The organism is Virgibacillus proomii (assembly GCF_018916875.1).
In the GTDB taxonomy this organism is placed as follows: domain Bacteria; phylum Bacillota; class Bacilli; order Bacillales; family Amphibacillaceae; genus Virgibacillus; species Virgibacillus proomii_B.
In genome coordinates, this window is sequence record NZ_JAHLNO010000028.1 from 173,014 (window position 1) to 230,684 (window position 57,671).

58 protein-coding genes and 2 pseudogenes (2 of these 60 only partly in view) are annotated in these 57,671 nt (G+C 34.9%); 44 read left to right on the forward strand and 16 right to left on the reverse strand.

Annotated features, from left to right (window positions below; all coding sequences use genetic code 11):
* Positions 1–397 carry the beginning of an LCP family protein gene (locus KQI21_RS14960; RefSeq protein WP_216485032.1) on the reverse strand. It extends 644 nt beyond the left edge of the window, so 397 of the gene's 1,041 nt are visible here — the first part of the coding sequence; its start codon is at positions 395–397; its stop codon lies off the left edge, out of view.
* A gap of 330 nt (positions 398–727) precedes the next feature.
* Between KQI21_RS14960 and KQI21_RS14965 the strand changes: the two genes are divergently transcribed.
* From KQI21_RS14965 to KQI21_RS16565, 13 genes are all read left to right on the forward strand, one after another.
* A complete protein-coding gene (locus tag KQI21_RS14965) occupies positions 728–889 on the forward strand; it encodes a hypothetical protein (protein ID WP_216485033.1) in 162 nt (53 codons plus the stop codon).
* A 908-nt stretch (positions 890–1,797) separates the two neighbouring features.
* Positions 1,798–2,724, forward strand: coding sequence for a GntR family transcriptional regulator YhfZ (gene yhfZ, locus KQI21_RS14970; protein WP_216485034.1), 927 nt, complete (start codon positions 1,798–1,800; stop codon positions 2,722–2,724).
* Between the two features lie 54 nt (positions 2,725–2,778).
* Positions 2,779–3,144 (forward strand): PRD domain-containing protein, encoded by a 366-nt coding sequence (locus KQI21_RS14975; protein WP_216485035.1) that lies wholly within the window; start codon positions 2,779–2,781, stop codon positions 3,142–3,144.
* A gap of 15 nt (positions 3,145–3,159) precedes the next feature.
* Positions 3,160–3,525 carry a DUF2620 domain-containing protein gene (locus tag KQI21_RS14980; protein ID WP_216485036.1) on the forward strand — a complete coding sequence of 122 codons (366 nt, stop codon included), beginning with the start codon at positions 3,160–3,162 and terminating at the stop codon, positions 3,523–3,525.
* A 19-nt stretch (positions 3,526–3,544) separates the two neighbouring features.
* Positions 3,545–4,837, forward strand: coding sequence for a YhfT family protein (locus KQI21_RS14985; RefSeq protein WP_216485037.1), 1,293 nt, complete (start codon positions 3,545–3,547; stop codon positions 4,835–4,837).
* Positions 4,838–4,920: 83 nt separating this feature from the next.
* Positions 4,921–5,802, forward strand: a complete 882-nt coding sequence (locus KQI21_RS14990) for a phosphotriesterase family protein (RefSeq protein WP_216485038.1) — start codon at positions 4,921–4,923, stop codon at positions 5,800–5,802.
* 1 nt (position 5,803) lies between these two features.
* Positions 5,804–6,907 carry an aminotransferase class V-fold PLP-dependent enzyme gene (locus KQI21_RS14995; RefSeq protein WP_373687686.1) on the forward strand — a complete coding sequence of 368 codons (1,104 nt, stop codon included), beginning with the start codon at positions 5,804–5,806 and terminating at the stop codon, positions 6,905–6,907.
* Between the two features lie 20 nt (positions 6,908–6,927).
* The gene (locus KQI21_RS15000) at positions 6,928–8,139 is read left to right on the forward strand and encodes a phosphopentomutase (RefSeq protein ID WP_216485039.1); all 1,212 of its coding nucleotides are present in this window, start codon (positions 6,928–6,930) and stop codon (positions 8,137–8,139) included.
* Positions 8,140–8,154: 15 nt separating this feature from the next.
* Positions 8,155–9,315, forward strand: coding sequence for a YhfX family PLP-dependent enzyme (locus tag KQI21_RS15005; RefSeq protein WP_216485040.1), 1,161 nt, complete (start codon positions 8,155–8,157; stop codon positions 9,313–9,315).
* A gap of 1,363 nt (positions 9,316–10,678) precedes the next feature.
* Complete coding sequence (locus KQI21_RS15010; protein ID WP_216485041.1) at positions 10,679–10,897, forward strand: DUF1659 domain-containing protein; 219 nt, start codon at positions 10,679–10,681, stop codon at positions 10,895–10,897.
* 36 nt (positions 10,898–10,933) lie between these two features.
* Complete coding sequence (locus tag KQI21_RS15015; RefSeq protein ID WP_216485042.1) at positions 10,934–11,149, forward strand: DUF2922 domain-containing protein; 216 nt, start codon at positions 10,934–10,936, stop codon at positions 11,147–11,149.
* A 583-nt stretch (positions 11,150–11,732) separates the two neighbouring features.
* Positions 11,733–12,350 (forward strand): NUDIX hydrolase, encoded by a 618-nt coding sequence (locus tag KQI21_RS15020; RefSeq protein WP_216485043.1) that lies wholly within the window; start codon positions 11,733–11,735, stop codon positions 12,348–12,350.
* 1,007 nt (positions 12,351–13,357) lie between these two features.
* Positions 13,358–14,308 carry a DMT family transporter gene (locus KQI21_RS16565; RefSeq protein ID WP_216485044.1) on the forward strand — a complete coding sequence of 317 codons (951 nt, stop codon included), beginning with the start codon at positions 13,358–13,360 and terminating at the stop codon, positions 14,306–14,308.
* 240 nt (positions 14,309–14,548) lie between these two features.
* Here KQI21_RS16565 and KQI21_RS15030 read toward each other — a convergent pair whose 3' ends face one another.
* Positions 14,549–14,878, reverse strand: coding sequence for a hypothetical protein (locus tag KQI21_RS15030; RefSeq protein ID WP_216485045.1), 330 nt, complete (start codon positions 14,876–14,878; stop codon positions 14,549–14,551).
* Between the two features lie 577 nt (positions 14,879–15,455).
* On the opposite strand from KQI21_RS15030, the pseudogene KQI21_RS16990 reads away from it, so the two are divergent.
* The 10 genes and pseudogenes from KQI21_RS16990 to KQI21_RS15080 form a co-directional block, all read left to right on the forward strand.
* Positions 15,456–15,575 (forward strand): annotated as a pseudogene (locus KQI21_RS16990) (hypothetical protein); the annotation flags it as partial.
* A gap of 184 nt (positions 15,576–15,759) precedes the next feature.
* On the forward strand, positions 15,760–16,476 hold the full coding sequence (locus tag KQI21_RS15040; protein WP_253291547.1) for a GntR family transcriptional regulator: 717 nt from the start codon (positions 15,760–15,762) through the stop codon (positions 16,474–16,476).
* A gap of 96 nt (positions 16,477–16,572) precedes the next feature.
* Entirely contained in the window at positions 16,573–17,751 is a 1,179-nt protein-coding gene (locus KQI21_RS15045) for an SIS domain-containing protein (protein WP_216485046.1), read from the forward strand.
* A 349-nt stretch (positions 17,752–18,100) separates the two neighbouring features.
* The gene (gene agaV, locus KQI21_RS15050) at positions 18,101–18,580 is read left to right on the forward strand and encodes a PTS N-acetylgalactosamine transporter subunit IIB (protein WP_216485047.1); all 480 of its coding nucleotides are present in this window, start codon (positions 18,101–18,103) and stop codon (positions 18,578–18,580) included.
* Positions 18,581–18,601: 21 nt separating this feature from the next.
* Complete coding sequence (gene agaW / locus KQI21_RS15055) at positions 18,602–19,366, forward strand: PTS N-acetylgalactosamine transporter subunit IIC (protein WP_216485048.1); 765 nt, start codon at positions 18,602–18,604, stop codon at positions 19,364–19,366.
* Positions 19,356–20,177, forward strand: a complete 822-nt coding sequence (locus KQI21_RS15060; protein WP_216485049.1) for a PTS system mannose/fructose/sorbose family transporter subunit IID — start codon at positions 19,356–19,358, stop codon at positions 20,175–20,177. Before agaW ends, KQI21_RS15060 begins: the two co-directional genes overlap by 11 nt.
* Positions 20,178–20,224: 47 nt before the next feature.
* Positions 20,225–20,650 carry a PTS sugar transporter subunit IIA gene (locus tag KQI21_RS15065; protein ID WP_216485050.1) on the forward strand — a complete coding sequence of 142 codons (426 nt, stop codon included), beginning with the start codon at positions 20,225–20,227 and terminating at the stop codon, positions 20,648–20,650.
* 51 nt (positions 20,651–20,701) lie between these two features.
* Positions 20,702–21,859 (forward strand): N-acetylglucosamine-6-phosphate deacetylase, encoded by a 1,158-nt coding sequence (nagA, locus tag KQI21_RS15070; RefSeq protein ID WP_216485051.1) that lies wholly within the window; start codon positions 20,702–20,704, stop codon positions 21,857–21,859.
* A gap of 13 nt (positions 21,860–21,872) precedes the next feature.
* On the forward strand, positions 21,873–22,730 hold the full coding sequence (fba, locus tag KQI21_RS15075) for a class II fructose-1,6-bisphosphate aldolase (RefSeq protein ID WP_216485052.1): 858 nt from the start codon (positions 21,873–21,875) through the stop codon (positions 22,728–22,730).
* Positions 22,731–22,857: 127 nt separating this feature from the next.
* Positions 22,858–23,787: a hexose kinase gene (locus KQI21_RS15080; protein WP_216485053.1), complete on the forward strand. Its 930-nt coding sequence runs from the start codon at positions 22,858–22,860 to the stop codon at positions 23,785–23,787.
* A gap of 401 nt (positions 23,788–24,188) precedes the next feature.
* Here KQI21_RS15080 and KQI21_RS15085 read toward each other — a convergent pair whose 3' ends face one another.
* The gene (locus tag KQI21_RS15085) at positions 24,189–25,112 is read right to left on the reverse strand and encodes an AEC family transporter (protein WP_216485054.1); all 924 of its coding nucleotides are present in this window, start codon (positions 25,110–25,112) and stop codon (positions 24,189–24,191) included.
* A gap of 766 nt (positions 25,113–25,878) precedes the next feature.
* Between KQI21_RS15085 and KQI21_RS15090 the strand changes: the two genes are divergently transcribed.
* The 3 genes from KQI21_RS15090 (at position 25,879) to yxiS (ending at position 27,202) form a co-directional block, all read left to right on the forward strand.
* Entirely contained in the window at positions 25,879–26,118 is a 240-nt protein-coding gene (locus KQI21_RS15090) for a hypothetical protein (protein WP_216485055.1), read from the forward strand.
* Between the two features lie 108 nt (positions 26,119–26,226).
* Positions 26,227–26,907, forward strand: coding sequence for a class I SAM-dependent methyltransferase (locus tag KQI21_RS15095; protein ID WP_216485056.1), 681 nt, complete (start codon positions 26,227–26,229; stop codon positions 26,905–26,907).
* Between the two features lies 1 nt (position 26,908).
* The gene (yxiS, locus tag KQI21_RS15100) at positions 26,909–27,202 is read left to right on the forward strand and encodes a protein YxiS (protein ID WP_216485057.1); all 294 of its coding nucleotides are present in this window, start codon (positions 26,909–26,911) and stop codon (positions 27,200–27,202) included.
* A gap of 171 nt (positions 27,203–27,373) precedes the next feature.
* Here yxiS and KQI21_RS15105 read toward each other — a convergent pair whose 3' ends face one another.
* Positions 27,374–28,249 (reverse strand): NAD(P)-dependent oxidoreductase, encoded by an 876-nt coding sequence (locus KQI21_RS15105; RefSeq protein ID WP_216485058.1) that lies wholly within the window; start codon positions 28,247–28,249, stop codon positions 27,374–27,376.
* A gap of 603 nt (positions 28,250–28,852) precedes the next feature.
* Here KQI21_RS15105 and KQI21_RS15110 point away from each other — a divergent pair.
* Complete coding sequence (locus KQI21_RS15110; RefSeq protein ID WP_216485059.1) at positions 28,853–29,308, forward strand: GNAT family N-acetyltransferase; 456 nt, start codon at positions 28,853–28,855, stop codon at positions 29,306–29,308.
* Between the two features lie 47 nt (positions 29,309–29,355).
* Here the strand turns inward: KQI21_RS15110 and KQI21_RS15115 are convergent, their stop codons facing one another.
* The 6 genes from KQI21_RS15115 to KQI21_RS15140 form a co-directional block, all read right to left on the reverse strand.
* Entirely contained in the window at positions 29,356–29,841 is a 486-nt protein-coding gene (locus KQI21_RS15115; protein WP_216485060.1) for a tyrosine-type recombinase/integrase, read from the reverse strand.
* Positions 29,842–31,586: 1,745 nt separating this feature from the next.
* On the reverse strand, positions 31,587–32,945 hold the full coding sequence (locus tag KQI21_RS15120) for a DapH/DapD/GlmU-related protein (protein ID WP_216485061.1): 1,359 nt from the start codon (positions 32,943–32,945) through the stop codon (positions 31,587–31,589).
* Between the two features lie 204 nt (positions 32,946–33,149).
* The gene (locus tag KQI21_RS15125; protein WP_216485062.1) at positions 33,150–33,860 is read right to left on the reverse strand and encodes a GntR family transcriptional regulator; all 711 of its coding nucleotides are present in this window, start codon (positions 33,858–33,860) and stop codon (positions 33,150–33,152) included.
* Positions 33,861–33,933: 73 nt separating this feature from the next.
* A complete protein-coding gene (locus KQI21_RS15130; RefSeq protein WP_216485063.1) occupies positions 33,934–34,677 on the reverse strand; it encodes an SIS domain-containing protein in 744 nt (247 codons plus the stop codon).
* A gap of 471 nt (positions 34,678–35,148) precedes the next feature.
* Positions 35,149–35,517 carry a hypothetical protein gene (locus KQI21_RS15135; RefSeq protein WP_216485064.1) on the reverse strand — a complete coding sequence of 123 codons (369 nt, stop codon included), beginning with the start codon at positions 35,515–35,517 and terminating at the stop codon, positions 35,149–35,151.
* A gap of 265 nt (positions 35,518–35,782) precedes the next feature.
* The gene (locus KQI21_RS15140; protein WP_216485065.1) at positions 35,783–35,995 is read right to left on the reverse strand and encodes a hypothetical protein; all 213 of its coding nucleotides are present in this window, start codon (positions 35,993–35,995) and stop codon (positions 35,783–35,785) included.
* A gap of 75 nt (positions 35,996–36,070) precedes the next feature.
* Between KQI21_RS15140 and KQI21_RS15145 the strand changes: the two genes are divergently transcribed.
* From KQI21_RS15145 to KQI21_RS15155, 3 genes are all read left to right on the forward strand, one after another.
* Positions 36,071–36,811 (forward strand): ChbG/HpnK family deacetylase, encoded by a 741-nt coding sequence (locus KQI21_RS15145; protein WP_216485066.1) that lies wholly within the window; start codon positions 36,071–36,073, stop codon positions 36,809–36,811.
* A gap of 1,165 nt (positions 36,812–37,976) precedes the next feature.
* Positions 37,977–38,645, forward strand: coding sequence for a TraR/DksA C4-type zinc finger protein (locus tag KQI21_RS15150; protein ID WP_216485067.1), 669 nt, complete (start codon positions 37,977–37,979; stop codon positions 38,643–38,645).
* A 61-nt stretch (positions 38,646–38,706) separates the two neighbouring features.
* Positions 38,707–38,910 (forward strand): zinc ribbon domain-containing protein, encoded by a 204-nt coding sequence (locus KQI21_RS15155; RefSeq protein WP_216485068.1) that lies wholly within the window; start codon positions 38,707–38,709, stop codon positions 38,908–38,910.
* Positions 38,911–39,301: 391 nt separating this feature from the next.
* Here the strand turns inward: KQI21_RS15155 and KQI21_RS15160 are convergent, their stop codons facing one another.
* Positions 39,302–40,642: a S1C family serine protease gene (locus KQI21_RS15160; protein ID WP_216485069.1), complete on the reverse strand. Its 1,341-nt coding sequence runs from the start codon at positions 40,640–40,642 to the stop codon at positions 39,302–39,304.
* Positions 40,643–40,939: 297 nt separating this feature from the next.
* Here KQI21_RS15160 and KQI21_RS15165 point away from each other — a divergent pair, with 297 nt between their 5' ends.
* From KQI21_RS15165 to KQI21_RS15185, 5 genes are all read left to right on the forward strand, one after another.
* Complete coding sequence (locus tag KQI21_RS15165; protein WP_216485070.1) at positions 40,940–41,632, forward strand: response regulator transcription factor; 693 nt, start codon at positions 40,940–40,942, stop codon at positions 41,630–41,632.
* Positions 41,629–42,957, forward strand: a complete 1,329-nt coding sequence (locus tag KQI21_RS15170; protein WP_216485071.1) for a sensor histidine kinase — start codon at positions 41,629–41,631, stop codon at positions 42,955–42,957. The genes KQI21_RS15165 and KQI21_RS15170 overlap by 4 nt, the downstream gene beginning before the upstream one ends.
* Positions 42,958–43,043: 86 nt before the next feature.
* A complete protein-coding gene (typA, locus tag KQI21_RS15175; RefSeq protein ID WP_216485072.1) occupies positions 43,044–44,867 on the forward strand; it encodes a translational GTPase TypA in 1,824 nt (607 codons plus the stop codon).
* Between the two features lie 255 nt (positions 44,868–45,122).
* Positions 45,123–45,293, forward strand: coding sequence for a hypothetical protein (locus KQI21_RS15180; RefSeq protein ID WP_216485073.1), 171 nt, complete (start codon positions 45,123–45,125; stop codon positions 45,291–45,293).
* Positions 45,294–45,546: 253 nt separating this feature from the next.
* Positions 45,547–45,819: a YkvA family protein gene (locus tag KQI21_RS15185; RefSeq protein ID WP_216485074.1), complete on the forward strand. Its 273-nt coding sequence runs from the start codon at positions 45,547–45,549 to the stop codon at positions 45,817–45,819.
* A gap of 563 nt (positions 45,820–46,382) precedes the next feature.
* Here KQI21_RS15185 and KQI21_RS15190 read toward each other — a convergent pair.
* From KQI21_RS15190 to KQI21_RS15200, 3 genes are all read right to left on the reverse strand, one after another.
* A complete protein-coding gene (locus tag KQI21_RS15190; protein ID WP_309245566.1) occupies positions 46,383–47,330 on the reverse strand; it encodes an ABC transporter permease in 948 nt (315 codons plus the stop codon).
* Position 47,331: 1 nt separating this feature from the next.
* A complete protein-coding gene (locus KQI21_RS15195; RefSeq protein WP_216485076.1) occupies positions 47,332–48,246 on the reverse strand; it encodes an ABC transporter ATP-binding protein in 915 nt (304 codons plus the stop codon).
* Positions 48,247–48,386: 140 nt separating this feature from the next.
* On the reverse strand, positions 48,387–48,542 hold the full coding sequence (locus KQI21_RS15200; protein ID WP_216485077.1) for a YfhE family protein: 156 nt from the start codon (positions 48,540–48,542) through the stop codon (positions 48,387–48,389).
* Positions 48,543–48,775: 233 nt separating this feature from the next.
* Here KQI21_RS15200 and KQI21_RS15205 point away from each other — a divergent pair, with 233 nt between their 5' ends.
* Together KQI21_RS15205 and KQI21_RS15210 are read left to right on the forward strand one after the other, a co-directional pair.
* Positions 48,776–49,468: a hypothetical protein gene (locus tag KQI21_RS15205; RefSeq protein WP_216485078.1), complete on the forward strand. Its 693-nt coding sequence runs from the start codon at positions 48,776–48,778 to the stop codon at positions 49,466–49,468.
* Positions 49,469–49,689: 221 nt separating this feature from the next.
* Positions 49,690–50,100 (forward strand): CapA family protein, encoded by a 411-nt coding sequence (locus KQI21_RS15210; protein WP_216485079.1) that lies wholly within the window; start codon positions 49,690–49,692, stop codon positions 50,098–50,100.
* 27 nt (positions 50,101–50,127) lie between these two features.
* Here the strand turns inward: KQI21_RS15210 and KQI21_RS15215 are convergent, their stop codons facing one another.
* Positions 50,128–50,817 (reverse strand): DUF1129 family protein, encoded by a 690-nt coding sequence (locus KQI21_RS15215; RefSeq protein WP_216485080.1) that lies wholly within the window; start codon positions 50,815–50,817, stop codon positions 50,128–50,130.
* Positions 50,817–51,149, reverse strand: coding sequence for a PadR family transcriptional regulator (locus KQI21_RS15220; protein ID WP_216485081.1), 333 nt, complete (start codon positions 51,147–51,149; stop codon positions 50,817–50,819). Before KQI21_RS15220 ends, KQI21_RS15215 begins: the two co-directional genes overlap by 1 nt.
* 351 nt (positions 51,150–51,500) lie before the next feature.
* On the opposite strand from KQI21_RS15220, the gene KQI21_RS15225 reads away from it, so the two are divergent.
* The 7 genes and pseudogenes from KQI21_RS15225 to KQI21_RS15255 form a co-directional block, all read left to right on the forward strand.
* Positions 51,501–52,313, forward strand: coding sequence for a DUF368 domain-containing protein (locus KQI21_RS15225; protein ID WP_216485082.1), 813 nt, complete (start codon positions 51,501–51,503; stop codon positions 52,311–52,313).
* Between the two features lie 82 nt (positions 52,314–52,395).
* Complete coding sequence (locus KQI21_RS15230) at positions 52,396–52,716, forward strand: thioredoxin family protein (RefSeq protein WP_216485083.1); 321 nt, start codon at positions 52,396–52,398, stop codon at positions 52,714–52,716.
* Between the two features lie 119 nt (positions 52,717–52,835).
* A pseudogene (locus KQI21_RS15235) lies at positions 52,836–53,165 on the forward strand (GNAT family N-acetyltransferase); the annotation flags it as partial.
* Positions 53,166–53,570: 405 nt separating this feature from the next.
* Positions 53,571–54,269: a response regulator transcription factor gene (locus KQI21_RS15240; protein ID WP_216485084.1), complete on the forward strand. Its 699-nt coding sequence runs from the start codon at positions 53,571–53,573 to the stop codon at positions 54,267–54,269.
* The gene (locus KQI21_RS15245; RefSeq protein ID WP_216485085.1) at positions 54,266–55,630 is read left to right on the forward strand and encodes a HAMP domain-containing sensor histidine kinase; all 1,365 of its coding nucleotides are present in this window, start codon (positions 54,266–54,268) and stop codon (positions 55,628–55,630) included. Before KQI21_RS15240 ends, KQI21_RS15245 begins: the two co-directional genes overlap by 4 nt.
* A gap of 128 nt (positions 55,631–55,758) precedes the next feature.
* Complete coding sequence (locus KQI21_RS15250) at positions 55,759–56,352, forward strand: PepSY domain-containing protein (RefSeq protein WP_216485086.1); 594 nt, start codon at positions 55,759–55,761, stop codon at positions 56,350–56,352.
* A gap of 924 nt (positions 56,353–57,276) precedes the next feature.
* Positions 57,277–57,671 carry the 5' portion of a PepSY domain-containing protein gene (locus KQI21_RS15255; RefSeq protein ID WP_216485087.1) on the forward strand. Its footprint extends 160 nt past the window's final position, so only the first 395 of its 555 coding nucleotides appear in the window; it begins with the start codon at positions 57,277–57,279; the stop codon falls past the right edge of the window.

Consider the following 57,671-nt stretch of genomic DNA (forward strand, 5'->3'; position numbering starts at 1 on the left):
CATAGTCGGGTACATTTACATACGAATCTCTAGGGATACTTAAAATATTTACATCTTTCTGTTGTTTGTTAAAGGTGGCAAGCATTAGTGCATCAGATCGACTTTTCCCTTTAAAATCACGTTTTACGGTGTCGTCTACGCCGATGATAAGGACAGAAACATTATCCTCAATAGGAGTGACTGCTTCGTCTCTTAATTTAGATTTTTCACCATTTCTTCCTATTCCTTCATAAGAATCATCAGCTGCTTCTTGAGCAGTGTTATATACATAAATTCCATAGGAAGCAGCCCCAATTAAAAGAAGGGATAATGGAATGATTAAAAAAAGCAAGCGTTTTTTACGCTTTTTTTTCTTATGATTCCTCACTCTATATATATTTTCACGGTTTTTCGACATAAATACACCTCATTAAAAACCTAACTATTCACTATTTTACTACTATATTTGTCGAACGTAAATTACAATTAGGTTACATTGTTGTAAGGCTAGATATATAATTATACTTATTATGAAGTTTGCATAAGACAATTATGCAATAATATCCAGAATATGTATGAATCTGCTAGGAAGTATTGTTATTATACATAATATAAAGCAGATTTACATTTATGCGAAATAGTAAAACGTAACTTGAAGATTTTTTGAAAACGTTACAATATGTACATATACTATATTTTGTATTTTGTATTTTGGATTAAGAATTAAATAGGATTGGAAGGTTATGTAGTGACAATTAAGAAAAGAATGATTTTAGCCGAGAGAGAAATAGGCAGATCTGTTGTTGCGTTAAATCCATCTTTAAAATTACACGAAAAGGATAAACATCCATCATTGTTTTACGGAATTAAAGACACAAATCAAATACCAAAACCAGTATTGGATAGATAAACTGAAAATTAACAAATGGTGTTCTTAACAATAGATAAAGCAGTCCATCTTGGAAGAGCTATGTAATGACAGGATCTACTAGTGGTAGCTCGATAAATATTTTAAAAGGACTAAACGACTTTGCCATAGGACAGATGGCGGTGGTTCTGTTCTTGCATCTGCTATGAGCTGTCAATTGCCTTTTGTAATAGGAGCTGGGCTTGGTTTATCCCGCATGTAGGTGCCGTAAGAATCCCACTTCAAGAGCCTGAGTTGATACAACAGGGTCTAATTGGGAGATAACGGCACCTAAATGCCCGATTCGTTTAAGGGCCTTTAGGTCATACCCTTGCGGTACTAACATTCAGTAGGAGATGAAAAAAACTCCAACTGAATGAAGTTTCACTTTTATTTACGAAGAACAAAAGCATTTCAACAGATGGAATTGAATTTAATGCGAGTGTGGGCGTTATTGCAAAGAACATATCTATGCTGAATAACATAATGGGGGGCTTATAATAGCCAAAAAGCTAACTGGAAATATGGTCGAAAAGTTAAGCATAGTAATCCCAAAGAAAAGTACAGTAATTTGCCCAGATCAAGTGGATATGAATGACAAAGAATGTATTGCTTGCCAAAATTTGATCAAAGACTGTTCGATTGTAGAGAAGTAGATATGACCGGAATAGAAGATCGAAGAATTGGAATGAAGTTAATTCAGGGCATTCTAGAAAAAAATAAGCAGGAATTAATTATAACCTGTGAAGGGCCTATAGATGTGAAAAGAAGTTGACAGATTTACATTTTACTAACCGATGGTTTTGAAAAAATAAATAATTGAAATTATCATATAAACGGTTGCAAAGATAAATGAAAACGTTATAATATAATTATACAAAATATAGTATATTGATTTAAGGATGATAATGATGTGGGAAAAGTTTTACTCTAAAAATGGGCTAGCTGCTAAAAATATTGCCAAGGAGTTAATACAATTAGAAACAGGAAATAAAATACCGCGAGTTTCTGATTATAGTAAAAAATTATCAATAGGTAGAGGAACCGTACAGAGTGCACTTAGTTTATTAGAAGAATTAAGAGCAATTAAGTTAGAAGCTCGAGGTCATCTTGGTACATTCTTAACAAATAAAGATAATGATTTATTACTAGAGATTGCAGGAATTGCACCTTTAACTGGGTCAATGCCACTGCCATACTCTAGAAAATATGAAGGTTTAGCTACAGGCTTAGTAGAAGTGTTTGAATCAGCAGGAAAGAAAGTAAACTTAATGTACATGAGAGGTGGTTTAAATCGAATAGAGACTGTGCGAACTAAAAGAAGTGATTTTGCGATTGTTTCAAGATTGACAGCAAAAAGCGTACTATCCAAATATTCTAATCTAAAAGTCTTCAAGGAATTTGGTACTAATAGTTACGTTTCTACTCATAAAATTTTTTTGGCTGATCCAAACCAAAGTAAGGTTCAGGATGGAATGAAAATTGGCGTTGATATGGAATCTCCAGACCAAATGAAGTTGACATTTGCAGAATTTGAACATAGAAATGTGGAATATGTTAATACCAATTATATGCAATTATTTGATATGTTAATGTCTCTCCAAATTGATGCTACCATTTGGAATGCAGACGAAAGTAAAATGAGTCAAACGTTTAGATCAACAAGCTTTCAATCACCAAAAGCGATAGAGATATCAAAAGATACTTCAGAAGCAGTTATTGTAATTGATGGTGATAGAGAAAAGGAAATTATCGAAAAATGGCCTTTTGTTGAAACTAGCCAAATATTAAACATACAAAAAGAGGTTGAAAAAGGTATAAAAATACCAAGCTATTAAAAGTTTAATTTTTAAATTCAAAATACTAAATACTGTACATTGGAGGTTGTTGTGGTGGAAAGGTTAGAAATCCAGGGGAAATTAAATATTTTACTAACTAATCAAGTCATTACACAAAATGCATCTGATATAACTTTAAGCACATATGACTTTTTAACAAAGAAATTTAATGTAAAGATTATACAAGATTCTGAGATGTTCTGGACGCATTTGTGTATGGCTTTAACAAGAATTGAAAGGGGTGAAGAAATAGAGGGGCCTCCAGAAGCAATACTTAAGGAAATAGATACCATGTCGCATAAAGAAACTATTGAAGAGATTATTACCTACGTTGACTCACAAATAAGTAAAAAGTTACCAAGCGAAGAAAAAAACTATTTTTACCTTCACCTTCATCGAGTAATAGAATCAAATAAATAATGGGAGGTTTTTAAGATGTTAAAGATTGTTATTGGTGGACAACTGAATAAGCAGGCAATTGAAAAACAGGTTAAAGATTTAGGGAGGGACAATATAGAAGTAACAGTAAAAACTGATCTAAATGCAGTTATGGATATAAAAAATAATAAGGCAGATTACTATATCGGCGCCTGTGAAACTGTTTCAGGTGGAGCTTTAGCTATGGCATTTGCATTATTAGGTAAAGACAAATGTGTTTCGTTAGCTTCACCAACTTCCATAATGAAGGAAGAAGATATTTGTAAACAAGTAAATGAAGGTAAAATTGCATTCGGATTTACTGCTCCATCTACAAAAAATGTACTAAATATATTAATCCCTGCACTATTAAATAAGGAATAGAAAGTGAGAGGTAGAGAACATGGACTTTAATCTAATTCAAATTATTGCCATAGCTACTCTAGGTGCATTAGGTTCTGTGCTTGTGAATCGCGGTGTTGCAGTATTTAACGATGGTCTTCGTCCGATTATGCCTGAATATTTAGAAGGGAGAATTACAAGGGGCGAGCTTGCAGCAACTAGTTTTGCATTAAGCTTTGGTTTAATCATTGGTTTTGGTATCCCGCTTTCCATAGGGGCTACAATTATTATCGGACACAGCATTTTACTAGCATGTGACATTATTGGTATTTGGACTCCTTACAATAAAATAGGAATAGCACTTGCGGGTATTATTGGTGCTGTCTATAGTATTGGCATCGTTTTAGGACTACAATTCGTAGTTGATATATTTAATCAGTTACCTGTTAACTTCTTGGATTCCTTAAGTCTTATTGGCAATCCGATTATTATTGCGTTTACAGTGTTTCCGGCGGTTGCAGTTGGGTATCAACATGGTTTAAAGAAAGCTGCTGTGACTGGCCTGATAACTTTGGCTTCCTACTTACTTTTAGCAAAATTCGGAACATTTACTTTAGCAGGCTATGATGTTTCTCTAAGTCCTGAGGGCATTTCTCTATTAGTAGGTATGCTAATGATGGTTTACTTGGCATCAAGAATTAAAGGCGATGAAGAAACAACAAATGCAGATTTAGTAAATATTTTTGAAGAACGTGTCAATCGGATTCGAAAAAATCGCTGGTTATTAGCTTTAATGGGAGGTCTTGTTGCTTTGGCCTCGGCAATGTTGATTCTAGCAGTTGATGCAATGCCTCAAGCATTAATTAATGATGGGAAGATAACAGAGGCAGCTATTACTACGTTTGCTAGAGCAATAGGTTTTATACCTCTAGTATTCTCTACTGCTATTGTTACCGGGGTTTATGGATTGGCAGGAACTACACTTGTTTTTGCGGTTGGTCTTATTTTTAGAGATATTCCGATTTTGGCATTTGTATTGGGAGCGCTTGTAATGTATCTAGAGGTAATTTCTCTATCAGCAGTTTCAAAGGGAATGGATAAACTACCTGGTATTCGTGAAATGGGAGAGCATATTCGCACGTCTCTTACAGATGTTCTTGGGATTGCTATTTTAATTGGTAGTGCCATGGCAGGTGAAAAAATTGCTCCTGGGATTGGGTTTTTCTGGGTGATCGGTTTCTATTTAATAAACCGTATCTCCAAAAAGCCACTTGTTGAATTAGCTGTTGGTCCGATAGCAGTAATTTTATTAGGTATTTTAGTAAATGTTCTACATTTAGTTGGCTTGTGGTAAATCTATATTCGTCAAATCAATCTCTCCAATTAAATAAAACTAGTTGGAGAGATATTACTCCTAGAAGAAAGAAGGTAATTTTTTTGTTAGAAAGCGGTATTACTTATATGCATGAGCATACGACGATTGATTTGTCAGAAGTAAAAAATAATCAAGATTGTCATTTAGATGTGTTTCCAGAAACGGTTAGAGAGTTTAAAAAGTTATATCAAAAGGGAGTTAGAAATATTATTGATGTGACTAATTTTGGAATGGGAAGGAATATCCCATATGTACAAAAAGTTTCCAAAGAAAGCGGAATAAATATCATATTTTCTACTGGATTCTATCAAGAGGCATTCTACCCTATTTTAGTATTTCGAGAAACAAAGGAACAACTTGCGAAAAGAATGATTAAGGAGATTGATGAAGGAATTAAGGGGACGAAGACGAAAGCAGAAATAATTGGAGAAATTGGTACTAGTTATAACAAATGGACAGAAGCAGAAAAAAGAGTGTTTGAAGCAGCTGTAATTGCTCATAAAGAAACAAAAAAACCAATAACAACTCATACTTCAATTGGAACACTGGGTCATGAACAGGTTGACTTTTTTAAGAAACATCAAGTCGATTTAAGTCGCGTCATTATAGGGCATGTTGATTTAACTGGTGATGCAGATTATGTTTTAAACATGTTAAGAGAAGGTATTAATGTAGAATTTGATACAGTTGGAAAGGAAAACTATATGCCTGATAGTGTTCGTGCAGAGATGTTAAAGAAAATACAGGATGAAGGCTATATAGAGCAAGTGTTTTTATCTATGGATATTACAAGAAAATCCCATTTAGAATATAAAGGTGGTTTAGGCTATTCCTATTTATTAGATACTTTCGTGCCTCTTTTACAAAAGTATGGCATTACGGAGGAAAGCATTGATAAAATGCTTATTAAAAATCCAGCTACATTCATGAGGGGAGGAAATTGAAGTGCAAACTTTTCCTTTAGAAAATATTTCAATTGATGAGGCCCAGCAAAGACAATTTACGTTAATAGATGTAGTTACTAGACATTTCCGCGGAGATGAATTGCTTACATTAGGCGATTTAGGGGTTACAAAAGGTATCAATAAACCAACTTTTACAAAAAAAGTAGAAGAAACATTAGCAGATTTTTTTAATGCAGAGCGAGCAATATTAGTACGTGGAGCAGGTACTGGCGCATTGAGAATGGGATTTTTTTCTTTTTTAAAGGCTGGTGATCGACTGCTTGTTCATGATGCGCCAATCTATCCAACAAGTAAAACTACCTTAGAAATGATGGGGATTGAACTTGTATACGTTGATTTCCATGACTCCAAGGCACTAAATAGCATTATTTTACAAACTCCAAATTTAAAGGGTGTTTTAATTCAGCACACGAGACAGAGAATAGATGATCATTATGATTTGTCTGAAGTTATCCAAATCATTCAATCACTGAGTCCAAATCTAACCATTATTACGGATGATAATTACGCGGCCATGAAGGTCAAACATATTGGAGTACAGGTTGGAGCTGATTTATCGACATTTTCATTATTTAAATTAATGGGACCAGAAGGGATTGGATTAGTTTTAGGAAAAAAGGAATTAATTAATAAAATTGAACAGGTAAATTATTCTGGAGGCAGCCAAGTGCAAGGTTATGAAGCGCTTGAGGCTTTAAGAGGTCTTGTCTATGCTCCTGTTATGTTAGCTATCCAGGCAAAAGTTAATGAACAATTACTGTTATTGCTTAATAACGGGGCTGTGAAAGAAGTGAAAAAGGCTTACTTGGCAAATGCACAATCAAAAGTGATTTTAGTTGAGTTTTCTAAGCCAATTGCAAAAAAAGTTCTTTTATATGCGAATGAATTTGGAGCCACTCCTAATCCAGTAGGTGCAGAGTCAAAATATGAATTTGCACCGATGTTTTATCGTGTGTCAGGAACATTTTTAGCGGCTGATCCATCGCTTGAAAATAGCATGATACGAATTAATCCTTTACGCAGCGGTCCCGAAACAATCATTAGAATATTAAAGAGGTCAATTGAGCGAGCCTTAGAAAGATAAAAGGAAAGAAGGATTTCATCATGGAAAGAAGAGTCATCATCATCATATTAGATAGTTTGGGCGTAGGATATATGGAGGATGCCAAATATTATCACCCTCAAGATGTAGGGGCAAATACATTTAAACATATAATCGACAAAGTGCCATCTATAAAAATACCTACCTTTCAAAGACTAGGTATAAATAAGATTTTACATCACCCCAATCTAAATAATGTTCATAATATTGCAAGCTTCGGTGTTTTAAGACTAATGCATCATGGGGCGGATAGTTTCGAGGGGCATAACGAAATTATGGGAACCAAACCAAAGAAAGCCTATTTAGCTCCGTTTATTAAAAACATGGATCAAGTAAAAGTTGCACTCGAACAAGCAGGCTATACGGTAACCATACCAAATCCTGATTTGCCTTATTTGTTGGTTAATAATATTGTAATTGTAGCGGATAATATTGAAACCGATTATGGACAAATATATAATGTAAGTGCCCCATTAGACTATATCTCGTTTGAAGAAGTGCTAAAAGTTGGTAAATGTGTACGCGATAATGTAAAAGTAAATCGAGTGATCGCTTTAGGAGGTGAAAATGTTACTGCTGAACAGTTACAAAACTCAGTAGAAAGAAGGAAAGATGGTTTAGTAGGAGTGAATTCTCCTAAATCTAAGGTATATAACCAAGGATATCAAGTCCGACACTTAGGGTTTGGTATTTCACCAGAATATCAGTTGCCAACATTAGCAACAACATCGGGTCTCGAAGTATCTCTCGTCGGAAAGATGCAAGATGTCATTTATTGTAAAAAAGCAAATAAGTTTCCTGGTGTGGATACCGAACAAGTAATGAAGGATATTCTACATGAAATGAACAGCTTAAATCATGGCGTTATTGCTGCAACAGTTCAGGAAACTGACTTAGCAGGGCATGCACAAAACCCAGAACGATATGCTGATCGCATTGAAGTAGTGGATCGATATTTATCAGATATACTACAAAATATGAGAGAAGAGGACCTATTAATGTTAAGTGCTGATCATGGTAATGATCCTACCATTGGTCATAGTCAGCATACAAGGGAGAAAACTTACTTGTTAGTTTATAATAAGCGATTCTCACCAGTTCGTATTGGTGAAAGAACAACATTATCTGATATTGCTGCAACTGCAGCAAATTATCTGGGATTAAACAAAACAGAAAATGGAACATCTTTTCTTCCGTTATTGCAAGGCATGTAGAGAGGGGATACAATTATGTTTTTAGAAGCTGTAAAAAAATACAATAGAAAATTAATAGATGTCTCATTAGAACTTCATCAACAAGGAAGTATCTCCCCAAATACGTATGTACTTGATTTAGATATGATACGAAAAAATGCAGTAGCTTTAAATAAAAAAGCCAAAAAACTGGATATTGAACTATTCTTTATGACAAAACAATTTGGTCGTAACCCTGTAGTGACAGAAGCCATTGTTGAAGCTGGAATTAAAAAAGCAGTTGCTGTTGATCCTTGGGAAGCAATTACACTAAGCAAAACGTCAGTCAAATTAGGACATGTGGGTCATTTAGTACAAATACCAAAACAAATGATATCACCAATATTAGACCTTTCCCCTGAATTTATTACAGTTTTCAGCTATGAAAATGCCAAAAATATTAGTGATATAGCATGGCAAAAAGGAATAAAACAAAAAATATTTTTGCGTATAGCTAATAAAGGCGATTTTGTTTTTAATGGGCAGGAAGGCGGATTTACGTTAGCCCAATTAGCTGAAGACTTCAAAAGGATAAAACATTTAGAAGGGGTTGAACTAGCAGGATTAACAAGTTTTCCTTGTATAGTGATTGAAAATGATGTTCCCATGGTTACTGCAAATGTTACGTCAATGCAAAAAGCCAAAGAATTCTTAATAGCTAACGGACATACCAATCTGGAAATGAATATGCCTAGCGGTACATCTGTTGCAACGATGGATATATTGAAAAAAAACGGGGCAACACAAGGAGAGCCGGGACATGCACTAACGGGAACAACACCACTTCATGCTTCAAAAGAATTAGCTGAGAAACCAGCAATAGTTTATGTAACCGAAGTTTCTCATATTTATAACAATCATGCATACGTATTTGGAGGAGGTTTTTACCCCCGCTCACATATGAAAAACGCGCTCGTAGGGGCAAGTAAAGATCACTTGAGAGAAGTTAGGATTATTGAAAATGATCCGACCAATATTGATTATTATGGGAAGTTGGCTACGGAAAATGTAGAAGTTGGAGATACTGCCCTTTATGCATTTCGTACCCAAATTTTTGTTACAAATGCTCAAATTGCTGTTGTAGAAGGAATCTCGTCCAAGCCTAAGCTAATAGGTATTTATGATTCCATGGGCCGTCTAATCCGTAGAGATGTTTAAGCTAATATTTTCTCTTATTTTCCTATATGGATTTCTTTGTTTATTAGTGGGAATATATTAAGTTAAGCATAAAGGCACAGGCACACCACATCTAGCAACGTACAAACTGGAAAGCTTCGCGACGGGATAAAGTGAAACTTCATTCCGTGGAACACGGAATGTTAGTTGAACGAATCGGGGATTTAGGTGCCGTTTTCTCCTAGTTCGACTTCTCCGTGTTCCTTTAATTCCTTGAAGAGGGAGACTTACGGCTTCTTACATTCGGGATAAAGTGAAACTTCATTCCGTGGAACACGGAATGTTAGTTGAACGAATCGGGGATTTAGGTGCCGTTTTCTCCCAGTTCGACTTTTCCGTGTTCCTTTAATTCGTGAAGAGGGAGACTTACGGCTTCTTACATTCGGGATAAAGTGAAACTTCATTCCGTGGAACACGGAATGTTAGTTGAACGAATCGGGGATTTAGGTGCCGTTTTCTCCTAGTTCGACTTCTCCGTGTTCCTTTAATTCGTGAAGAGGGAGACTTACGGCACCTTACATGCGGGATAAAGTGAAACTTCATTCCGTGGAACACGGAATGTTAGTTGAACGAATCGGGGATTTAGGTGCCGTTTTCTCCTAGTTCGACTTCTCCGTGTTCCTTTAATTCCTTGAAGAGGGAGACTTACGGCACCTTACATTCGGGATAAAGGAAATATGCTTCTGCAACAGGGGTATGCCGACGCTGGACGGCAATCCCGCTTTAGTCGGTCTTTCTTGAGATTCGAACCGATATTGACTTATCGTAGGAAGAATATCGAAGTTTGCCAGTCGCTGAGCACCTGATTTAGATGAAGCTCTCTCAAAAAAGATATCTGCAACGCATAAATGAATAAAATGTAAAAGAGGCTGGGACAAAACTAAAACAGCTGATTAAAAAACGAACAATAAATCGTCCTTGTGTATACGCAAGTTTTTGGCGTAGTCAAAATATGTAGACTCCTGCAGGAATAGCTCGAGCTGAAGATCCCGCAGGAAAGCGATCTTTGCTTTCCGAGGAAGCTGAGGCCGTGCCCGCGGAAAGTGAAATAGTTTGACGTAGCGATGATAGGAATTTTTTTAACACAAACAAACCGAACAATTATAAATGAATTGTTCGGTTTTTGCTATTTAGTATTTGCTTATGTCCCAGCCTCTTTTTGTACTATAGGAAAGTATAAAACTTTATGGTTTATAGTATAAGAAAAACTATAGCTTTCACTAAAGACTTGGCGACAAGCCAAGTTTTTCTAACATTTATAATATTTATTTTAAATTATAATAGGAGTTCCTTTGCCACTTTTTTGATGCTACATTCGAATATTAGGTCAGAAGGAGGTGATCAAATGGCTCTCGCAACAATTACAGATTCATCATTACGTTTGGAGTTTAATAGCGGATTGGATGAAGGATCAGGGAAGCCACTAGCAAAGACCAAGAACTTTAACAATATTAAAATCGATGCCACCCCTGATCAGCTTTATGCTGTTGCTCAAGTGTTTGCAGGATTGCAACAACATCCATTAAAGAAAATTGAACGTAAAGACACTTCGAGTATTGTTTAATAATAAGTTTAGAAACATAAGAAGAGGAGGGATAATGTGAAAAGGCTAGAATTAAAGTTTACGAATGAAGAAGGAAAAGTGGCCACTTATTCAGTTGACAATCCGATAGAACCAGCTAATCCATCGAAAATTAATGCCGCAATGGATGAAATTCTGAAACAAAATGTATTTGCCACAAGTGGTGGAGATCTTACAGCAAAGAAAAGTGCAATGATTGTAGAAAGGGTTGTTGAAGAAATTGAAATGAATTAATCCGTAGCGACCCGTTAACGTTTCATGTTAACTGGTCGCTTTTTTATACTATAGGAAGTATAAAATTTTAGGGTTTATAGTATAAGAAAAACTATGGCTTTCGCTAAAGACTTGGCGACAAGCCAAGTTTTTCTAACAAGTTAATAATACCTTATATATCAACAAGCGACTAAATAATTATTATGGAAGAGACAAAAAGTAGACAGTTAGATAACTTTTATCCCGCATGTAAGGTGCCGTAAGACTCCCACTTATTTCCTTTAACTTAAATCGCTTAAGCAATATTTGTCAAAAGTCTTATTCATTTCCCGGGAAATATCGACAGTTTGCTATGTAACTGGCAGTAAGACCAACTAACTTCCATGCTACGAGAAACCCAGGAGGATAAGTGGAAGATCAAACTGCAAGTCAAGTTCCCGATTCTGTTTATTTTAACAATCAGTAGGGGGAAAGAAAAACTCCACTGATTGAAGATTCACTTTATTATAATGGGCATAAATGGATTTTATGTGTGAAGATTGTTCAATTGGAGATTACAACGATATAATAGATTGTGGCTGATTATGTCGTCGGAGGTGATAAGGTGAATGCGACTAAGGTAATAGCAAAATTAAGGGATCGTAAGCCAACTATTTTAGGACGTGAACAGTTTCGAGAATTTGGTATATTCATTCCTATGGTAGAAATTAAAAATGAAACGCATTTGTTATTCGAAGTGCGCTCGTTAAAAATGCGCAATCAGCCTGGCGATATTTGTTTTCCGGGCGGGAGAGTAGAACAAGATGACGAAAGTGAACTACATTGTGCGTTACGGGAAACATCAGAGGAAATAGGTGTAGATATTACAAGTATAAGTGATGTTGTTCCACTAGATTATATTGTATCTGATTTTGGAAGAATCATATTTCCATTTGTTGGAGTGCTTCATCATCCAGAAAAAATTGTACCAAATCGTGCAGAAGTAGATGAGGTATTCACAGTCCCTTTACAATTTTTCCTTGAGACAAAGCCTGAAGTATATAAGGTAAATTTCAAAGTCATTCCTGAAGTTAATTTTCCATATGAACATATTCAAGGTGGGAAAAAATATGAATGGAATGTGCGAGCTGCTGATGAATTATTTTATTACTATAAAGGAAAGGTGATTTGGGGACTAACTGCAAGGATAATTGCTCATTTTGTCGAGCTAATAAAACAGTGATGAGTTATTTGAACTACGGTTCTATTAATTAATAAGAGCCGAACGTTTTATAGTATGTGTTTAAACGAATTTTTGCAATTATAATAAAGAATTTTGTTTCGTTTGCTCAATACCGGAAGACTCCAGTTTATGTGAAAGAAATAATTATATAACAGTGCACTATCAATTAGTCATCAGTGGGGCAGGAAAACCCCACTGAATGACATTTCTCTATCCGTAAGGCGGTAAAAAATGTACTACTCTATCTAAGCAGTAAATCATTACAGGTAAGCAAGATAGGTAGATTAATTTCTCGATTAACCTAATAACGAAACTTCGTAAATTCTCCTCCATTAACTTTTTTATCCCGCATGTAACGTGCCGTAAGACTCCTACTTCAAAGAGCCTGAGTTGGTACAACAGGGTCTAAGTGGGAGAAAACGGCACCTAAATGCCCGATTCGTTCAACTAACATTTCTTGGGAAAAGCATTCCAAGAAATGAAGTTTCATTTTATTAGTAAATAATCTTTACATAAGGAAACCGAAACTCCCCCGATAGCTTAAATAAGCGTCTATTTGTTCAGCCAATATAAAAACGGTTTTTTAGGGACATGTATAGACTTGACTCTTTCTTATCCACGGGTGTGAAAAAGTAATACGATTAACTGTTAATAAATTTATACTTATTCTCATGTGTAACCTAAAAGTCGAGAGTATTGTAATGTGTTTAACTCATTGCAACTTGATACGGAAAAATGAGCATGATATCCTTTTTAAATTAGCCAAGTCTTCTTATAGTTGGCTTTTTTGCTAATATATCGTGCTCATAGAGACTTTGTGTCAAGTTGCAATTCTCGATTTGCCATTGCACTTCTCTTGTAAAATACAACTCTGTCTGAATTCTAGTATATGATTATTTTACTGAGACATGATAGAATACTCCTTAGTGTATAATTATGTTCTTAGCAAACAAATTAAGCTTTCGATTAAACTTTGGTTAAGAACACAGCATGGGAGATGACATAAAGTGAATCAGGTTTTAAAAAATAAATGGGTTGTCGTAAGTATAGCTGTTTTCTGCTCCATTTTATGGGGCAGTGCATTTCCTGTGTTAAAAGTGAGCTATGAGGAATTGCAAATGGCTGCAGATGATACGATTGCTAAAATTGTGTTAGCAGGAATGAGATTTCTGCTAGCTGGAATCATGATCTTAGTCGGTTTACTGATAGTAAATCGAAAGTACTTAATTGTAACAAAACGACAACTGTTTTTTCTTACTATATTTGGGATCATCCAAACAGGGTTACAATATTTCTTTTTTTATAATGGATTAGCCAATGTTTCCGGTATGCAAGGAGCAATTTTAATATCTAGTGGAACGTTTTTTACCGTTGTACTGGCGCATTTTTTCTATACAAATGACCGCTTGAATTGGAACAAAGCAATTGGTTTAGTAGCAGGGTTTACCGGAATTATGGTGGCTAATTGGGGACAGGAACTGCAGCTCAGCTTCCAGTTAACCGGTGAGGGATACATGATTTTAGCAGGACTAACAGGAGCTATCGGTACCATTATGGCAAAGGAACTAGCGGTTGGTATCCACCCATTTGCTCTCACTGGATGGCAATTAACAATCGGATCCGGATTAATGTTAATCGTAGGGGTACCTCAGCTGAGTGATCATGCAATGACTTTTACGCCTTTAGGTTGGTGGTTATTTATTTATTCAGCAGTATTATCGGCAGCAGCTTTTGCTTTGTGGTATTCTATTTTAAAATATAACAAAGCTGGGGAAATCAGCATGTATAAATTCTTAACACCTGTTTCTGGGGCATTGTTGTCAGCAGTCTTTATTTCCGAGGAAAAACTAACGATCTTTATAATTGGTGCACTCGTTTTGGTAGCAATCGGTATTATCTCTGTGAATTACAAAAAGAAAGAAAAAGGGGCGAACAAAAAACAAATGCAAACTTATTGAGCAGTGGTTGTATAAATTGTTTTAAAAGGATACATTAAATAAAATTTACAGACAATATTTTATAAAGGCTAAATAGTGTGCTGTGAAAATTATAATGGAGCTTACTGGAAAATAACGATATTCTGGTAAGCTCTTTTGTTGAAAAAAGCTTTTAAAAATGGCTGTTTGATCTGTGAAGAATACGTAAAGAGAGGTTAAAAAAACGCGAAATAAATGATTTTTGTTTGGTGAAGGAAGTGGTTATTGGTCAATAGTTGCTTTTTTTAATCGATAAATATCTTTTTTATTTGCCCAAACGTCATCACGGAGTACAGAAAAATTCAAGTTTAAATTGTTTAGCTCTTTTTTAATATGACCGAATTCTTTAGCATTGTCCATACGCATTCCATCAATTTCTGCTTTTAGATGTTCCTGTCCGGAACGAAGGGCAAATAGAATAGATTGTTGTTCATCGAGTCTTTTTCCGTGCTCATCTAGTTTCTTGCTGTGGTTATCCAGCTTCAAACTGTGTTCATCCAATTTATGGTTGATTTGTTCAAGTATCGTTAATATTTTTTCTTCCTGTTTCATATAATTCACCTCCTAATATAACAAGAGTATATCATAAATAATAAAAAATAAAATGACTCATTTATAACTTAATACATCAAATATTTCATGTAAAAAGAAACAGCTTTTTCATAAATCTACATAACTTCCTGGTAATTCTTCATTTGTTATGTGTAAGATAAAACCAGCAAGGGAATAGTAGCTAAAAATTGATTGGTTTTTATTCTAAGACTTTTTAGCTTCACCTTGCTATACACTCATAAATATTCAAAACAATCAAGATTCACTATATGAGTAGTGGAAAGAACGATAAAAAGAACCCAGAGGTAGATGCGTCCTTGTTACAGGAAGAAGAATAATACAATTACATACTGTATAACAAAACAAGTCGTGTCATTGTAACGAACTTTTTAAACAGCCTCTAATAAGCAATTTGAAAGGAATTTCAAGATGAATAAACAAAAGAAAACGATTAAAAGAAGATACAATCGTATATCAAGTGGTTTTGATTTAATGGATCATATCAGAAAGAAGAGTGGTGAAAGGAATTGATTCAACAAGCAGATAGAAGTGTACTAGAAGTTGGTGTGGGTCAGGAACTATACAGAACTATTTAAAGTACTATTCCAAAGAAGTTCAAGTGATGGGGATAGATTTTAGCCCCAACATGCTTAAAAGAGCAGGGGAAAAAGCAAACCGACTTCCTGTAGATATTTAACTACTCAAAATAGATATTCAAAACTTGGAAGTTGCCGACAATACATTTGGTGCGGTGATCTGTCCCCCATAGTTCAATAAATTATTCAAAATTAAGTAATGTAATCACTTTACATATGAAACTAAATGCTCTATACTAAAGATGACTGGTTATAACCACTTAGTAAGAGAGGTAGGAGGAAAGCTTGGATAAAAATAGTAAGGTGCCCTTATATTTACAGTTGATGGAAGAAATCATTCAAAAAATAGAAAATAAAACATATACAGAGCATCAAAAGCTGCCATCTGAACGTGAACTTTGCAGTATGTATAATCTTAGTCGAATAACTGTTAGACAGGCGCTTCAAGAGTTAGAAAGAGAAGGTTATATTTATAAATTACATGGTAAAGGTACCTTTGTTGCAGCGGCAACATTTGAGCAAAATTTAGTCAAATTATATAGTTTTACAGAGGAAATGAAAAAGTTGGGGAAAACTCCAATGACACAAGTAATATCGTTTGAAGAAATTGCGGTTGAAAAGCGGTTGGCAGAAAAAATGAAATTAAAACCACTTGATGAAGTATTTCAAGTTGTACGGTTACGATTAGCAGACAACGAACCGCTCATGTATGAAACATCGTATTTACCAAAGAGAATATTTCCTAAGCTGACTAAATCACAGCTAATGGAAAAACCGATGTACGATGTCTTTTATCAAGATTATCAAATTATTGTAACAAGAGCTGTTGAGAAGTTTTCAGCAACTCATTTACGTGATGCAGAAGCCGATTATTTAAACGCAACAGTACAGCAGCCGGCAATGCTTATTAAACGATTTGCATTTCATCAAGACCAATTAATCGAATATACGGTAAGCGTAGCAAGAGGAGATAAATTTGATTATACAGTTGAATTAACGTAAAACCGGCTCTATTGGCAGACAAAAAAGCTTAAATAGAGCTTTTCCACAGATTAACTGGTTATGACAACATGACCACATAATAAAAGGAGGAATATCATGTTTCACTTAACAGAGAAAGAATTACAAAAAAATATGGCGGGGCATACGGCACAGGAGATTTATCAACAACCTGAAATTTGGCAGGATACAGTCAACGCCGTAGTAGAAAAACAAACAGAAATTGAACGTTTTTTAAAAGCTATTTATGATCAGCATAAACAAGTACGAGTCGTAATGACGGGAGCAGGAACATCGGCTTTTGCTGGAGATATACTCACTCCTGAACTGCAAAAGCAGCATCAAGGTAAGATACAATTTGAAGCAATTGCAACTACAGATATCGTATCTAACCCTACTCATTATCTATTTAAAGAGATACCAACTATTTTAGTATCCTTCGCAAGATCAGGCAATAGTCCAGAAAGTGTGGCAGCAGTAAAACTAGCAAAGGACATTATTGATGATTTTTATCAAGTAAATATTACCTGTAATCCGAATGGTCAACTAGCTGAAAATACGAAGCATGATGAAAATAGTTTAACGATACTTACACCAGAAAAGGCGCATGATCAAGCTTTTGCAATGACTAGTAGCTTTACAAGTATGATTTTAGCATGTTATATGATTTTTTCTAAACGCTCTATTTCCCGTAATACAATAGAAGGAATGATAGCGAATGGTAACCAGCTTGTTAAGCAAGTAGTAGAAGTTGTTGAAGAAGTAATTGCTCATGATATGGAACGAATTGTCTATTTAGGCTCAGGATCGCTTGGCCAATTGGCTCATGAAGCAGCGTTGAAAATGCTTGAGCTCACGGCAGGAAAGGTGGTAGCAGTTCATGAGTCATCGCTTGGTTTCCGGCATGGTCCTAAGTCAATTTTAAATGATCAGTCTGTAGTAGTCCTATTTTTATCTCAAGATGCTTATACAAGAAAATACGATCTGGATATGTTAAGAGAGCTAGCTGGTGAGACAACTATAATTAAGACGATAGCGCTAACAGAAAGACAAGATGAAGAAGTAAGTAAATTAGCAGACTGGGCCATTTCTGTAAATCCTGAAGAAAAAACGTTGGGGGATGACTTTTATTTAGCCATGCTTTATATCCTATTTGCTCAAGTCCTTGCGTTGAAAAAGTCGATTCAGTTAGGAATTACACCTGATAATCCAAGTCCAGACGGATCGGTTAATCGTGTCGTAAAAGGTGTAACGATTTACGACTATGAAGAGAAATAGTAGCTTTTAAATGTAAGTTCAAAAAGAAAATGAAAAGGACTAGGTCGGCTAAAATTAGGAACCCTTGTTGCAAAGCTGTCACGAGTACGTCACATGTGTTGAAATACGAGACGATGTCATTTTAAGGAGTGACATGGTGCATTTACTCATGAACATTTGGGACGGCCTCATTGAAAACGCCATCCCAAGCAGGAAAAGAGCTTTCTTTTCAATGGAACAAAGAAACAAGCCAACGATGAAATTCGATGTGTCATTTTTGCCGACCTTTTAATCCATCACTTTTAAGGTCTCTATTGGAGCTGTATTGGTAGCGTTTATATAAATTCGAATTATAGAAAGGATGAATAAAATGACAACACCAAATATTTTATTAACAAGGATTGATAATCGATTAATTCATGGACAAGTAGGGGTAACATGGGTAAATCATTTAGGGGCTAATTTAGTATTAGTTGCAAATGATAAGGCAGCACAAGATAAAGTACAACAAAGTTTAATGGATATGGTCCTTCCAGATGTTATTCAAGCGAGATACTTTTCGTTACAAAAAACAATTGACGTCATTCATAAAGCATCACCAAGACAAAAAATATTCCTTGTCGTAAAAGATGTACATGATGCCCTTACATTAAAGGAAGGAGGAGTGCCGATAGATCATATTAACGTAGGAAATATGCATTATGAAGAAGGAAAAAAACAGATCTCTGCAACAGTTTCTGTAGATGAAAAGGATATTAAAGCCTTTAAACGCCTTGATGAATTAGGTGTAACGCTTGATATAAGAGGAGTTCCAAATGAAAAAGGTCAAAATATAATGGAGCTTATTTAATTTGTGGAAGGAGGAGCTTAAATGTTACTAGAAGCCATTTTAATAGCCATCTGGGCAGGAATTATTGGGATAGATTTATATGTTGGATTAACGCATGCACATCGTCCTGTTGTTACTGGGCTTGTTGTTGGTTTAATTTTAGGTGATGTTACTACTGGATTAATAGTTGGAGGTACGTTGGAATTAATATGGATGGGAATGGTTCCGCTAGCAGGAGCCCAACCTCCAAATGTGGTTATTGGCGGTGTGATTGGTACGGCATTTGGTGTTATAGCTGGTCAAGATCCTAAGGTTGCGGTTGGGGTAGCCATACCTTTTGCAGTAGCTGTTCAAGGTTTAATTACACTATTTTTTACCATCTTTGCACCAGTAATGCATAAAGCTGATCAATATGCATTGGATGCAAATGATAAAGGTATTGAAAGAATAAATTATTTAGGTATAGCCATTCTGTTTATGTTTAATGCTCTCATTGCATTTCTTCCTATTTATTTTGGAGCAGAGCAAGCAGCAGCCTTTGTTGAAACAGTTCCGCAATGGATTATTGATGGATTGTCGATTGCTGGTGGTATTATGCCTGCTATCGGTTTTGCAATGTTATTACGGATCATGATAAAGGTCGAATATATCATGTTTTTCATTGTTGGGTTTATTTTAGCAGCATATTTAGAACTACCAATCTTAGCAATAGCTTTAATTGGTCTAGCCATAGCGCTATACGATTATAACCAAAATAAACACAAGCAATCCCCAGCTCTAGAGGAGGAGATAACCGATGGTATCTAATAGTTATCAATATGAAGATATTACTCCTGCACAAGACTTACAGCCAAAACAAATTAGAAAATTAGCTTGGAGATCATTGCTGTTACAAGCATCCTTTAATTATGAACGTATGCAAGCAGCTGGTTGGTTGTATGCTATACTCCCTGGTTTAAAAGCAGTTCATAAGAATAAAAAAGATTTGAGCAAGGCTATGAAGGATCATATGGAGTTCTTTAATACGCATCCTTTCTTAGTTACCTTTATCATGGGTGTCATTTTAGCCATGGAGCAAAAAAAGGAAGATAGAGAAGCCATTCGTGGAATAAAAGTAGCTACTATGGGCCCATTAGGCGGTATTGGCGATGCATTATTTTACTTAACCTTACTACCAATTACTGCAAGTATAGGTGCTTCATTGGCGGTAAATGGTAATATATTTGGGCCGTTTGTATTTTTGATCCTATTTAATATCATTCATTTTGGTGTACGATTTGGCCTCATGAGTTACGGTTATAAAACAGGTGTTAGGGCTATTAGTAAGTTGAAAGAAGGCACTAAACACGTTTCACGCGCTGCTTCGATTGTAGGCTTAACAGTAGTTGGCGGATTAATTGCAACCTATGTTGCTTTCAAAATTAATTATACATGGGTACAGGGAGAAGCAAAATTAAATGTGCAAACAGATATTTTGGATCAAATCATGCCGGCATTGTTACCTTTGGCATATACACTTTTGGTTTATTGGTTATTAAAAAAAGGACGTTCACCATTAGTGTTGATAGGACTTACAGTAGTTGTCGGACTGGTTGGTTCTTATTTCGGAATCATGTAAATAAAAAAGCAAGAAAACAATATTTTAATTTTAAAGGGGAATTCTGAATGATTGGAATAGTAATAACAGGACATGGATCATTTCCAAAGGGAATATTAGAGTCACTCCATTTAATTGCAGGAGATGTTGAAAATTTAGTGATGGTTCCCTTTGAAGATGATCCAATTGAATTGGAAACATCTTTACAGCAAGCTATTGAACAAGTGGATTCAGATAGTGGAGTGGTTTGCTTTGCTGATCTTGCTGGGGGTACACCTTTTAATGTAAGCTCTCGGATCGCAGCATATAAGGATGATCTTCGGGTAATTGGCGGGACAAATCTACCAATGATACTAAGTTGTTTGTTTAAGAGAAACCAACCTTTAGATGATTTTGTAAAAACTGCTTTAAATGAAGGGAAAGAAAATATAAAAGCTTTTGAAATTAAAAAGCGTGAACATGTAAATGACGATCCGACCATGGATGGTATTTAACAAATTTTAAAATTTAATTTCAATTCTTAATGAATAAAGGAAGTATATGAAATGAACTATTACATCAAAGCAGATCAGTTTATGTTAGAAGATCGAATGCTAGAAGCAGGTTATCTCGCGATTACAGACGGTCGATTTGGAGAATGGAGTTCATCATTGCCGGAAGAGGCGGAAGTTGTTGACTGGAGCGGGTATACAATTGCTCCCGGATTGTTCGATACACATATTCACGGAATAAACGGCTATGATGTGATGGACGGGACGAAAGAAGCAGTCCATCACATCTCTAAAGCGTTATTGTCTTTAGGAGTTACCAGGTTTTTACCAACAACATTAACTTCTTCAACTGATGCACTGGAGCAAGCCATATCTGCTACTGTAGAAGCAACAAACGAGGGTCTGTTAGGTGCTTTATCAGAAGGAATTTATCTTGAGGGCCCTTTTTTTACCGAGCGTTATAAAGGAGCGCAAAATCCAAAGTACTTTCGTGATCCAGATATCGATTTGTTCCAACAATGGCAACAGCTTGCTAATTATACAATTGTAAAAATCGCTCTTGCACCAGAGAGAAAAGCTGCTATCGATTTTATTAAGGAATTGAGTGATTGCAATATTTTAGTAAGTATCGGTCATAGTGATGCAAGCTATGACTGTTCCAAACGAGCAATTCAGGCAGGTGCAAGAAATTTTGTTCATTTGTTTAATGGTATGTCTGGATTGCATCATCGGAACCCAGGTGTTGCTGGTACAGCTTTGATGACAAACGATACATTTGCTGAATTGATTTGTGACAGTCATCATGTTCATCCTGATGTAGCCAATTTTGCTTGGCAGGTGAAAGGCGAGAAGATTGTATTAATTACAGATTGTATGCGTGCAGGTTTAATGCCGGATGGACATTATTATTTAGGTGAATTTCCTGTTGTGATGCAAGATGGAACTGCTAGGACAGAAACAGGTTCACTAGCAGGAAGCACCTTGAAACTGATCGATGGAGTTAAACATTTACAAAGCTGGTCACATCGTCCTTTACATGAAGTTTGGCATTTAGCAAGTTTAAGTCCTGCTAAAAGCCTTGGACGTGGCCATGAGCTTGGAAGTATTCATCCGGGAAAATATGCGGATTATGTAGTGGTTGATAATGAATTGATGATACATGCTACAGCAGTAAATGGCGAAGTGAAATTTCAAAGGAAAGCAACCGAGTAGAGGAGGAATAAAGATGGGCTATGTACAAAACACTAAAGACATGTTAATAAAGGCTAGAAAAGAAGGGTATGCGGTACCTGCATTTAACATTCATAACTTGGAAACCATTCAAACCGTTGTGGAGGCAGCTAGTGATGTAAAATCACCAGTTATTTTAGCTGCAACTCCAGGAACGATGAATTATGCAGGTCGGGGATATATTCAAGCAATGGTTGAAGTTGCTGCTAAACAACATGATATTCCAATTGCATTACATCTTGATCATCATGAAACGTATGAGTCGATTGTCGAATCGTTAGAACTAGGTACAAAATCAGTAATGATTGATGGTTCACACTATCCATTTGAGGAGAATATTGCTCTTACTAAGAAAGTGGTAGAGAAAGCTCATTCTTATGGTGCGACGGTAGAAGCAGAGCTGGGTAAATTAGTCGGACAAGAAGACGATTTGATTGTAGAAGCAAAAGATGCCGCCTATACAGATCCGGATACGGTAGTAGAATTTGTCGAACGCACTGGAGTGGACTCATTAGCAGTAGCAATTGGTACAGGACACGGTTTATATGAAACCGAGCCTAGTCTTGATTTTGACCGGTTAGAAAAAATTAAAAACTTAACATCGATTCCAATTGTTTTGCACGGAGCTTCTGGTATTTCCAGAGAAGACATTCAAAAATGCATTTCGTTAGGCTGTACAAAAGTAAATATTTCTACAGAATTAAAAATCCCATTTTCACAAGGGCTGCGTGAACACTTAATCACACATCCAAACGAGACAGATCCACGAAAATATATGGCACCTGCAAAGGCTAAAATGCGAGATACGGTAATCGATAAAATAAAAATTTGTATGAGTAATGGAAAAGCATAATAGGGTTGAAACTTATATTTAAATACATGGTACATGAATGTGCTTACAAAAAGATTCTCTGGTTTTAAAGAAGGAAATCAGCTAAAAGTGACATGCAATAAGCTTAGAGGTGTAAGGAGGTAAGACATTGATTTTAACGATAACGTTGAACCCTTCTGTTGATATTCAATATCGGCTTCCAGACTACCAAGAAAATACCGTAAATCGGGTTTCAGATGTTAGTAAAACAGCTGGTGGCAAAGGGTTAAATGTAGCAAGAGTTTTGAAGCAGCTTGGAGAAGATGTGGCTGCCTCGGGTTTTCTTGGTGGGAGCTTAGGAAACTTTATTGGTTCAGAGCTAATGAGATTGGGAATTCAAAACTATTTTGTGCCAATAAATGGAGAAACTCGTAATTGTATTGCTATTATTCATAATGGAAAACAAACGGAAATTCTTGAAAGTGGACCAGAGATTAGTCAAGAAGAAGCGGGAAAATTTCTTACTGCGTTTCGAAATTATGCTAAACAGGCAAAGGTAATTACAATTTCTGGAAGCCTACCGAAAGGGCTTATGAACGATTATTATGCTAACATGCTGCAAATTGCTGCCGAAGAAGAAACGCCTGTTCTGTTGGATACAAAAGGGGACACATTAAGACAAACCTTACAAAACAACCAAAAACCATATTTAATTAAGCCAAATCAAGAGGAAATAGCAGATCTGCTTGGGGAACGCAATCTCTCTGTAGATTCTATTAGACAAGCACTTCAGTCCCCTATATTTAAGGGTATCACGTGGGTTGTCGTTACGTTAGGAGAAGCAGGAGCATTAGTAAGATACAAAGATAACGTATACCGTGTTCATTCTCCGCAAGTTCAGGCAATTAATCCTGTTGGTTCAGGGGATTCAGTTATAGCAGGATTTGCAAGTGGAATATCACGCAAGTTAGATGGAACCGATTTGATTAAATTTGGTTTGGCCATGGGTGTTTTAAATGTAATGGAAGAGCAAACTGGCTATATTAACCCGGCCAATATTGATTGGTGTGTCAATGAAATAAAGATTTTGGATAGCTAATCATCACAATACAAAGAAAACATCCGAGCATTTAGGTTTGCTCGGATTGTTTTTCGTAAATATAAAAATACTGCCGATATACCTATTATAAATAAAATAATGGCAAGTATAGCTATTGTCATCACAAAAATGAAAGCTTTCTGACATTACTTTTAACAATTCATCCTATAATAGGAGTTAATGTGTTTAAGGAAACAAGTTAGATCAAAGCGAAAGTTATGACGTTAATTAATATCCTCGCTTATTGGTTTGAGTTTTAGGCTTGACTAGTTTGGCAATAACTATCGGTTTACTAATAGTGGCTGCTTATTTTACACCATACATTCCAGCCCAAAAAGAACCTCGCAGTCAAACGGATGATGAAATTCGAACGTCATTTTACCGGAATTTTGAATCTCCTCTTAGAATAAAATTCTCGATACATAAATAACAGCTGTTACAGTAATCGTACTAAATAAGGTAGAAAATAAAACGATTTGAGCTGCAAAATCAGGATGATTATTATACTCTTGTGCGATGACAGAGCTGTTAACAGCCGTTGGCATAGCTGCAGCAATAAATAATGCTTGTGCAATTATTCCATCGATTTGCAATAAGTAAATAATACCTAAGGCAATTACTGGTCCAAGAATTAAACGAATCACTAAGCTTACATATATGGTAGAAAGACTTGCACTCAAACGGAGCTGTGCAACTTGTGCACCTAATGTAAGCAAGGCCATAGCGACCATGGCATCAGCAATATAATTAGCTGGAACCCAAATAAAGGAGGGAATCGTAATATTAAAAATATTTAATAGAATACCTGCTAACATAGCATATAAAACTGGCATTTTAAAATAGCTTAGTATTGCTCTAAGCTTGCCGATTTTAATCACTTGCAGAGAGAAAATTCCGTACGAGAACAGCAGAATATTTTGCATTGTCAGTATCATTACTTGAACGGACATGGCCAATGGATCACTTTTAAATACGAGATCATTTACGGGAACGCCGTAATTTCCCGAGTTGAAAAATATCGTACTGTTGGAAAAAGTTGTTGCTTTTCCTTTATCAAATCCAATCATTCTTGCAACAATGGATGATACGACATAAAGCACGATAATTAAAAGGAAAAAGAAAACAACTATGTTAAGGAGCAACTGAACGGAAAATTGTGTGTCATATAATTTAACAAAAATAAAACCAGGAACAAGAAAGAAAATATTAAGTCTGGCAAGTGTTTGTAACTCAAGCTGGAATTTTTTCTGTAAAAAAAAACCAATCCCCATGATAATAAATACAGGTAAAATAATATCTTTTAAAATGATTAAAAATTCTTGCAATCCTCTTCTCCTTTCTGTCCTAATAAACGTAAATAAATAACCTTTATCCCGTATGTAAGGTACCTTAAGACTCCCACTTCAAGAGCCTCGAGTTGATACAAAAGGGTCTAAGTGGGAGAAACCGGCACCTAAATGCCCGATTCGTTCAAGGGCCTTTAGGTCATACCCTTCTAGGTACTAACATTCAGTAGGAGATGGAAGAAAACTCCTACTGAATGAAGTTTCACTTTATCGATAAAGTGATTACCTGTTAATGGATATTTCGCTAGGTATATGTGATTCCTTTGGTTCTCTATAACCCTTGGAGTGGGGTCTTACGTATTTTAAATGTGGATAAAAGCAAACGTTTATTATTTATTATAGCATGAGCGATTCTCTTCGCTGTCAATCCCGCTTTCCTCCATCGTAAAGAGATGTGAATTTTGTAATATCCCTTGAATTTTCTTATTTATAGAGCTGAAAAATACTTTACAAATCTTCTGACAATAGTTATTATGTAATAATAATAAATACCGTTGAGAAAGGGATGAATAAATGCACCAATTTACTATTTCTCATTGGTTAGAATAGTTTACCATAACAATTTTGCCCAGCTTGTCCAAAAAGTACAACGACTATAGCATAGTAAGGCTATGACATTTATCAACTTAGGTCAAGCAGGTCAAGGAAATCCAGATTTACCAATACCTCTATTGTGAATTAAAGAGGGGTGCAAATAATTCGTTAAATCATAGATATTCGTTATTTTGGGGCAAGAAAGCAGCAGTTGCTCAATCAATTTTATAAGCCGAAATATAGAGTAAAAATTAACCGGGAAACAGAGATAGCAATTCTTTTTGGAGCAAAAGCAGGATTGGTAGAGATTAGCCAGTGCTTATTAAATCCGAATGATATTGCTTGGTTATCTGTTCCAAAGGAGTATTCTTCGGAAATTTGCCGATCGATAGTAAACGAAGCACATGTGGTAGCAGCTCCTGATTGGCTTATGTATGATTTGGACTGTTAAGGAGATAAGAGCGGCTAAAAGAAGCTGAAAGCAAGAATTGGCTCGCTTTGAGGTATTTACACTATAGCTTGAATAAAATAGTTTTTTAATGAAAGTGGGAGGAAGTTTATGATAAATTTTAATTGGAGTGAAGAAGCGGCACAGGAGTGGGATGAACAAGCAAGCAATTGGAGTGAACGGAGTCAGCATATGTGGGATACCGGAAGTAGAAAGCAAATCATCCCTTTGATAAATAAGTACATCAAAAAGAATCAATACGTGTTAGATGTCGGTTGTGGTGATGGCTATGGTGCATACAAACTATATCAACAAGAATATCAAGTTACTGCCATTGATCTTTCTCAAGAAATGGTTCGTTATGCAAAACAACGACTTCCTGGATCCGTAACTGTCATCCAAGGTGATGTTAATCATCTGCCGTTTGATAATGATACATTTGATGGGCTGATTGCAATAAATGTTTTAGAATGGACGGAAAGCCCGAAAAACGCACTTAAAGAATTAAAGCGTGTAGTAAAACCAAAGGGATATTTATGTGCAAGCATATTAGGTCCGACTGCTGGACCGCGGATAAATAGTTATCCGCGGCTTCATGAACAGAAAGTAATTTGTAATACAATGATGCCTTGGGAATTTCACAAGCTTTGTTTGGAGCTTGATGTAACATATATAGATGGGTTTGGTGTATTTAAACAAGGGGTGAAACAAAAGAATTACGAGAATTTATCACTGGAGTTACAGCAAGCTTTATCATTCTCATGGATATTTATGTTAAGAAATGGTGATTAAAATGAACAATAAAGATAAACGGATTATTGAAAAGTATCAACAAGACGAAAAAGCAATGATTTTGGCATTCGCTCAGTGGTGCATTAATCATAATTTAGATCCGATGAAGGTTTACCAACAAGCCTATCCGCAGCAAAAGGAAAATAAAGCTCTCTTAGAAGCCATGGAATTAACTGTGTCAAAGGAAGAGGGAGAAGTTATATCAACAGAGACGATATTACAAATCCTTCAGTTGTTTGGTAATAATGACCTGGCATTTGTCGTTCAGGAGGAAGCAAATAAAGCGAAACTTTAATCAGTGGGGACTACTGTACATGCCCCACTGACCATACTAGCTTATCGTGTTTAAAGTTCGAAGTATTGTAATTTCGATAAAGCAGTGTATGCATATTAAAAACAGGAGTAGAAACAAGTCAATAATGAAAATTCACTATGTTATCATTGGTAAACTTTTGTTAAAAATAGCTTATACGGTGAATAACTTGATTAAGGCTTGAGTTCCACTATTTGCTTCTCCTTGTTCTTCCATCTCCTGATAGAGCTTTAAAGATAAGGATAATCCAGGTGTAGAGAGTCCTAGTTCTTCTGCGGATTCGAGTGCAATTTTCATATCTTTAATAAAATGCTTTACATAAAAACCAGGCTCATAATCACCTTGGATCATTCTAGGAGCTAGGTTAGAAAGAGACCAGCTCCCTGCTGCGCCGGCTGTTATACTATCCAAAACACGTTCAGGATTGAGACCTGCTTTTAGCGCATAAGCGATTGCTTCACAAACGCCGATCATGTTCGAGGCAATCGTTATTTGATTGGCAAGCTTTGTATGTTGGCCAGCACCAGCATCACCTTGTAAAATAATATTTTCTCCCATTGCTTTTAATAGTTCTAAAACATCTTCGTATACTTGTTTTTCCCCACCTGCCATAATGGTTAATGTTCCATTTTTTGCTCCAATATCACCACCTGAAACAGGAGCGTCTAAAGCATAGCAATTATTAGCTTTAGCCATGTCGGCAATTTTAGCTGCCAGGCTTGGTTTTGATGTAGTCATATCAATTAAATATGTTCCTTGTTTGACGTTTTGTAATAGTCCACCTTCGCCAAAATACACTTCTTCTACATCATGAGGATAACCGACCATCGTTATAATCACTTTAGCTGATTTAGCTAGTTCAGTAACAGATGCTTTCCATTCCGCCCCAGCTTCGATTAAAGGCTCAGCTTTAGCTTTTGTTCTTGTGAAAATTGCTAAACTATACCCTGTTTGTAATAAATTTAACGCCATTTTCGTACCCATGACACCAGTTCCAATAAAACCAATTTTATCTGCTTTAGTAATCATATTAAAATCTCTCCCTTTTACTCTTTTATTATCGAAGTGCAGAAGTTCTTCCACTTCAACATTCACATACTTTTAAGAAGATGATGACCACCAAAATACATATTCGTTTATTGCATTAATTAAAACTATTTCAACTCAATGATGTTACATGAATAGAACATGTTCAACAAGTTCGGTAAAAAATGGTTCTTCTTCTTATTCCATCATACGTAGAGGATAAAATATTCATGCTGAAGTAAGATGCGAAGTAAGTAGAAATGTTAATGTTTTAAAAATCATTTTAATTAGCCGACCCCATGTTCCGCTAACTACGTTTTCTTTAGACGTTAAGAATGGATATGATATTTCATAGAAGGTAAAATGTCAAAGTTTTAATTATAGGTTGACTAGCAGAAAGTATGTGTTAAAGACTTCCGAGTTAGCTACGTTTTCTTTTCGTTGGTTCTTCGTTTCTCAACAATTATTGACTATATACACTCCGTTACTTAACTACGCCGGACGATTTATCCTCTTTTTGAACGCACTTATAGCTTTCTTTCGACATGGTGTTATAAAAATCCTGTTATACTGAAAAGAAAAAAGAAACAATTTGGAGGTTACAAGATGGAGTGGGTAGTTAAATCATTTCGAGAGCTTGAAAAAGATGAATTATTTCACTTGTTAAAAGCAAGAATCGATGTATTTGTCGTAGAACAGCAATGTGCTTATCCAGAAATCGATGAATTTGATTTACAAGCTACACATATTTTTTTACAAATGAATCAGAAAATAGCTGCATATGCGCGAATTTTACCACCGGGAAGTAAGTATACAGAAGCTTCTATCGGCCGTGTCATGGTCGTTAAAGGGTACCGAGGCAAACGATATGGAAGAGAGTTAATGAAACAGGCACTCAGCTATGTTAAAAAACAACGACTTGGAAAGATAAAAATACAAGCACAGCAGTACTTAATTCATTTTTATGAAAGTTTTGGTTTCCACCAAATTTCTCCAGCATATTTGGATGATGGAATTTGGCATATTGACATGATTTGGGTAAAAGATCATGATAGGCATTGATATATAAGATTTTAGAAGCTCCAAGAAATAGATTTTAGAAATAAATGTCACGAAAAAGTCACGGAAATTTTTAAAACGCTATTTTTTGTAGCTTCCAAAAAAGTTTCTAATTCCTCACGTTCCCTGTACTTCTTCTCAGTGCTGTCTTTTTGTAGTTCTTCTACCGTTTTTACTTTCTTCGGTATTACAATATCTTTAGCAGGATTCTCTGCCATAAGCTTATATTTAACTCCGAATTTAAAAATCAAGCCTGCGCAGCTGTGTATGGCAAGTAAAGAGTTTCTCTCGTATTTATTTGACATGCCATTAATGATATTCTGATAATAAAGGTGTGTGATTTTATCAATTGGGATTTTCGCCATTTGTTTATTTAATATGCCAAGTTGTATTAATCTTGTTTCGATAGTGTTGTCTTTTTTGCCGGTAAGCTTATACATGTCCAACCATTTCATTGCCAATTCGTTAAATGTGATTTTTTTTGTTATTTTATGATCCACGCCAGTGTTTGATTGTTTGTCTATTTCATCTAACACTTTCTTTTTGGCTTAATTGTGCTTCTGTTTTTTCGTCACCGAATTGCATGATATAAGACCTATCACTTATATACCAAGAGCAGTATAGTGCTGTTAGGTAATATATAATGCACAGTAAAAAATAACAAGTTTAGTTTTAAAATTTTGGGGCAAGCCATAAAAGAAGTTCGTGTAAGAAAATAATTAACTCGTGAACAAGTAGAGTCAATGATCAAGATTGCTCCTCACTATTTGACGAATATGAAAATAGAACAATAACCTAGTTTTTTAATTATCTATGATTTAGTGACTTTATTGAATATATCATTAGATGGTTTCATATTAGGAGAATCAAATGAAAATAAAAGTTTCAAACGTCTACTATTAGATTGTCTAAATGAAGGTGAACTTATTATTGTTGAAAATATAATTCAAGTAGTAGTTGAGTCAAAGTTATCTTCATATTGTTAAAAATTGAGCAATAAAGATTAATATACAGTAACCTAGAATGAAAAAAATAACCGATTACATTAAGTAATGACTTCTTTTTTTCGCAGAGATTGTTAAGTAGAAGCATTAAATTCTTAGTCTATAAATGGGAAATTATCTGTATTTGTTTCTGATGCAATCATATAAATACCTTGCCAATTTGTCACAACTGTATTTGCAAAAGTAACTGCGCCGTAGGCATAACAATTTGTTTTTGTTAGTAACTTTTCTTCATTTAAGACGTATACTTTTTGTTTATAAGCTTTTCTTTGCGTTTTTTTGAAATTAAAGCCATTGCTTTTGTTGTCAGATCGTTTTCATCTAGAACAGAACAATATTTTGGTAACTCCCTAATGAAATATGTAAGAACAAATCAACGAAATAATGATATTGGTAAAAGTTGAATACAATGGATTTATTGAAATTTGATAGGATACTCGTTTATTTAAACTGCTAAAAATAAAAAAGAAAGTAATTATATTTTCCTTTACTATTTAAGCTTTTTTCAATTTCAATTTGTGATATTTAATGCTAATTAGAACAGCGAAAATTTAAAGAATAAACAAAAAAGAATCTGTTACCATAAAAGTAATTGATTCTTTTTTGTTATTTCAAAGGACACATGCATCAAAAAATGTTTAAAAGAATATATAAATAATATTTTTTGCCTTCTCATATATAAGCTAACATTTATTATTACTTTTTTACTTACAAAATACCTACTACATGTCCAACAATACCAAATAGAATATACCAACAACAATAGTAATTGGAGAAACTTTTTTCTTTAGTAGTCATATACAGAAAAGGTTAAAAGCAAAGGCATTAGCCGAGGAATTAATTGAACCAAATTTTCTTGTAAAGTAGTTATACTTTTTGAGGTTAGCGATAACTCTTGATTATACTAAATTAGAGCTTGACTAATACCAGCAACACCAGAAGGAAGATTATCCCAATTGATATAAGCACCTTCGCTTAGATTTATTTCAGAAACTATGTTACAAAATCCATAGTTACTCATCTTTGAATCAAAGAACCTAGAACTAGCAATCTTAAAATAGGAGCTTTTTTAGTTACAAGACCCATTAAATTTCCAGATAAATAAACTACAATTTCTTTTAGTCTTTTTTTTTTATTTTCAGGTCCTTCGCGGGGAGTCAGACTAACCAATTTTATATCTGGTAAATCCTCTAATAGCGTCTCAGCAGTATTGTGTAATCCGTATACAGTTCACCAAGGATTACAATAGCGATCTGAATTTTCCGTTTAATTCTTTCTTACCATCCATATTTTTTATTCCCCCATTCTTTTTCGATATGTTCTTCTTTTTTTATTACCAAGGTTTCGTGTGAAATATCATTTTCGATGTTTAGTCCGGGATATAGGGCACATTCACTACCTACTTTTACTCCGGGGAAAAAGACATTATTTATTCCTGTTCTAGTGTAATCTCCAATAAATACTGCATTAGAATTTTTATCGGAGTAAATCCTTCCATCAACTTTATGTGTTTGAGGTGTATCATTAAACCTTAAAATACCACACACACACGCTGCCGCAATATCTACGTATTGACCAATAACCCCATACATTTCACTGTAATGAATAGCGGAAACGCCTTTAAAAGTAACTCCTTTTATTTCAGCATTATGTCCAATTTTATTATCAGATCCTAAGACAGTATTCTCTTCAACTTTCGCATAGTCTCTAATATACGTATTGTCACCAACAAGAATCGGACCATTTAAAATAGCACCAGTTTCAATCGTTACATTATCTCCCAAAATGACAGTACCATTAATCACAACGTTAGCACCGATCATTGAATTCTTTCCCAAACTGACACGGCCATTAATTATGGCAGTATCCGAAATAGTTGCATTTTCTTCTAAACGAGTTTCAGTTATTTTTTTACTTTCTTCCCTTAAATAGTACTCGTTGATATTCAAAATATCCCAAGGAAACTCAATATAAAAAACTTGTTTTTCATTAAAAATAGCAGAGACGATATTACCGGCTTCAATATAATCATTAAGTGCATTTTCAATAAATAGTATATCTGGTATCATCGATCCGGAAATCCGTTGTTTGAATCCAACATCGCTTAATGCTATCGAATATAGAGCATCCTGATTTAACATATAAACCCCTGATACTTGAGCGTTCACATAGTGATCTCTCGCATGAGCTAAAAAAAAGTCTACATGATTTTCCTTATTAACATAAGCTCCAATTATTTCAATACTTGGTTTCTTTTTTGTTGTTAATAAAACACTTGTCTCATGTGAGTGAGTAACTAATCGTTTTAAATCAAAAAGCGTTACTAAACTGTTACTGTTTATTAAAATAGTTTTCCCTTCAAAATGAGAAATGTTTTCTTTCAAAAAATCATTTAATTTTTGACTACTCTTAATGAAATTTAGCTGCTTGTATTCTTTTAATACATTAATTGTCTGATTTTCTTTATATTGGAGCTTAATAAAAATATCATGTTCCTGCACACCTAAATCTAACAATTGTTCGATTTGAATCTTTATAATTTCCTTATTCAAAACTGGTAAATTGCTAATCTGATATTTTCTATCAAAAGGAAACATTTTCTTTTCATAATCATTACATATAATAATCGCTTTCATTCCGCAACCTCCTTCACTTGTTACTTGTATTATATACATGTTATTACATGTTGTCAATGCGTAAAACAGGACGTTTCACTATAAATAAAAAAAAGAATAATGAACGAACATACTGAAACAAAAAGTTTAAAAGAAAAAAATAAACCCGAACGAATATTCTTCGTTCGAGTGTGTCATTGTTGAAATTTTTTTATAATTTCCATTCTACTTATACACCGTATGCATCAGATAAAAACTATCAGTTTGATATAAAGCATATCCGACATTAAATGGTTTTCCGTTTTCCAAACAAGCGATATTTTTAGTGTCAATTAAAGGAGAGTTCACTTTTAAATTTAAATACTTTGAAATTTTTTCATCTGATAAAGTTGCACTGATTTGCTGATCTACAAATTGATATTCAACACCCTGTGTTTTTAAATACTCATAAATAGAATTCTCACAAATTTCACTGGTTAAATATGGAACAATGGTAGAATCGAAATACTCTAATTCATAAGAAATAGGCACTTCATCAGCATATCTAATACGTTCAACCAGCCATAACTCATCACCTAAGTTAACACGCATATCCGAAGCTTGATCCTCAGAAGCTCGAATTTTTTCGAGTTTTAACAGCTTTGTTGATGGAACTAAACCTCGACTTTTAACTTCTGATGAAAAACCAATTCCTGCTTTAAATCCAAAAAATTTAGGTAGAGGATTAACAAATGTACCTATACCTTTCTTTTTGGTCAATATTTTTTCATTGACTAATTCTTCAATTCCTCTTCTAACAGTAATTCGAGAAACGTCAAGTTTTTCTGACAGTTCAAATTCGGACTCTATTACTTGATGTGGTTGATAAATACCATTTTTAATTTTAGATAAAATATAATCTTTGACAATTTCATATTTAGGTTTTTTACTGATCATAAAAAAATTCCTTTCTAATGTTATAACATGTTATTATTATACCATTAGAAAGGGAGGTTAGCATCTTTATTATTTATTTCCAATAACCATAGTATTTATCAAATAACTGATCATTATATTCATCTGCACCATCTAAATTGGAACTCTTGAAGACAGGGACATCCAAACCAGCTTCTTTCAATTTTGTAATGACACCAATAATAATTGTTTGGGCAATGCCAATACATGTAAAGTCAGATGTTGGTCCTAAGTCTGCATCCACACCATCAATTCTATATGCTGCATCTCCTTTCGGCGCATGGCTATCAATTGTTACATCTGCAATTTCATAAATTTTCTTTCCTGATGAATGTCTGGATGTAACGGTTGTTGAATGAGGCATGGATGTTAGGGCAATAACACTTGCTCCCAATTTTTTAGCTTCTAAACACATTTCAACAGGAATATTATTTCTCCCTGAATTTGACACCACCATAATTGTATCACCAGCTTCAACTTTATACAAAGATAGTATATTTTTTGAGTATCCATCTAAACGTTCTAGATAAGTACTTTTATTTGGCATTTGATGAAGCATTAATTCTGGTGGCAAAATACCTTTAACATATGCTAGACCACCAGCTCTAATATAAATTTCTTCAGCAACCATATGCGAATGACCAGAACCAAATACATAGAATCTTCCACCATTTTTACAACTATTAAAAATTAATTCAGATGCATCATTAATCGAGTCACTTTCATTTTCAACAACTTTGCCCCAGATACCGGTCAGGTAGTTTAAGTAATTTTTGATTTCTTTTTTTGCAATGTCCATTTTTATTACCTTCTTTCTTTCAGTTTATACATATTATATCATCTTGTTATTACATGTAAAGTGTTTTAAATCATTTTCTATTTTTTTTATTAATTTTTCAGATTCACCTATTTCGAAAAAACTACTTTGAGCTTCATAAGCATTACGGTGTATAGACTTTCTTTTGCAAAGTAAAACAAGTAATCATTACATAAACTAAAAATCAAAATATTATATTTTTCTTTTTAATATTTTTGTTAAATTAGAGGTGATTTCTCCTGGAATATGAGGCATATCTGATCATCAAATCTTACTAACCAATAAGGTACCTTTATTTTCTTTAAATTTTTCAGTGATTTTTTCATATTGAGGCTGGCTCTAAAACCTTCTATTCGAGCATTGATTAGTCGAGTTTCATTTTTTCAAAATTCGTTCTCTTTGTAATTCTAAAAGAGCTATTTGTTTTTTGAGATACGCTTCTGACAAATTATTTTAGTTTTTCACTTTTAAATTTATAAAAGAAAAGTGTGTTTCTATCTGTAATAAAGAATTATTTTTTTTACTATCCATCTCTATTTGACTATACAATCTATGACCTAATCTAAATGCTTCTTCGATAGTTTGATTGTTTCTAGTAAACCTTGTACTAATGTTCGCGCTACTACCATTAATAAATGAAAGCATTTCAAAATCTTTCTTAGCACTGGCATATAATCCAAATAAAAAATCAGCTGATAATAACTGATTATCTGATGAAAGAACTGTCGGATGGCACGAGTAGTTGACAATTGAAACTCGTTTATTTAACCGAGTTTCAATTAATGAATTCGTAAGAACATTGTCAATTTTATTTGAGATCATGCCTATCTGCAGCTATTTCATGAATTCGAGTTTTAATTAGTTTATAGGTAAAATACTCTAAATTAGTTAAACTTTTTAGACAAGCCGAAGTAATTTGGTCACTTAACAACTCATTAAAGTTGTAATCGTATTTCCTGAATATACCGACTAGTCCTTTCTTTAATTGAATCTCAGTATTTATCATTCCACTTGGGTCTTTAGTGAGTATGTGTTGCAAATAAGAATATTTCAAAAATATTTTTTAGGCAATGAGTTTGAAATTTTTTTATAACAGTTTGTCTAAGTACATCATCACACCAATAACATCTAATATTACAAAGAAATAGTATTTTTGATTTTTTTCATCAAAAAAAGTATTTGTTTTAATTATTAAATTATCGTTTAGTCCGTTACACTTTCTGATTGGAAAATACCCACTTAAATATGTAACAATATTAATATCTATTTCTTTTTGAGAAAATGCAAACTTAATTGACATAATTAATCACCCTTTCATTTTCACAATACATCATGTTATAATATGTGGTCAATACAATATGAGAGGTGGTTTAGAATGAAGACAATTATTAGATTAGACGATTTTGGAATGACAAAGAGTATTAATGAAGGTATCAAACTAGTACTGGAAAAATTACCAGTAAATAATATTAGTGTTATGACGAATACAAGTAATTCTATAGAAGCACTTAGATTTATTAAAAATAAGAAAAAAATATGTGCTGGTTTACATGTAAATATTTCGTGTGGAAATCCACTAACGGATTCTGAATCTTTGATTAATCCAGTAACAAAAAAATTTTATTCTTCAAAAGACATAAATAATTTTTCTCAACTCAATTGTCCATTCAAGGAAAGAGATTTATACGAGGAAATTATTTCTCAACTGCAAACATTTAAGATATATAGTGGTCGTTTACCTGACTACCTTGATCTACACGCTGTTAATCAACCCATAATCTATCAAGTTATGAAAAAAGTAGGTCAGGAATTTAATATACGATATACGGAGGATTTGAATAATCCAAATATTATTTTCCATCATATTCAATTTAATCAATATGATTATTATTCTAAGCATAAAAATATATTCTTTTTGGACTCTATTCAACTTAATTCAAATAAAATTAATCATTTTGTTTTTCATCCAGGGTTTATTGATAAACAACTTATTTATTTAACTTCACTAACTACCGGACGATTATGTGATTTAAATGTATTGTTATCTGAGGAATTTGAATATTGGATTAAGCAAAACGAAGTAAAGTATATAACTTTTAAGCAGATAAATTTATAGAACAAAACTATTTTTAATTGTAAAGCTGATTACACTAGCTATGCTTATGGATCAAAAATGAAAGAGCTAGAAATTCATCATTCATTACGTCGTAAAGTCTGTCCTTGTGACAACGCCGGTATCGAATCATTTCACGATTCTATCAAAAAGGAAGAATTCTATTCATCAAAAACATAGAAAAAACTTTAGGACTGCACATTTAGCGCTATTTCAGTATATTGGAGGATTTTGTAATTGGAAACGGATATACAGCAGCATTAACGACTGAACACCTAATAAAATTGAAAAGTTGGAATCACAGAAATAGAAATCTGTCTACCTCTTACATTTTTAGCGAAAATTTCACGAGGCTTTCACTTCACTTCGATTAGATGTCAAACGGTTATGGTTTCTTATCTGATCGAAGTGATGAGATATTTGTTGGTCAGAAGTTTGAAAAAATTCTCCAAAATCGCGTCCAAGATATTGACATAAATCCAAAATGTTTGAAATAGAGAGTGATGTATTTGATCATAAATAAACGATGCTCAGTTATTTTAGTGTGCAATTTTCAAAAGTTTAGAGAAAATATATACTATATCTATGTTTAAAAAGATACGAAATCAATTCTCTAAATTATAAAATATTCATTCATAAAAGGTGTTATTAAATATGAAGGTAGGTGAGTTAATGAGTGCAATATTCTTTTTCTAAAATTTTTAGATTTTAAAGAAGGAAGTGTTAAAAATGATAAAAAAACAGAATAATCTTGGTGAAAAAAAAGAAATGAAGTTTTACAAATTTGGCTGGAATGTAATATATAGGTTCACGACTATATAAATAAGTCTTACAGGGAAAAAATCTCCCGCTAGTTGCACAAGAAATTCCAAAGGCAGATACCGACCCCCAAACTTAAATTTTTGTTCCTATTGAATTATATAATGTGACTTTTTGTAAAGTGTCACAAAAATGTAACGACAGAAAATAAAAAAACGAAAATAAGCAAAACATACTATATATACAATGCCCAAAAAGGTGCTATATATACTAAAAAACAATATGAAGAAACCGGGAAATATCTATTTTCTTATTGACATGATTTGGGAACAAAAATAAAGCATGATACCGTCCTTTTCTGTACATAGTATAGATACATAATTCGTGTTAAGAGAGGACGTATCGTTTTATGATTAAAAATCAGCAAATAGCAGCATGTAAACAAGCTTTATTACAACGACAATCAGAATTAATATCACTGATCCAAAACCATTTAGGGCTCACTTTAGAATCAGTACAACAGTCAATTGGAGAGCTTTCCAATTATGATAATCACCCTGCAGATACAGGTTCTGAATTATTTGAAAGATCAAAAGATGTGGCACTTAATGAGCATGCTGAAAAAGAATTAGAAGCGATTAATAAAGCATTGCATGCCATTGAAGAAGGAACATATGGCATCTGTCGTGAATGTGGGGGGGATATCCCTTATGAGCGACTTGCCGCTATACCAACTGCAGATCGTTGTGTGCAACATGCGATAAAGAATTCATTTAATCAGTATCGAACAATAGAAGAAAAAGTCTTTAGTCCCAATATAAACCCTGATGAAGTTACCGAGGAAGTGCAGGTTGGGTATGACGCTGAGGATGCGTGGCAAGAGGTGAGCGCATACGGAACGTCGGAATCAGCTTCTGATTTTTTCGGGGATAAAAAAAGTTATCATGAAATGTATCCAAATAGTAAGGAAGTGGTTGGTTCGGTAGAAGATGTTGAAGCATTTTTGGCAGCAGACCTGCATGGTAAATATATAGAAACAGCACCTAATCACAAAGATTATGAAGAAAATTCGGATTAAATGTTAAATTTTTGAAACCATCTTTCTGTAAAGACGTATAAAAGGAAAGAGGTGAAGACATATGAAACAAAAAGGTTGCATTAAATGTGGAAGTAGAGATGCGGATAAAAAAGAAGTTGCAATGACAGGAACAGGATTATCGAAAATGCTTGATGTACAAAATAATCAATTTTTAGTTGTCTACTGTAAAAATTGTGGTTACTCGGAATTTTATAATAAGCGCAGCTCGAAAGGGAGCAATATACTTGATTTGTTTTTAGGCTAAGCTTAAAAATCAGTATTATTTGGCAATGACGTATTAAAGGTAGATCAGCGCTACGATGCTGATCTCTTTTTTCTGAACACATTAGGACGAACATCGGACTAGAACGCCACAGCGCGCCATAAAGTCGAAACAGAATGCCGTAAAGTCGAAACAGAATGCCGTAAAGTGGAAACAGAATGCCATAAAGTGGAAACAGAATGCCGTAAAGTGGAAACAGAACGCTCCAAAGTCGGACCAGAGCGTCGCCGATTCGAGCCAACCGTTATCAAAGTCGAACCAAAACGCAGCCAAGTCGAAGCAATTGATCCAAAAAGTTGTAGTGCCGAACAAGCTAATTTCTATAACAGATACTAAAAAATCCCCCAAGCAGCAGCTTGGAGGAAAAGTTCTTCTATTGTCCGGTGTTTTCTTCAGCATTATCTCTTGCTTCAAGAGTTATGCTTGTTGTCTTTTTCTTGCCGTCTCGATAGTATTCAATTTCAACTTTATCTCCAATGGAAGCTTCAGAGTAAAGAAGCTTACGTAGTTCTAAGATGGATGTAACTTCTTTTCCGTTAATTTTAGTGATGATATCAAATTTTTGAAGTCCAGCCTTAGCCGCAGGTGAACCTTCTTGCACCTCTGCAATTACCATACCGCCTTTTACATTTTCAGGTAGTGGGAAATTCATGCGGTATTGAGGTGGAACTTGGTTAATAGCAGCGGTTGTAATACCGATCATTGGCCGCTTAATTTCTCCTTCTGTCTCCAATTTTTCAGCAATTGGCAATGCAGCGTCTACAGGAATAGCAAAACCAATTCCCTCTACTTCTTGGCGAGCAATTTTCATAGAATTAATCCCGATAACTGCACCGTTGCCATTAACAAGTGCTCCACCACTGTTACCGGGGTTAATAGCAGCATCAGTTTGAATCACTTCTGTTATCCAATCAGGTTGTCCATCTCTATTTGTATCGATTGGAACCGAGCGGTCTAAACCACTAATTACACCTTTTGTAACAGTATTGGCAAATTCCATACCTAATGGGTTACCAATTGCCATCACATTTTCACCTACTTTAAGATCTTTGGAAGAACCCATATTAGCAATAGTAGTTATTTTATCTCCATCAATCTGTAAAACAGCTAAGTCTGTTAATTCATCTGTTCCTAATACTTTTGCTTTTAGGCGTTTATCTGAATAATTAACCGCTACCTCTACTTCCTCTGCACCTTCTACCACATGGTGATTTGTTAGCACATATGCTTTACCATTTTCCTTTTTATAGATAATCCCAGAACCTGTTCCTGCTTCCTCACTTTCCGTCCAAATGTTTTGTTGTTGCATATTAATGACACCAACAACTGCTTTGGATGTTTCCTCAATATTTGTCGCAACATCTGCATCCTCTGAGGCAAGTGTCTCAATTACTTCAGGAGATTTATTTTCTTCTGCAGAAGAGGATCCCTTATTACCTCCATTGTTTAGGGGGATAACATTTGTAAAAACTAATGCTATAATTAAAATAACAGATACAATACCACCGGAGATTCCCCCTAATACAAAATGCAGCAAAGATTTATTTTTAGGATTTTTTGTTTTTGAGGTTGAATGGTTATCAGCAAAAGTATCATTATTTTTTGTTTCTTTGGTGAAGTGCTGATTGGAAGCCTGGTTGGTTACTTCATTTTTCTCGAATTCTTCTGTATTTTTATTTAGCGTATTGTGCTGATTTTCATCTTTGTAATCCATTTACCTCACACCCTTTTAGAAAATTAGAGTACAGGCCTATAAGCAAACATCCGAAAGCGCCGAGGGGAGTCTGGGGGACGCGAATAGATGTTTGTTACGGCCTGATATAATGAAACGGTCACTTTATTAGCAAAAAATGCCTTTGATAAAGTTCCCATTGTTACTTTATAGTATACCCACTTACTTTGGTAATCATTTGGTATAAATGTGGAATAATTGTGTAAAACCGTTTTAGCTGTAACATCGAATACTTTATGTGAAAATAGAAATAAATAAATCGAGAAAAGGTGAAGCTATATGAATAATCATATCGGTATTGTCGAAGATGATTCAAATATACGTAATATAGTATCAGCATATTTAAAAAATGAAGGGTTTATGGTTAGTTTACTTGAGTCCGCTGAGGAGGCTTGGGAGTTATGGCAAACATGTCCTCCGAATATGTGGATATTAGATATTATGCTTCCGGGAATGGATGGTTACGAATTTTGTAAAAGAATTCGAAAGGAAAGTGAAGTTCCGATCATTATTATTTCTGCAAAAGATGAAGAAATTGATAAAATCCTTGGTTTGGAGCTTGGTAGCGATGATTATTTAACAAAGCCATTTAGCCCTAGAGAATTGGTTGCAAGAGTAAAAAGATTATTTAAACGTTCAAGTACAACTTTTAAAACGCTAGAGGCGAGCGATGGAAGAATAACCGTCGATAAGCTAACTATAGATAGAGAAGAACGTCGAATATTTTTTAATAATGAAGAATGTGAAGTAACAACCAAAGAATTCGATATGTTGTTCATTCTTGTAGAAAATGTTAACCGTGCATTTTCAAGGGATGAGCTATTAGTTAAAATTTGGGGAGATAATTATTTCGGAAGTGACCGTGCGGTGGATGATTTAGTAAAACGAATTCGTAAAAAATTACCTGATCTACCATTAGAAACAGTATGGGGATATGGTTATCGGCTTCGTCATGAAGGAGATACAACATGAGATTACAATCTCAATTAAATGCTGCTTTTACAACGTTATTGCTAGTGATTCTAGCAATAACAGGTTATGTTATATACTCACTGATTTTAGATATGCTTATTCAAGATGAACAGCGACAATTACGGCAAAAAGGAGACTTAATCGTCGATGTTTTAAACAATCAATATGAAGGTACAAACCTTAGTAATTTAAATAATTTACTGGAAGATCAAGGCTTACAAATGTTCATTTATGATAGAAATCAAAATGTTGCTGTATCCCCGACGCTTCCGGAAAATGTTGTTGCTGGTTTTTTTAAAAAAAATGATTTTTCCGATAAAGACAAGACTTTATGGGAATATAAGGGTGATAAATTTGTTACATCACGTATTATTTTTACACCAGAAAGCACTGGAGTTGAATTGATTCTCTTAACACCTTTAAGCGATCTGGAATCCGTTCAACAAAGCTTTATTTTTCGATTAATGATCGTGTTTTTATTTGGTGGTGCTATCGCGATTATTTTAAGTTATTTCTTAACTAGCAAGCTTGTGACACCACTTTCCCAATTAAAAAAGCAATTAAAGAAAATAGAAAAAAGACAGTTTAATGCAATTGAGAGAATTAAAGCAACAGGGGAAATCAAAGAAGTTGAGCAAAGTGTATATGATATGGCAAAGGAGCTGGAACGTTACATTAACTCTCAGCAAACCTTTTTCCAAAATGCTAGTCATGAGTTAAAAACACCACTGATGACCATCCAAGGTTATGCGGAAGGGATACGAGATAAGATTTTTGATGAGCAAGAAGAAGAAAAAGGCCTTGAAATGATGGTAACAGAAGTAAATCGTTTAAAAAAAATCATTAATGAAATGATCTTATTAGCGAAATTGGATAGTGAACCTGACGTCTATACTCCTGAAAACTTGCAGCTTTCGAAAATTCTGGAGCAGGTGATTGATCGAACACTCCCAATTGTGAATGAAAAAGGAATCGAATTAAAACATACGATCGATGGCTCTCCAAATTTATATGCTGATGAAGAAAAGCTATTACGTGCAATATTAAATTTAACGTTTAATGCGATTCGACACGCTAAATCAAAAGTACATCTCCATATTTTCGAACAAAATAAGAATATTATGATCACTATTGAAGATGATGGGGAAGGAGTATCGGAAGAATTAATACCGCATATTTTCCATCGATTTGTAAAGGGGAAAGGCGGCGAAACAGGACTAGGTTTAGCAATTGCGCGAGCGATTATTGGACAATCAAATGGAAAGATCCGTGTTAAACGTTCGGACTTAGGAGGAGCGAAATTTGAAATTATGTTTACCGGATGATTATTATTAATCCTTTTACTTTTCATAGGGGATTGTGTTATAATTGAATGGTTTTCTTATTCCCTTAAAAATAGAGGAGAGTACGTATGCAATTAAGAGAAGATATTCGTAACATCGCTATTATCGCTCATGTTGATCATGGGAAAACAACTTTAGTTGATCAGCTGTTGAAGTATTCAGGCACTTTTCGTGAGAATGAACAAGTGCATGAACGAGCGATGGATTCCGGAGATATTGAACGAGAACGTGGGATTACAATTCTGGCTAAAAATACAGCCGTAAAATATAAGCATACTGTAATAAATATTTTAGATACCCCTGGTCATGCGGATTTTGGCGGAGAAGTAGAACGGATTATGAAAATGGTTGATGGTGTCGCTTTGATAGTTGATGCTTTTGAAGGAACGATGCCGCAAACACGCTTTGTTTTGAAAAAAGCGCTAGAACAAAAGCTCACACCGATCGTTGTGTTAAATAAAATTGATCGTCCGAACGCCAGACCGAATGAGGTAATTGATGAAGTGTTGGATTTATTTATTGAACTTGGAGCGGACGATGATCAATTGGAATTTCCAGTTGTTTATACTTCTGCATTAAATGGTACCTCTGGATATGAGCCAGATGAACAGGCAGCCACGATGGATCCTGTATTTACAACTATTTTAGAACATATTCCTGCACCAGTGGATAATCGAAAAGAGCCACTACAATTTCAGATTACTTTACTTGACTATAATGACTATGTTGGCAGGATCGGTATTGGCAGAGTAGTCCGCGGAATAATGAGCGTTGGCCAGCATGTTGTTGTATTGAAAAAAGATGGAACGCAAAAATCATTCCGTATTTCTAAATTGTTTGGCTTTATTGGTCTGAAACGAGTCGAGATAAAAGAAGCGGTTGCCGGAGATATTGTAGCAGTAGCTGGAATGGAAGATTTAAATGTAGGAGAAACGGTTTGTCCAGAAGATCATCCAGAGGCGCTCCCTTGGTTGCGAATTGATGAACCGACTTTACAGATGACTTTTCATGTTAATAATAGTCCTTTTGCTGGAAGAGAAGGTAAATATATTACGTCGCGGAAAATTGAAGAGCGCTTATATAAACAGTTAGAGACAGATGTCAGTCTCCGAGTAGATCCTACAGACTCGAAAGATGCATGGACTGTATCTGGTCGTGGCGAATTACATTTATCCATTTTAGTGGAAAACATGCGCCGAGAGGGTTACGAATTACAATTGTCCAAACCGCAAGTTATCATTAAAGAAATCGATGGTGTCAAATGTGAGCCTGTGGAGCGTGTCCAAGTGGATGTGCCTGAAGAATATACAGGTGCAGTAATGGAGTCACTTGGCGCAAGAAAAGGCGAAATGCTGAACATGGTAAACCAAGGAAATGGACAAGTCCGACTTGAATTTAAAGTACCATCTCGCGGCTTGTTAGGTTATTCGACGGAATTTATGTCGCAAACACATGGATATGGAATTCTAAATCATACGTTTGAGGGGTATGAACCTGTAGTTAAAGGACAAGTTGGCGGAAGAAGGGAAGGCGTACTTGTTGCTTTAGAAAATGGGAAAGTATCAAGCTATGGAATTATGCAGTTAGAGGATCGTGGAGTTATCTTTGTCACTCCTGGGACTGAAGTATATGCGGGTATGATCGTTGGCGAACATAATCGCGATAATGACTTGACTGTAAATATTACAAAAGAAAAACATTTGACGAATGTTCGTTCAGCAACAAAAGATCAAACGATAACGATTCGTAAGTCGCGCCATATGTCTTTGGAAGAAGCTTTACAATATATAAATGAGGATGAATACTGTGAAGTTACACCAGAGTCTATTCGTCTACGCAAGAAAATTTTAAATAAGAGCGAACGTGAAAAAGCGGCGAAAAAGAATAAGTAGAAATTTACCCCAGCGATAAACCTTTCCTATCGCTGGGGTAGTTTTTGTTGTGTTAACACTGTAAGATACTATAGTACCATGCTTTCTTTAACGATTCTTTGTGAATGTAATGCTTCCTTCAAAAAAAGTTGAATGTTCAGGACAATGTAGTTTACTGTAAATGAAAAACGGTTTAAATAGGAGCTAATGAACGTATCTAGTTAACGAAATTCGCCATGTTCTATACCCAGACTTCACCAAGAAGCAAAAATAAATATGGCTACAGTTATAATTTACTATTCCTCATCTTTACAAGTACTTGGTTATAAAGCATACATAAACGGGTCTAATGGTCAAGCTGTTGATAAACAGATCGTAAATGGACAAGAAGTAATGATAAACGATAAAAAAAGTGAACAAACTTTTCAATTGAGCTATGGGATATAGGTATGTTATGCTTTTTCATACAATTTATCCCGTATGTAAGGTGCCGTAAGACTCCCACTTCAAGAGCCTGAGTTGGTACAAAAGGGGCTAAGTGGGAGAAAACGGCACCTAAATGCCCGATTCGTTCAAGGACCTTTAGGTCATACCTTTACAGTACTAACATTCAGTAGGAGATGGAAGAAAACTCCTACTGAATGAAGTTTCACTTTATGATAAAGTTGTTTAGAAGTCTAGAGACTAAAGGTGTTTATAGATGAGAAAAATATGGTCGAGAATCCGTTTTTTATTTACTTTTCATAAGTCAATTCCCTTTATAAAAGATTTCTTTCTATCAAGGGAAGTTAGTAAATCCAAAAAGCTTCTATTTGTAGCTGTTATCATCGGTTATTTTCTCTTTCCTTTTGATATAATTCCCGACTTCTTACTTGGTTTTGGTATGGTGGATGATGTTACGCTGTTAATATTTATCCTGCAGTGGATGGTTAAAATAGCACCCGAAGATGTAAAAGATAAATATTCCTTTTAATTGGTAATAGCGCTGAAAGTTTTTTTTTTGTTTCAATTAGAAAATATTTAAAAAAGTGATCTTTACTTTTCGTTGTGCAAAGATCACTTTTTTTGACAGTACTTTTTCTTTGGGGTGTGAAAACGTTTATCCCGCATGTAACTTGCGGTAAGGCCTGCCCTTCCATGCTACAAGGCGAACCCTAGGAGGGTGGAGGATCCAACTGCAAGTCAATGCCCGATTCTGTTCATTCTAACAATCAGAGGGGGATAAAAGAACCCCTCCGCTGATTGAAGATTCACTTTATTTTCCTTCATCTTCGTTTGAAATATATTTTGTAAAATATGCAGCGCATATTAAGAATATAAAGGATAATCCCCAGGAAACAATACCGCTCCATTGAGTATTTGTACGTAACCCAACCACTAAAATAAATGCGCTTAAGCCAATGAAAAATATTGTTAAGTACCGCTTCACTGAAAACACCTCAATTGCAAAGGTTGATAACTCTAGGGTATAGTTATGCATCTATTATAATACGCCACTTTAAAAATTAATACTCCCATGTTGCTTATAGCCATCTGTTATTGACCAGCGACATCTCTTTTTGTGAAAACAATCCATGACAAAAGCATGAATATAACATAGTAAACGAATAATACAGTGATTGAAAAGCCAAGTGTCATCCCTTCAATCATCGGTTCATTTCCTTCAGCATACTGGCTTAAGTCAGTATGGACAAATAGAATATATTTTGCCCATTCTTTATCAAGGAAGAAACTTACAATGGTGCTGGATCCCATCATCAAGAAAATGGCGACACCGATTGCTAACGAGCCGTTACGGAAGACCGCTGAAATAGTAAAAGCAAAAGTAGCCATTACTACAAGCCCCACCAATTGATAACCATAATTGATAAAAATTTGCGGCACAACTGCGAGTTCTTTAAAGCCATTCGCTGTTTCTGCTACTATGGAAGGATTTAAGCCATTAACCCCGAAAAAGATAGCTCCTAATATCCAGCTAAAAATAAGACCAAAAATAAGGGTATATAGCGCAAATAACAAAATAGAGATATATTTAGATAACAGTATGCTGCTTCTTGAGATTGGTCGAATTAACAGGAGTTTGATCGTCCCCCAATTAAATTCGTTAGCTACAATTCCTGCGGCAATGATTATAGTAAAGAGACCAGCAAGAGAGCTGACCATTAAAACTGCATCTTTCGTAAATTGCCAAGCATCATAGGGCTCAGGCTGAATGTCATTTTCCAAATAATAATTATTTTTAGCAATAGTTAAAGGGTTTATTTCTGCTGCAAATTCATCTTTTTTCATTTCTTTCTCAAGCTTTTTATTCTTATCTTCCAAAACTTGACGCCAATCATCATTCTGATATTCGGTATTTAAGTCAGCAAAGTTTTTCTGTATAAACACAAACCCTATAAGAATGGCGGCTAAAATAATATACATCACCCAAGATGACTTACGGATATATATTTTTGCTTGTTCATTTTGAATTAATTTTAACATTCTACTCAATTATATTCTCTCCAATCAGTTCAAAGAATTGATCCTCTAATGTACCATTAGCTACATTTACTTGATAAATAGCACAATTATTTTCTACTAAACTTTTAATAATAGAAGGCACTTGCTCTTTTTCACAACGGAATGATAAGTTACCATCTAATTCAATCGGTTCTATTTGATAGTGATCTCTTAATAATTGGGTTGCTTTATCTAGTGGTTTCACTTCAATGTGGTGGATGAGGTTATCTGTTGTTTCACCACCAACGTTTTGAATTTTAATCAGTTTTCCATTTTTAATGACGCCAATACGATCGCACATCTGTTCAATTTCGGACAACAAGTGACTGGAAATAATAATTGCTACATTTAAATCAGTGGCAAGCTTTCGAATATGTTGCCGTATTTCCCGAATTCCGGCCGGATCTAACCCATTGGTTGGTTCGTCAAGTATTAATATAGACGGTCTATGTAACAATGCTTGAGCAATTCCTAATCGTTGGCGCATCCCTAACGAATATCTTCCAACCTTTTCATTAATTGCCTTTTCAAGTCCTATCAGTTTAACTACTTCGTGAATGCGTTCATTCGTAACTCCAGGAACCATACGAGCATAATGTTTTAAATTTTGCAGTCCAGTCATAAATGGATACATTTCCGGATTTTCTACGATAGCTCCAACTTCACGAATAGCCTGTTTAAAATTCGTCTTTATACTATTTCCTTGAATTAAAATATCTCCATCCGTTAACTTCATTAGACCAACTATCATCCGGATAGTCGTTGTTTTACCAGCACCATTTGGCCCGATAAAGCCAAATACTTCTCCTTTTGGAATGGAAAAGGAGAGACCTTTAATAATTTCTTTTTTGCCGATTGTTTTTTTGACATCGACTAACTCGATTGCTGCTAAAGACATTCAGTAAACCTCCTAATTATTTTGTTAGTAGGTAGTACGGTTTCAGTGACAAATTTGTTTCAAAAAAACTCCCGATTTGTAAAAAACCTTTACAAATCGGGAGTTCATAATAGGGGAAAACTATTCTTACAGTATAAAGTTTAATTTTGATTAGGATTTTCTTTATTTGCTTGTTTCACACGTGGTTTACGAAAGCCACCAGCAATGTCTGCTTGTTTAAATGCTTTAGCATAGAGCACTTCTTGAGCAGCGGTCAGCTGCTTATTTTTGGTAGGCTGATATTGTGTGTGTTGCATTATCAAAAATCCTTTCATAAGTAATATGGTTATATTTCTCTTATTCCCTTAAGAAAAAAAAATAAACATAGAATTCTAAAAAATTACTGTTGTAACGAAGTATTTTAAAACAAAACGAGAAAATGCGTTATAATTGGGAATGATAGTTCACAAATTAAGCTTTGAGCATACAGTTAATTTCAATATTTACGCCACACTAATGAAAGACTCCCACTACAAGAGTTATGGAGAATATGAAGGAGTCTAAGTGGGAGATAACGGCACCTAATGTTCCCGATTTGTTTTGGTCGAGTCGATTACAAAAGCATGCAATAGGACAGAGTATGCTTCGACAGCGAATACATCGCACGCAGAAAAAGTGCCTTTCTTTTTCAAGGACAGGGTATGCTTCGACAGCGACACATCGCACGCAGAAAAAGTGCCTTTCTTTTTCAAGGACAGAGTATACTTCGCCAGCGATACATCGGAGCAGAAAAAGTGCCTTTCTTTTTCAAGGACAGAGTATACTTCGCCAGCGATACATCGCACGCAGAAAAAGTGCCTTTCTTTTTCAAGGACAGAGTATGCTTCGACAGCGAATACATCGCACGCAGAAAAAGTGCCTTTCTTTTTCAAGGACAGGGTATGCTTCGACAGCGATACATCGCACAGAAAAAGTGTATTTCTTTTTCAAGGACAAGAAAAGCTTCGTCAGCGACACATCGCACGCAGAAAAAGTGCCTTTCTTTTTCAAGGACAAGAAAAGCTTCGTCAGCGACACATCGCACGCAGAAAAAGTGCCTTTCTTTTTCAAGGACAGAGTGTGCTTTGACAGCAGATACATTACGGATTTTCAAGGACAAGAAAAACTTCGACAGCGATATATCATGGTTTTTTTAAGGATGTTCTTTTATCTATGCTACATCAAAAATAACAGTACTCCATGAATGAAGAGTTACTTTATGCTTGACTAGGTAATTTTTTCTTTCTAAACATGTATAAACTAGTTTTTCCGATATGATAAAAAAGTACAGCTATGATAAGGAGCAGACAAAATGGTTAAACGAATTGTAAAAGCAACTATTGTCATTTCTTGTTTTTTGATTATTATTGGTGTAGCAATAACCAACAATTGGAAGTAAATAATCATCAGGAAAAAAAGCTAACGATGGAGAAAAAAGACCAGTCAAAACAACAAATTTCAATAGCTGCAGTTGGTGATATGCTCATTCATAGTGACGTATATAAGGATGCCGAAACGAAAAACGGCTATGATTTTACGCCGATGCTCAAAGACGTAAAACCATTTCTTAAAGATGTAACCATAACTACAGCTAATCAGGAAACAGTGATTGGTGGACAAGCCCTTGGATTATTCTCTTATCCTTCTTTTAATAGCCCTTTTGAAGTTGGGGATACATTAAAAGATGGTGGTGTCGAGATTGTAACGCTAGTGAACAATCATACGCTTGATCGAGGAGAAAAAGCTATCCAACAAGCAATTAAGCATTGGGAAAAAATTGATATGATGTACACAGGTGCTTATAACAGTAAAAAGATCAAAATTAAGGAGCTATAATTAAACTAAAAAAGAAAGGCAAACGAATTAAATTTGCCTTTCCTTTTTCTTTAACAGATAAGAAACAATATATAAAGTGAGACCTATCCCTATTGATGCAAGTGTTGGTATTTGAATTTCTGGCCCAAATTCAGGAATTAAATACACAATTGCTAAGAATAGTAAAATAAAGATGGTGGAACCGATCCAAACTTGGAGAAATTCTACCCCTTTTTTAGTTCGTTTTCCTACGAAGGTGGAACGTTTTAACCACCAAAATATTAATTTAATAAAGATATAGAGTAGAAGTAAAAAACCCATAAAAGAGATCAAGGAGGAGCCGAGATGCAAGGTAATCGTATTCTCGCCTTTATTAAACAAATAATAAAGAGCGGAGCTAATTACTCCATCAATGATAGAGAAAATAGCTGCAACTTGAATAATGATTCTCGTTGCAAATAGAAGATTATATTTGCGTTTTTCTTTAGAGAGCTCATTAATTAATTCTTTGCAATAAGCCTTCGGATCAGGACCAAATATATTTGCTGCTGTTTTTCCCTCTGATTGGGCTTCGATTAAATGCTCTAACAATTCCAATAAAATTTCTTCCGTTTGTTGTTCAGATTTATTACTTGCTGTTCGCATATAAACAAGCATATCTTCATAGAAAGCTAAATTATCTTCATTTAATTGGTTACGCTTTTTGTTATTTATGGAGATTAATTCGTTTGCATTCATTATTTATTCCCTCCCGAGTTTAAAATTCGATCGACCGGATGCTTTATCAATTCCCATTGCTGATTAAACTCAGCTAATGCTTCTTTTCCTTTTGCAGTTAATTGATAATATTTTCGTTTTGGTCCGGCTTCTGATTTTTTCATTTTTCCACTGATCAGTTCTTCTTTTTGCAATCGCAACAAAATTGGATAGATGGAACCCTCACTAATATTGGTTAGTCCAAATTCTTTTAAAACAATGGAAAGCTCATAGCCGTATATAGGTCTTTTATTCATAATTGCTAAAATACAACCTTCCAAAATCCCCTTTAGTAATTGACTTCGTAACGACATTTGTTCACCTACCTTGCATAACAATATAGTATTTTAAAAAAACAGCTACCTTGCTATACAAGGTAGCCTGTGGACTTATTTTACAATTTTCTGCTATAAAAAGCAAGGATTATTTGGTATGATAATTTATGTATTCTGGTTCATGTTCATAAAAGGATGAGCGAGTTCGATGTACTGTGGAATAGTGCAGTTACTGAGCAGGTGGTAAGAATCTAGTCAATAAAGAAATTAGCTACGTTATTTACTAGACTTTTTAGCACATCGTTTATAGCAATAGACATGAATTTGTAAATGACTAATCGACGATTGATAATATAAACTTGACTTTGATCTGAAGGGTGATTTATTAACATGGAATGGAAAAATATTTATCGGGGAATTTTAATGGGCGCAAGTGACGTTATCCCAGGAGTAAGTGGAGGAACAATTGCAGTATTATTAGGGATATATGATAGATTAATAGCGGCTATCAATGGTTTTTTAAGTAAGGATTGGAAGAAACAATTAGGCTTTTTAATACCGCTTGGTATCGGTGTTGTAACTGCTATATTAGTGCTGAGCCGTGTTATTGAGTGGTTATTTGATCATTATCCAGCACCAACTCAATTTTTCTTTTTAGGCCTCATAATCGGTATCTTGCCATACTTGTTTTATAAAGCAGATGCTAAAAAAACATTTAAGTTAAACCATGTTTTATTATTGCTCATCGGTGCTATCATCGTAGGATCAATGGTCTTTCTAAATGAAGGAAAGGCTGCGGTCATTACACAAATAGATACTTCTACGTATATTTTGCTGTTTTTTTCCGGTATGATTGCCAGTGCTGCAATGATTTTACCTGGGATCAGCGGATCGTTTCTATTACTTGTTATCGGCGTTTACCCAACGGTTATTAGTGCAATAAGTAATTTTCAACTCGATATTATTGTAGTTACTGGCGTTGGTATTGTGATTGGGATAATTTTTATGAGTAAGGTGGTTAATTATTTTTTAACCCATTTCACCACCGCCACATTAGCCATCATAATCGGTATGGTTATTGGATCTATTTTTGTTGTATTTCCCGGCTGGCCAACATCTGTAAATATCGGGCTGCTTAGTATTGGCTCATTTACTGTTGGACTAGCAGCAGCTTATATTTTAGGAAGAGTGGAATATGTATAATTCAATCTAACAGCAAAAAGCAAATGGTAAGACAAACGATATAGAAATGGTTACAATAAAGGGCAGGAGAGGGGGAGTTAGTATGGAACGATTAAGTACAGAACAAGCTTTCAATAAAGTTATTCAAAGCGAGAAGCCTGTAATCATTAAATTTTTTGCCGACTGGTGTCCGGATTGTAAACGGCTGGATATGTTTATTGGCGATATTATCACTGAATATAACAATTATAAATGGTATGAAATAAATACGGATGAAGTGAAAGGTATTGCTGAAAAATATGAGGTCATGGGAATTCCAAGCATTTTAGTTTTTCAAGGCGGGGAGAAAAAAGCACATCAACATAGTGCTTACACAAAAACTCCTGAATCGGTAAGGGACTTTCTGTACCAACATTTAGGATAAATATTAGGGTTTGCTGATGGTTATCGGCAAACCCTTTTTTATCTAGCATGTAACTGGCAGTAAGACCTGCCCTTCCATGCTAGAGGTGAAAAACCTAGGAGGATAAGTGGAGGATCCAACTCGGCTGTACTGGACTGCATCGGATTAATTGGCAAGTTCCAAAATTTGAAATAGGTTACTGGATTGATACGAGATACGAAGGGCAAGGTTTTATGTCCGAGCGGTAACTGGATTGACGAAATTTGCATTTCAAGAGCTAAAAGCTAATCGAGTGGAAATATGTTGTGATGAACAAAATATCGTAGCAGGGCAATACCAGAAAGGTTAAGGTTTGTATTAGAAGGCATTTTTTATAATGACGCTTATCGGTAGAAGGGGATGAACTGCGGAATAAGCTAAGACCCAACGCTAGCAGACTTTTTTCCAATTATTTGTTATGTTTAAGATAAGCTAAAATATAGTTGAAGCCTATTATCTATAAAACGGTTTTATTGAAGTGGAAGAGTAGACTATTTTACAAATAGAAGAATTATTATTTAATGTAATGATTTGCATCGTTATTATTTCTCAATAATCAACGGTAAAGTAAATTAGTTTTTAGAAACCATAAATTTTAACCCAGGAGTTCATAAGCTATTGCTTTGATAACTATCTAATTGGATGAATAGCTATTTACAGATTATTGCTATTTTTAAGTAGACACACTATATCCTATTACATTTAGGTAGCCTACTATTTCACGAGTTCATAAGTGCAAAGAAGGAAACATGTTAAAAAAAGATAAAATATACTAACTTAGGTAATAATATACAGCAAATGAATTAGTTAGCACTATATAAAAAGCAGGTGTAAACATGGGGAAACCAAAAATATTAATTGTAGAAGATGAAAAAAAATTAAGCAGAGTACTTCAGTTAGAGTTGGAATATGAAAATTACGAGACAGAAATAGCTGAAGACGGTAAAATCGCGTTAGCGGAGATGGAACAGAAAAAATGGGATCTCGTGCTACTTGATATTATGTTACCAAAACTAAGCGGATTAGAGGTTCTACGGAGGGTTAGAAGATTCGATGAAACAACTCCAATTCTATTATTAACAGCACGTGATCAAGTACATGATAAAGTTAGTGGTCTTGATTTAGGGGCAAATGATTATATAACAAAGCCGTTCCAAATTGAAGAGCTACTAGCCAGGATCCGTGTACACTTACGTAATCCGATTAGTAAGCGGGAAAATGGGGATGTTTTTACAGTCGGCGATTTATATGTGAATGTCAGTAGCAGAGAAGTAAAACGCAACGAGAAACAGATTGAATTAACACCTCGGGAGTTTGATTTACTCGTTTGTTTATTAAAAAATAAAAATATCGTGTTAACTAGAGAACAGCTTATCGAAGACGTCTGGGGATTTGATTATTATGGAGATACAAATGTTGTTGATGTTTACATCCGTTATTTGCGACAGAAAATAGATAAAGGATATGATCAGACATATATTCAAACAGTTCGAGGAGTAGGCTATACAATAAAGGATAAGGATACGGAAACATGAAACTAAAGACAAAAATCCAATTATACTCCAGCTTGTTCATGCTAATTGTAATATTAATTATTAATACAGCAATCTACATGTTGTTTTATAAAATTTCTACAGATGGTTACTTAGAGGACTTGGCACATCAAACGGAAAGATTAGTTGAGACGATTAACGAACAGCCTGATGTCGCGTCGAAAGAGTTATTTCGCTCTTTCTCTCCACAGCAAGGGATGATTCGTGTAATTAATCAAGCTGGCACGGTATTTATTTCTGCTGGGCAGGCAGTTAAGTATGATATACCATTAGATTTTTCCACGAAAGAAACGCAGCAAATTATCAAACAAAAGGATACACCCAATGTTGCAGTTATAAATAAACCAGTTATTTGGGGGACAGGTAATCATGCAGGTGAAGTAGTTACACTGCAGGTATCGAATCAGTTAACAACCTTGGATAGTACGATGACAACTTTATTTTATGTGTTACTTGTCTCGTCTGGAATTATATTAGTTCCAATTATATTTGGCGGAAATATATTGAGTAGATTTTTATTAAATCCAATCAAAATGTTAATTCAAACGATGCGAGAAAATATGAAAAAGGGCAATTGGAAAAAAATTAATGTAGAAAACCGTTCCCGTGATGAATTATATGAAATGGAAATGACATTTAATAAAATGATTGATTATTTAAAAGATAACTTTGAAAAACAGGAGATTTTTGTTTCTGATGCTTCCCATGAATTAAAAACACCAATCTCAATTGTAAAAAGCTATGCACAGCTTCTAAAGCGTAGAGGAATAGACAATCCAAAGCTTGTAAAGGAAGCAATGGAAGCAATCGACTCAGAATCAGATCGCATGAGTAAATTAGTAGAGCAAATGCTCATATTAGCGAAAAATAAAAATGGTGCTAGTATGGACCAGGTTGATCTTGTTACTTTAATAGAGGAAACGGTAAAGACTTTTCAAGGTGCGTATGGAAGAGAGGTACTATTTCATAAACCCGAAAGTTCCATTATTCTTACTGGAAATAAAGATCAGTTGGAACAAGTTATTTATATATTGATTGATAATGCCTTAAAATATAGCAACGATCGCGTAGAGATTCGTTTATCAGAAAAAAATAAGCAGGCGGTCATCAACGTAAGAGATTACGGATCGGGTATTCCAGAACAAGAACAGAATCGTATTTTCGAACGCTTTTACCGAGTAGATAAAGCGAGAAGTCGGGATACTGGCGGAACAGGGCTGGGCTTGGCAATAGCTAGGACGATTGTAAAAGAACATCAAGGTGATATTAAGGTGAAAAGTAAGATGGGGGAGGGGTCAACGTTTATCGTTACACTTCCCATCGAAATTCTTAGCAAATTTTAATGATATTAACAGTTACTTCTCAGTTAGTTATTGTATGCTGAAAGAGGGAAAGTTGAAACAGAACACTGTAAAGCCGGAATAGAACACTTCGAAGTTCTCCCTTAGAAAAAAGCAAGGGGTGATAAACATTGAATAAAAAAACAGGAGTTATCCTTGCATGTATTATTGGTTTAGCTTTAATTGGTTTTAGTGTATTTTATTTTGGTTCCACATCTTCAAGCGCAGAAATAACAAAAGTAGAAGCTAAGGATATTATTTCAAGCCAGTATCCTGGTAAAATCAAAGGTGATGTGGAAAAGGATGAGAAAAGCGGCTATTATTATGCCCTTATCGATCATGAGGGAAAGATTTTCGAAATAAAAATAAATGAGAAAACGGGAGAAGTTATGAATTTAAGAGAACTGAGTGCTCCTGATAAAAAGAAGGATAAACAAGATAAACAACCGAAAGATGTACAAGATCCAACTGAAAAAGATAATATGATTAAAGATAAAGACAAAAACAATTCCGAAGAACTTAAAGTAGTTGTTCATGAGGAGCAAGCCAAGGAACTAGCCCTTAAAGAATTTGCAGGAACGATTGAAGATTTTGAACTAGAGGAAGAAGACGGTAGTTTTGTGTATGAAGTAAAAGTTGTTAATGGGGAAGATGAAGCAGAGATAACGATTGATGCTTTTACTGGCGAGATTTTATTTACAGAAATTGAAAGAGAAGATGATTGATTAGCTTCTGGTGAAAAATGACCAGAAGTTTTTCTTTTGTCCTTTTTTAGGAAATTATCTTCGTTTCTACATGTGGATATCTTTTTTGAAAGCAGCTTCGTCGTCTAGCTTCAGCGCTCAAGCGACTAGCAAACTTCGCTCTTCTTCCTACGATAAGTCAACATCGGCTCGAATTTAAAGGAATGCCTACTAAAGGGGGCTTGTCGCTTAGGCGTCGGCCTACCCCTGTTAGGGCATGTTCCCTTTATCTCGTCAGAAGTTCTCCAGTTTGTACGTCGCTACCCGAGCGCTTGTCCTTTTGATGTCTAGCTTCAGCGCTCAAGCGACTAGCAAACTTCGCTCTTCTTCCTACGATAAGTTAACATCGGCTCGAATTTAAAGGAATGCCGACTAAAGGGGGCTTGTCGCTTAGGCGTCGCCCTACCCCTGTTGCAGGGCATGTTTCCTTTATCTCGTCAGAAGTTCTCCAGTTTGTACGTCGCTACCCGAGCGCTTGTCCTTTTGATGTCTAGCTTCAGCGCTCAAGCGACTAGTAAACTTCGCTCTTCTTCCTACGATAAGTCAACATCGGCTCGAATTTAAAGGAATGCCGACTAAAAGGGGGCTTGTCGCTCAGGCGTCGGCCTACCCCTGTTGCAGGGCATATTTCCAGAAGTTCTCCAGTTAGTATATCGTAACTAAGCACTTACGCTTTTATTTTACATATATGAAACGAGTGCTGGAATTAATTTCGCCATAAAGTGTTTAACTGTTGCATAAGTTCAATTAGCAGGTTAACGGCATTAATGCTAGATATATAGCAATATTTCTAAACATACTTATTTAAAATCCTTCTATTTCTCATTGAATTCTAATCTTATTCACACGGTGTTCTTATTCCTTGTGGTTATGATATAAATAACAACAAACAAGGAGTGAAGATAAATGAAAAAAAAGCTAGGTATTATTATTGGAGTCTTAGCAGGAGCGGTTATTTTAGGGTCAGGTGTTTATTATACAAATGCTGATGAAGTAAATCCAAAGCTTGATAGTGAGAAAATAAGAAGTATGGTTCAGGAACAATATGACGGAACCATTACAGAGTTTGAGTTGGATAAAGATCGAAACAAGGCTGTATATGAAGTCGAAGTGCAAGATAACAATACCGAATATGATTTAGAATTAGATGGAGATACAGGCGAAGTTTTGCATGAAAGTAAAAAAGAAATAAAACAGGATAGAAACAAAGAGGGTCACGATGATGACGATGCTTTAAAAAATATGGATAAAAAGAACTCTATTTCTTTAGAAGAAGCTAAGAAAATTGCTATTAAGCAATT

Excerpts from the sequence above, each read along its gene's own strand:
- KQI21_RS15200 (WP_216485077.1), bottom strand. The coding sequence starts at position 48,542 with ATGCAACACACACAATATCAGCCTACCAAAAATAAGCAGCTGACCGCT.
- KQI21_RS15010 (WP_216485041.1), top strand. The coding sequence starts at position 10,679 with ATGGCTCTCGCAACAATTACAGATTCATCATTACGTTTGGAGTTTAAT.
- yhfZ (WP_216485034.1), top strand. The coding sequence starts at position 1,798 with ATGTGGGAAAAGTTTTACTCTAAAAATGGGCTAGCTGCTAAAAATATT.
- KQI21_RS15240 (WP_216485084.1), top strand. The coding sequence starts at position 53,571 with ATGGGGAAACCAAAAATATTAATTGTAGAAGATGAAAAAAAATTAAGC.
- KQI21_RS15065 (WP_216485050.1), top strand. The coding sequence starts at position 20,225 with ATGATTGGAATAGTAATAACAGGACATGGATCATTTCCAAAGGGAATA.
- KQI21_RS15030 (WP_216485045.1), bottom strand. The coding sequence starts at position 14,878 with ATGAAACAGGAAGAAAAAATATTAACGATACTTGAACAAATCAACCAT.
- nagA (WP_216485051.1), top strand. The coding sequence starts at position 20,702 with ATGAACTATTACATCAAAGCAGATCAGTTTATGTTAGAAGATCGAATG.
- agaW (WP_216485048.1), top strand. The coding sequence starts at position 18,602 with ATGTTACTAGAAGCCATTTTAATAGCCATCTGGGCAGGAATTATTGGG.
- KQI21_RS15245 (WP_216485085.1), top strand. The coding sequence starts at position 54,266 with ATGAAACTAAAGACAAAAATCCAATTATACTCCAGCTTGTTCATGCTA.
- KQI21_RS15140 (WP_216485065.1), bottom strand. The coding sequence starts at position 35,995 with ATGTCAATTAAGTTTGCATTTTCTCAAAAAGAAATAGATATTAATATT.
- KQI21_RS15120 (WP_216485061.1), bottom strand. The coding sequence starts at position 32,945 with ATGAAAGCGATTATTATATGTAATGATTATGAAAAGAAAATGTTTCCT.
- KQI21_RS15210 (WP_216485079.1), top strand. The coding sequence starts at position 49,690 with ATGGAGAAAAAAGACCAGTCAAAACAACAAATTTCAATAGCTGCAGTT.
- KQI21_RS15105 (WP_216485058.1), bottom strand. The coding sequence starts at position 28,249 with ATGATTACTAAAGCAGATAAAATTGGTTTTATTGGAACTGGTGTCATG.
- KQI21_RS14980 (WP_216485036.1), top strand. The coding sequence starts at position 3,160 with ATGTTAAAGATTGTTATTGGTGGACAACTGAATAAGCAGGCAATTGAA.
- typA (WP_216485072.1), top strand. The coding sequence starts at position 43,044 with ATGCAATTAAGAGAAGATATTCGTAACATCGCTATTATCGCTCATGTT.
- KQI21_RS15095 (WP_216485056.1), top strand. The coding sequence starts at position 26,227 with ATGATAAATTTTAATTGGAGTGAAGAAGCGGCACAGGAGTGGGATGAA.
- KQI21_RS15165 (WP_216485070.1), top strand. The coding sequence starts at position 40,940 with ATGAATAATCATATCGGTATTGTCGAAGATGATTCAAATATACGTAAT.
- KQI21_RS15225 (WP_216485082.1), top strand. The coding sequence starts at position 51,501 with ATGGAATGGAAAAATATTTATCGGGGAATTTTAATGGGCGCAAGTGAC.
- KQI21_RS15110 (WP_216485059.1), top strand. The coding sequence starts at position 28,853 with ATGGAGTGGGTAGTTAAATCATTTCGAGAGCTTGAAAAAGATGAATTA.
- KQI21_RS15190 (WP_309245566.1), bottom strand. The coding sequence starts at position 47,330 with ATGTTAAAATTAATTCAAAATGAACAAGCAAAAATATATATCCGTAAG.
- KQI21_RS15045 (WP_216485046.1), top strand. The coding sequence starts at position 16,573 with ATGTTTCACTTAACAGAGAAAGAATTACAAAAAAATATGGCGGGGCAT.
- KQI21_RS15220 (WP_216485081.1), bottom strand. The coding sequence starts at position 51,149 with ATGTCGTTACGAAGTCAATTACTAAAGGGGATTTTGGAAGGTTGTATT.
- KQI21_RS15230 (WP_216485083.1), top strand. The coding sequence starts at position 52,396 with ATGGAACGATTAAGTACAGAACAAGCTTTCAATAAAGTTATTCAAAGC.
- KQI21_RS15005 (WP_216485040.1), top strand. The coding sequence starts at position 8,155 with ATGTTTTTAGAAGCTGTAAAAAAATACAATAGAAAATTAATAGATGTC.
- KQI21_RS15150 (WP_216485067.1), top strand. The coding sequence starts at position 37,977 with ATGATTAAAAATCAGCAAATAGCAGCATGTAAACAAGCTTTATTACAA.
- KQI21_RS15180 (WP_216485073.1), top strand. The coding sequence starts at position 45,123 with ATGGCTACAGTTATAATTTACTATTCCTCATCTTTACAAGTACTTGGT.
- yxiS (WP_216485057.1), top strand. The coding sequence starts at position 26,909 with ATGAACAATAAAGATAAACGGATTATTGAAAAGTATCAACAAGACGAA.
- KQI21_RS15195 (WP_216485076.1), bottom strand. The coding sequence starts at position 48,246 with ATGTCTTTAGCAGCAATCGAGTTAGTCGATGTCAAAAAAACAATCGGC.
- KQI21_RS15205 (WP_216485078.1), top strand. The coding sequence starts at position 48,776 with ATGAAGGAGTCTAAGTGGGAGATAACGGCACCTAATGTTCCCGATTTG.
- KQI21_RS15145 (WP_216485066.1), top strand. The coding sequence starts at position 36,071 with ATGAAGACAATTATTAGATTAGACGATTTTGGAATGACAAAGAGTATT.
- KQI21_RS15130 (WP_216485063.1), bottom strand. The coding sequence starts at position 34,677 with ATGGACATTGCAAAAAAAGAAATCAAAAATTACTTAAACTACCTGACC.
- KQI21_RS15155 (WP_216485068.1), top strand. The coding sequence starts at position 38,707 with ATGAAACAAAAAGGTTGCATTAAATGTGGAAGTAGAGATGCGGATAAA.
- KQI21_RS14985 (WP_216485037.1), top strand. The coding sequence starts at position 3,545 with ATGGACTTTAATCTAATTCAAATTATTGCCATAGCTACTCTAGGTGCA.
- KQI21_RS15135 (WP_216485064.1), bottom strand. The coding sequence starts at position 35,517 with ATGATCTCAAATAAAATTGACAATGTTCTTACGAATTCATTAATTGAA.
- KQI21_RS15170 (WP_216485071.1), top strand. The coding sequence starts at position 41,629 with ATGAGATTACAATCTCAATTAAATGCTGCTTTTACAACGTTATTGCTA.
- fba (WP_216485052.1), top strand. The coding sequence starts at position 21,873 with ATGGGCTATGTACAAAACACTAAAGACATGTTAATAAAGGCTAGAAAA.
- agaV (WP_216485047.1), top strand. The coding sequence starts at position 18,101 with ATGACAACACCAAATATTTTATTAACAAGGATTGATAATCGATTAATT.
- KQI21_RS15000 (WP_216485039.1), top strand. The coding sequence starts at position 6,928 with ATGGAAAGAAGAGTCATCATCATCATATTAGATAGTTTGGGCGTAGGA.
- KQI21_RS15185 (WP_216485074.1), top strand. The coding sequence starts at position 45,547 with ATGAGAAAAATATGGTCGAGAATCCGTTTTTTATTTACTTTTCATAAG.
- KQI21_RS15160 (WP_216485069.1), bottom strand. The coding sequence starts at position 40,642 with ATGGATTACAAAGATGAAAATCAGCACAATACGCTAAATAAAAATACA.
- KQI21_RS15215 (WP_216485080.1), bottom strand. The coding sequence starts at position 50,817 with ATGAATGCAAACGAATTAATCTCCATAAATAACAAAAAGCGTAACCAA.
- KQI21_RS15060 (WP_216485049.1), top strand. The coding sequence starts at position 19,356 with ATGGTATCTAATAGTTATCAATATGAAGATATTACTCCTGCACAAGAC.
- KQI21_RS15125 (WP_216485062.1), bottom strand. The coding sequence starts at position 33,860 with ATGATCAGTAAAAAACCTAAATATGAAATTGTCAAAGATTATATTTTA.